This window comes from Halomonas campaniensis, from assembly GCF_014193375.1.
Lineage (GTDB): Bacteria > Pseudomonadota > Gammaproteobacteria > Pseudomonadales > Halomonadaceae > Halomonas > Halomonas campaniensis.
Window position 1 is genome coordinate 53897 of sequence record NZ_JACHZF010000008.1, and the last position, 55729, is coordinate 109625.

Consider the following 55729-nt stretch of genomic DNA (forward strand, 5'->3'; position numbering starts at 1 on the left):
TTCCGGCATCACCTGCCCGGACTCGAGGGAACCCCCAATGACTGGACCGGCAAGGACACTCCCATGAGGCATTCAAGGCACCCCGCTCCGGCGTCGCGTTTCGCCATCCTGCCGCTGTCCCTGGCCATCGCGTTGGCCAGTGACGCCATGGCCCAGGAGGCGACCAACTGGACCCACAACGTCGGCGTCAGCGTCGCCAACGAATACAACGATAACGTCTTCTACGAGCGCGAGAACCGTCGCTCCGACACCGTGACCCTCGTCTCGCCCTTTGCCGAGCTGGTCGGCAGCGGCGAGCGTCACGAGGTACGCCTGCGCGGCGATGCCCAGCGCGGCAAGTACCACGAGTTCGGCAGCGAGAACTACACCGACTGGCGGCTGGCAAGTGAAGGCCGCTTCGCCTATAGCCAGGCCGGCAGCCTGTTCGGCGGCGTCTCCCTGGCGCGCGGCCACGAGGAGCGCTCCTCGCCGGATGACGTCAATGGCGAGGAGCCGACCCGCTATGATCGCGTCGGCGCCTTTGTCGGGGTCAACCACACCTTCGGCCGCATCACCAGCCGCGTGGGCGGCACCTGGGAGTCGCTGGACTTCGATAACGTGCCGGCTGCCGGCGGCACCACCATCCTCCAGGACGACCGGGATCGCCAGATGACCACCATCGGCGGACGTTTCGGCTACCGCCTCTCCGACCGCCTGGAGCCCTTCGTCCAGGCGGCAGTGGATGTGCGCGACTACGACGACCCGGGCGCCATCGATCGCGATTCCGAGGGCTACAATGCCGGCGCGGGGCTGATCTACCGCCCCCGCACCGACCTCCACGCCGAGCTCATGGGCGGCTGGATGGAGCAGGACTACGACGACCCGGGCCTGGATGACATCAGCACCTTCGACGCCGGGGCCGAGCTGCGCTGGCAGCCGGAGGGCTTACCCAACCGCCTCATCGCCCGGCTGGATCGCACCATCGAGGAGACCACCATCGAGGGCGCCTCGGGGAACGTTCGCACCGGCGTCAGCGCGCAGCTCACCACCGCCATCCGCCCCGACCTGACGCTCAGCGCCCGGGCCAGCTACAGCGACCACGATTACCGGGGCACCGCCCGCAACGACAACCTGCTGGGGCTGGGCATGGGCCTGCGCCACTACCTCAACCCGCACCTCTTCGTGGGCGTGGATTACGACTTCCTGCAGCGCGACTCCAGCGAGCCCGCCGAGGACTTCGACAACAACCGCCTGATGGTCAGCCTGGGGACCCAGCTGGAGCGCGGCTACGAGGAAGCCGCGCTACTGGCCGCGGCACGCCATACCGACACCCTGGGCGGCTTCTATCTCGGCCTGCAGGGCGGGCTCGGCGAGGTGGGCACCGCCCAGGCCGGCCCCCGGGCCACCGCCCAGGCCGGCCCCCGGGCCACCGGCCAGAACGGCAGCCTGCGGGCCGATTTCCGCGATACCGGCGAGACGCTGGGGCTGTTCGGCGGCTACGCGCTGACCTTCGACGACTGGCGGCTGGCCCTGGAGCTCGAATCGGACCAGACCGGTGCCGGCTGGGAGCATGTTCGCAGCGGCGATGGCCGGGCCTTCTCGGTGGAGAAGCAGCGCGACGTCGGGCTGGGCCTGCGCGTCGACCGGCTGCTGGCCGGCGGCAATGCCGTCTACGGCCGCTTCGGCCTGGTGCGGGGCCGCTTTGACGCACGCTACGCCGAGGGCGGCGAGAACCTTCAGGACGAGCAGTGGCACGACGGTCGGCGGATCGGCGGCGGCCTCGAGGTCCCGCTGGCCACCACCCTGGGCCTGCGCATGGACTACAGCTACACCAACTACGACGACATCGACATCGGCACGGGAGACGCCCGCGACGACTTCACCTTCGAGGAGAGCCTGATGCGCCTCGGGCTCGCCTGGCACCCCTGGCGCCAGGCCAGCGAACGGGCCCCGGTCGCACCGGCCGCCCATGACGGCTTCTACCTGGGCGCCCACACGGGCTACGGCAGCCTGGTCACCGACCTGCGCGGCCCGCGCACCGCGCCCACCGAGCTGGCCGCCGAGTTCGGCGACAGCGGCGGCCTGGCGGGCCTGCATGCCGGCTACGGCAGGACCTTCGGCCGGATCTACCTGGGCGGCGAAGTCGATGCCGAGGTCAGCGACATCACCTGGAACCACGAGCGCCTGCCCAATGGCCGCACCTATTCGGTGGACCGGGAGTCGAGCCTGGGCCTGGCGCTGCGTGCCGGCTATGTCATCGACAGCGGCGCCCTCCTCTACCTGCTGGCCGGCTCGGCCTGGACCGACTTCGAGACCCGCTACGCCCGTGGCCAGCAGCGGATCCATCTGGACGAGACCGAGCAGGGCTGGCGCTTCGGCGGCGGCCTCGAGGTGCCCGTCGGCGATGACCTGCACCTGCGCATGGAGCTGACCCAGACCCGTTATGACGACGTCGAGGTCGACTACGGCACCGGGGTGGATCGGCTGGAGAGCGAGGAGCGACTGATGCGGCTGGGGCTGAGCTACCGGTTCTGACAGGGCCTGGACAGCGGCGCCTGTGACCCGGTACGGCCGACCAGGCGCCTGCGGTCAAATGCCGCATGGTGATATTGATATATGTCAACGCGAGAACTCACCGGCAGGACTATCTTTAGAATGCAGGCGCATAAACGATGATGGCTCTGCCCGTTTCAACATGACCAAGCACGTGACCATGGCGTCACTCAGGGGTTTATCATGAGTACCTTATACAAGAAGTTCCCCTACTCCCGTCTGGCCGCCCTCACGGGGGGAGCCATCCTGCCGCTGGTCGGGGCCGCGCTGATCGGCGCCGCCACCCCGGCCGAGGCGTTTCTCGTCGACCGCGCCGAGGCCCAGCAGGGTCAGGGGCAAGGCCAGGGAGCCGGACGCGACCCGCTCAATATCGGCCGCGGCAAGGGCAACGGGTTCGGCGCCGGCGGCGAGGGCCGCTCGATCGAGTCCGACATCTTCCGTGATGCCGCATCCGGCCGACCCGAGGACAGAGGCCAGGGAGGCGGCGGAGATCGCGGCGGCAGGCCCGACGGTGCCGGCAGCGGTGGCGGCCCCGACAGCGGCAAGGGCGGCGATTACGGCGATATCGTGGTCATCCTGCGCAACGACGACGGCACACCGCTGCTTGACGAGAACGGCAATGTTCAGCCCTGCCTGGACGCGGCCTGCGAGGAGGTCATCCAGCTGGTTCAGGAGGAGGACGGCAAGTTCGAGATCCCCGAGGAGTATATCGATCAGGTGATCCCGGTTGAGTTCGGCCGCCTCAACGTGGCACGGTCCCCCTCCAGCGTAACCGATCACTCCCTGGCGGAGCTGCTCAGCAAGATGGACGGCGTGGAAATCTCGGCAGACACCCTGGCCGAGATGACCGACACCTCCGGCCGCCTGATCACCCCGGACGGCGCCACCATCGACTCGCCGCTGGAGAACCTGGCCTTCTATGTAGCCCTGCTCGAAGCCACCAACCAGGAGCCGGTGGACGGCTTCTACACCATCTCCATCACCACCAATCCGCGTGGCGATGGGCAGCCCGACGCCTACTCGATGACGGTCGATGCAGACATCCTGCTTACCCTCGCCGCCTCGGCCCTGGCCGCCAGCTCCGACAAGTACGGCGACCTGACCATCGACGAGGTGATGGGGATCAGCGGCTTCCTGGGAGTCGCCGATGAGCTGTCGGCACTGGTGGGGTCGGACAGCTACAGCTATGACCGCGAATCCCTCTACGGCGGCATCGAGGTCACGGTGCTCAGGGAAGTCGAGATCGACGGCACCATCTACTATCAGCCCACTTCTGTCGTGCTGCTGGATGAGGTCGTGTTCAACACCGTGCCGACCATCGAGGACAACGGTTACGGCATCGATACCTTCACCCAGCAGGCGGACGATGCCGTCCAGGTCCTGGAATACGTCCACGACTTCGGCCTCGAATCCGAATGATCGTGATCCCGATGTAATCAGACGAAACGCGGCCCCCTTGCGGGGCCGCCCTTGTCTCGACAGGAGGCATCCATGACAGCGCGACACTCCCCTGCCCTGCGACGGCTGCTGGTGGCCGGCCTGCTGCCACTGGCCCTGGCAGTAGGCAGCGCCCAGGGCGCAGGCTTCAGCGCCTCGCCCCCCCTCCCTGACCCTGGCCTGCTGCTGGCCAGCAGCGACCATGCCGATGGCCACGACAGCCATGGCGGGAGCGACCGCGGCCAGCGCGGCGGCCAGGGCCAGGGCAAGCGTCTCGGCAAGGGGGCCGGCACCGGCGAGGCCCGGGGCGGCCACTCGGTGACCGACGACATTTTCCGCGACGAGGGCTTCTCCCGGGGCAACCCGGACCGCGGCGGCGGCCCGCCCGAGGGACGGGGCGAGCACGAGGACGGCGACGACCACGACCATGAGGAGGGGGATGACCACGATAGCGGCCCGCCCGAAGGGCGCGGCGGTGGCCATGAGTCGGGCGAAGAGCACGACCACGAGAGCTGAGGCCGCACCTGGCCGGCTCCTTGGCCGAGCGGAAACCGGGAGCCGGCCATGTCAGGCATGGCGGCAGCGATCATGATCGCCTAGTATTCCTGTACCCTTATTTGACAAGGATAGAGAAATGTACAGGAAAATGGCATGGTGGCTGGCCCTGGTGCTGCTCCTGGCGGGCTGCAGCAGCGTCGACATCGATCGCTACGCGGACACCACCCCGAGGCTAGATATCGGCGAGTACTTCGCCGGCCAGACCCGCGCCTGGGGCATGGTCCAGGACTACCGCGGCGAGGTCCAGCGGCGCTTCACCGTGGAGATCGAGGGCGACTACGACGGCGATACCCTGACCCTGGACGAGCACTTCGTCTACGACGACGGCGAGACCGACCGCCGGGTCTGGACCTTCCAGCGCCAGGACGACGGCCGCTGGGTGGGCCGCGCCAACGACGTCGAGGGGCCGGTGGAGGCTCGCCAGTCGGGCCACGCCTTCAACATGACCTATCGACTGCCCGTGGAGGTCTCGGGACGCGAGATCACCTTCACCCTGGACGACTGGATGTTCCTGCAGCCCGACGACCGCCTGATCAACCGCACCGCCATGAAGAAGTTCGGCATCACCCTGGCCGAGATCACCATCGTCTTCGAACGCCTCGACGGCGACGCCGACTCCCCCGACGCAGATACCCTCTCGGACACCAACGCAGACGCCCCCGGCACCTGAGGTGCCGGGGGCGTCATCATGCCCTGGCGTGGCTCGCCGGCCGGTGCCGCCGGGGTCTCAGCCCTCGTCGGCCGGGGCGTAGGAGCCATCCTCGCGATGCACTTCCTTGCCGGTCAGGCCGGGCGTGAAGACACAGGCCAGGTGCATGGTCTTGCGGGCGCGCAGCAGGTGCTCGTCATGCTGGTCGAGGATATAGATATCGCCCGGCTTGATCGGCCAGATCTTGCCGTCGGCCAGGGTCTCGACCTCGCCCTCCCCCTCGATGCAGTAGACCGCCTCGAAGTGGTGCTTGTAGTGGATGTGGGTCTCGGTCCCCTCGTAGATACGGGTGATGTGGAAGGAGCAGTTGCCGCCATCATCGGCCAGGCTCAGGCGGGTGCTGTCCCAGTTGCCGTTCTCGGCCTTGACCAGGCGATCGGTCTTGCGGCATTCCTCGAGATTGCGAACGATCATGGATGATCTCCAGTGGTGTCCAGGAAGGACCGGCCGGTGACACCGGCCGGTCGGTGACCAGACCGCCCGGGGGCGGTCCCCTCAGCCTATCAGCTCAGCGCCTGCTTGGCGCTGGCCTCGAGGATATCCAGCCCCTTGTGCAGGTCGGCGTCGGGGATGGTCAGCGGGCAGAGGCACTTCACCACCTCGCCGTCCTGGCCGCTGGTCTCGATGACCAGGCCGTTCTCGAAGGCCTGGTGGGTGATCTTGTCGGCGATCTCGCCGGTGCCCACGTCGATGCCGCGCATCAGGCCACGGCCCCGCTCGGAGGCCTCGATGCCCTGCTCGCGGATCCAGGCGGCGATGCCGGCGAAGCGCTCGGCGACGATCTCGCCCTTGCGCTGGACGTCGCGCTCGAACTCGTCGTTGCCCCAGTAGTGGCGCAGAGCCGCCGCGGCGGTGGTGAAGGCCAGGGCGAAGCCGCGGAAGGTGCCGTTGTACTGGCCCGGCTTCCAGGCGTCGAGCTCCGGGCGCATCAGCACCTGGGCGAAGGGCAGGCCGAGGCCGGAGAGCGACTTGGAGTTGGTGACGATGTCGGGCACCACGCCGGCATGCTCGAAGCTGAAGAACTTGCCGGTGCGGCCGCAGCCGGCCTGGATGTCATCGACGATCAGCAGGATGTCGTGGGCGCGGCAGATCTGCTCCAGGCGCTTGAGCCATTCGGTGCTGCAGGCGTTGATGCCGCCCTCCCCCTGCACCGTCTCGACGATCACGCCGGCCGGTACGTCGAGGCCACCGGACTTGTCGGAAAGCAGCTTCTCGAAGTAGTCCAGGGTGTCGGTGCCATCGCCCAGGTAGCCGTCATAGGGCAGGAAGCTGCCGCCCACGGTGGGCACGCCGCCGGTGGCCTCGCGGAACTTGCGGTTGCCGGTGGTGGCCAGCGCCCCCATGGTCACGCCGTGGAAGCCGTTGGTGAAGGTCACGATGTTGTGGCGACCCTTGGCATTGCGCGCCAGGCGAATCGCCGCCTCCACGGCATTGGTGCCGGTCGGCCCGGGAAACTGCACCTTGTAGTCCAGCCCACGCGGCTTGAGGATCAGTTCCTCGAGGGTGGCCAGGTAGTCCCGCTTGGCGGCGGTCCAGAAGTCCAGGCCGTGGATGATGTTGTCCTCGGCCAGGTAGTCCAGCAGCGCCTGCTTGATCTTCGGGTTGTTGTGGCCGTAGTTCAGGGTGCCGGCGCCGGCCAGGAAGTCGATGTACTCGCGACCATTCTCATCGGTGAGGCGGGCGTTGGTGGCCTTGGTGAAGACCACCGGGAAGGAGCGGGAATAGGTGCGAACGTCGGATTCCATGCGTTCGAGGATCTGGGTCTGCATGAGCGACCTCCTGTCGGTAGGAAGTGAAGGACGAGAGGAACCGGCGGCCGGCATGACGCCGGCCGTCGACAAGACGGGAAGGAATCAGATGCGGTCGGTCTGGAAGGGACCGATGCGCACCAGGTTCTCGGGGTCGTGCTCGCCACCGAGCTGGTCGGTGGAGAAGTACTCGCGGCTGTTGAGCGGCGCCTGCCAGCGATCGGCGAGACGACGGAACAGCCCCCAGGAGGCCTGGTTGTCGGGGGTGATGGTGGTCTCGAGGTGGTGGACCTCGGCCAGTTCCGGGCGAGACATCACGGCCTCGACCAGGCGCCGGGCCAGGCCGGTGCCGCGGGCCTTCTCGCCCACGGCGACCTGCCAGAGGAAGTAGGTGTCCGGGGCATTGCTCTTCACGTAGCCCGACACGAAGCCGACGATCTCCCCCTCCTCGTTGGTGGCCACCGCGCAGGTGTCGCGGAACTGGGTCGCCAGCAGCAGGTAGGCATAGGCGGAGTTCACGTCCAGCGGCGGACAGGACTTGACCAGTTCGTAGATGCCCCACCCATCGTCCGGGTTCGGCTTGCGGATGAACAGCGGCATGGCATCGAAGCCGACGACGGCATCGGCCACGGTCGGGCGGGCCAGGTCGGCGGAAGGCGTGAAGGGTTCGGTTGTTGTCATCTCGGCTGGTTCGCTGTAGCGAATTTGGAAGGCATTATAACAGTGGCATCCCGCATTTCAAAGCTGGGATTATTCTGCACCCGCGGATCCATAACAGGAGATTATGCCAGTGCCGGGAACGGTCGCCGGAACTCTGCCTGTTGCCTGGGTGGCGCCACGGGACGCGCCCTGCCCTTCCAGAATAGCCCACTTCCGGCGTCCAGGGAGCGCGGGGCGAAACGCCGACGGGCCGCCCCGAGGGGCGGCCCGTGATGCCGACGACAGACCCGCGGGCGCTCAGCGCCGCGTCGGGGAGCGCATGGTGACGAACTCCTCCGCCCCGGTGGGATGGATCCCCACCGTGGCGTCGAAGGCGGCCTTGGTCAGGCCGGCACGCACCGCGATGGCGATGCCCTGGATCACCTCGCCGGCCTCCTCGCCCACCATGTGGGCGCCGACCACCACGTCGCTGGCATCGTCGACGATCAGCTTCATCAGGCAGCGCTCGCTGCTGCCCGACAGCGTGTGCTTCATGGGCCGGAAGTCGGCGGTGTAGACCCGGATCTCGCCGCACTGCTCGCGGGCCGCCTCCTCGGAGAGCCCCACGGTGCCGATGTTGGGGTGGCAGAAGACGGCCGTGGCGATGTTGCGGTAGTCCAGCGGTGACCCGGGCGGGGTCTCGCCGAAGTGGTGCTGGACCATGTGCATGGCCTCGGCCAGGGCCACCGGAGTGAGCTCCGGCCCGCCGGTGACGTCGCCCAGTGCGAGGATCGACGGCAGCGAGGTCTCGAAGCGGTCGTTGACCCGCAGGTAGCCGCCGTCGTCGAGCTCCAGGCCCAGCGCCTCGAGGCCCAGCCCCGCCAGGTGCGGCCGGCGCCCGGTGGCGGCCAGCACCGCGTCCACCTCGTGTCGCTCGCCGCTGGTCAGGGTCACCGCCAGGCCGCCCTCGACCCGCTCGATGGCGGCGATGTTCTCCTCGAAGTGCAGGTTGACCCCCTTGGCCGCCATCTGGTCCCGGGTGAACTCGCGCACCTCGCGATCGAAGCCGCGCAGGAACAGGTCGCCGCGGTAGACCAGGTGCGTCTCGCTGCCCAGGCCGTTGAAGATGCTGGCGAACTCCACGGCGATGTAGCCGCCACCCAGCACCAGGAAGCGCTCCGGGAAGGTGTCGAGGTCGAACACCTCGTTGGAGGTCAGGGCCAGCTCGCTGCCGGGGAAGTCGGGCACCCAGGGCCAGCCCCCCACGGCCACCAGGATCTTCGCGGCGGTGTGGGTCTCGCCGGCCACCTCCACGGTATGGGGGTCCACCACCCGGGCGCGGCCATGGATCAGCTGGACTCCGGCGCCCTCGAGCAGGCGGCCGTAGATGCCGTTGAGGCGCTTGATCTCGCCGATCTTGTTGTCGCGCAGCGTGGCCCAGTCGAATTCGGGCGCCTCCGCGAGCTGCCAGCCGAAGCCGGCGGCGTCCTCGAAGGCGTCATGGAAATGGGCGGCATAGGAGTAGAGCTTCTTGGGCACGCAGCCGACGTTGACGCAGGTGCCGCCCAGGTAGCGATCCTCGGCCACGGCGACCCGGGCACCGCTGGCCGCCGCGGTGCGGGCCGCACGCACACCGCCTGAGCCGGCGCCGATGACGAAGAGGTCCCAGTCATGCTGGGGGGCGAGGTTCTCGGACACGGGGGTCTCCTTCTGCTGTGGCCGCAAGGGCCGACACGTCGTGGCCGCATCATACCAGCCGAGCCGGGGCCTCGGCAGGCGTCGATTTGACCCACCGTCGGTCAGGCGGTAAAAGGAGCCACCGGTCGCAAGGCCACCCCCGTCCCACCACCGGATACGCTCTCCGATGAACCAGGAAATCGAAGGCCTGCTGGACAACAACCGAGCCTGGGCCGCACGGGTCAGCCAGGATGACCCCGACTTCTTTGCCCGCCTGTCGCGGCAGCAGAACCCCGCCTACCTGTGGATCGGCTGTTCCGACAGCCGGGTGCCGGCCAACCAGATCATTTCCCTGCCGCCCGGCGAGGTGTTCGTGCACCGCAACGTGGCCAACCTGGTGCACCCCAACGACCTCAACGCGCTGTCGGTGCTGCAGTACGCCGTCGAGGTGCTCGGCGTCCGCCACATCATGGTGGTGGGCCATTACGGCTGCGGCGGGGTGCGCGCGGCGGTCAGCGGCGGAGACAACGGCATGGTCGACATCTGGCTGCACTCGGTCCGGGAACTCTACAGCCGCCATCGCGCCTCACTGTCGACACTGCCCCTGGACGAGCAGGTGGACCGCATGTGCGAGCTCAACGCCCGGGACCAGGTGATGAACCTGTGCCGCACCAAGATCGTCCAGCACGCCTGGCAGCGCGGCCAGGAGCTGGCCGTCCACGGCTGGGTCTACGGGCTGGCGGACGGGCGGGTGAAGGACCTGGACTGCACGGTGTCGGGCCTCGACCAGGTGGATACCCTCTACCGCATCGAGCGGCTGACGCCGGCCGGCTGAGGGTCAGTACCGGTAGCGACGGTGACAGCTGCGGCAGGTCAGGCTCAGGTCCGACAGCTCGCGGGTCGCCGCCGCGTAGTCCTCCGCCTCCGCGGCGGCCCGTAGCGCCTCGACGCGGGCCTCCAGAGCGTCGAAGCCCTCGCTGAAGGCCTCCCACTCCTCCCAGATGCGGGCACGGGCCTCGGAGCCGCGCCCGTGGCTGCCCTCGATGAAGGCCGGACGGAGGTGGTCGCCGCTGGCCCGCTCGGCCAGTTCCTCCAGCCGGGGCGCCGCACCGCGGGCATCGCGGTTGTTCACCAGATCGAAGCGCAGCTGGCGCACCAGCCGCTCGATCTCCTTGAGCTCCTCCCGCCGCCAGGTCACCGCCTGGCGCGGATCCTCGAAGGCCGGGGCGCTGCCGTTGGCCGCGGCGGCGTCCGCGGCCGGTTCGGCCAGCAGCGGCGTCATCGGCAGGCCGGCGAGCAGCAGGACGAATAAGGGGCGGGTGAGCATGTCGTCGACTCCCAGGTGGTCCGGAACGCGGGGGCTCCTGCATCGCGCAGGAGCAGCGCATGATGCCAGCCCGCGAGCGGGCTGTCTTCCCCGCCCACAGGCGCGGCCGCAGGCGTTACACTCAACAGGACTCCCCATCGCATCACAGGACCCCCGATGACCGAGCTCGACCAGCAGCAGCGTGACCATCTCCGGGCGCTCGATGATGCCTATGCCCGGGTGCTGGAGGCGCAGAGGCTGGATGGCGTGCTGCTCTACAGCGGCCATCCCGCCCGGCACTTCGGCGATGACCAGCACGCCAGCTTCGCCGCCTACGGCCACTTCATCCACTGGACCGGCCAGGCCGAGCTGGCCCACTGCTGGCTGCTGGTTCGGCCGGGCCAGGTGCCGGTGCTCTACCTGCATGCCCCGGCGGACTACTGGCACCTGCCGGCACGCCTGCCCGAGGCGCCCTGGGTCGACCATTTCCGGGTCGTGCCCCGCGACCGGGCCGACCCGCCCGCCCTGCCCCCCGGGCGCCATGCGGTACTGGGCGATGTCGCCCCTGCCGACGCCAGCGCCCTGGGCGCCGAGCTCAACCCGGCGGCGCTGGTCACCGCCCTGGACGAGCTGCGCGTGCGCAAGAGCGACTACGAGGCAAGCTGCCTGCGCGAGGCCAACCGTTGCGCCATGCAGGGCCACCGGGCGGCCCGCGAGGCCTTCCTGGCCGGCGGTGCCGAACTCGATATCCAGCTCGCCTACCTGGGGGCTTCCCGCCAGCGGGAATCCGCCCTGCCCTACGGCAATATCGTCGGGGTCAACGCCCATGGCGGCGTGCTGCACTATCAGCACTACGCCCTGGAGGCGCCGCCGCGCCGACACAGCCTGCTGGTCGACGGCGGCCACCGCCATCGCGGCTACTGCGCCGACATCACCCGCAGCTGGGCCGGCCCCGACGCCGACCCGCTGTTCGCGCCGCTGGTCGCCGGCGTCACCGCCCTGCAGCGGCGGCTGATCGGCGAGCTCGCCCCCGGAGTGAGCTTCGTGGCGCTGCACCGGCAGATGCACGAGGGCCTGGCGGCGCTGCTGGTGGCGCACGGCCTGGTGACGGCCTCCCCAGAGGCGGCCCTGGCCAGCGGCATCACCCGCGCCTTCTGCCCCCATGGCCTGGGCCACCTGCTCGGCGTGCAGGTCCACGACGTGGCGGGCCGCCTCGACGGCGAGGGCCACCCCCTGCCGCCGCCCGCCGAGCACCCGGCGCTGCGGCTGACCCGGGAACTGGAGGCGGGCATGGTGGTCACCATGGAGCCGGGGCTTTATGTCATCCCGATGCTGCTCGCGGCCCACCGCGGATCCCCGGAGATCGACTGGGAGCGGGTCGACCGCCTGGCCAGCCACGGCGGGATCCGCATCGAGGACAACGTCCGGGTCACGGGCCGGGGTCCCGACAACCTGACGCCCCAGGACGAGTGATGCCGCCATGACCGGTCAGCTCCATCCCGCCGACTTCCGCCCGCCCCGCGGGCTGGCCAACCGCCACGTGCAGACCCTGCTGCCCCGCCTGCTGCCGCGCCGCCGCCTCCCCCATCGCGTGGAGATCCTCGAGCTGCCCGACGGCGACTTCGTGGAGCTGGCCTGGGCGCACCCCGCCCCCGCCGACCCGGCGGCCCCGGTCTTCGTGCTGTTCCACGGCCTGGAGGGCTCCCTGCACTCGCCCTATGCCCGGGAGCTGCTCGCCACCGCCGCGGGCCTCGGCTGGCGGGCCGTGCTGATGCACTTCCGCGGCTGCGGCCGCCTGCCCAACCGGCTGCCCCGCGCCTACCACAGCGGCGATACCGCCGACGCCTACTGGCTGATCGGCCAGCTCGGCCAGCGCTATCCCCGGGCCCTCAAGGTCGCCGCCGGCGTCTCGCTGGGCGCCAACATGCTGGTCAAGCTGGTGGCCGAACAGGGCGGCGACGGCCTCGACCTGGCCGGCGCCATCGCCATCAGCGCCCCCCTCGACCTGGCGGCCAGCGCCGAGACCCTGCATCGGGGCTTTGCCCGGGTCTACGAGCGCCACCTGCTGGCGTCTCTCAAGGCCAGGACCGCGGCCCGCCTCGACGCGCTGCCCCTGGCCCTGGACCGGGCGGCGCTGGCCGCACTGGACAGCCTGCGCGACTACGACGACGCGGTGACGGCCCCGCTGCACGGCTTCGCCGGCGCCGAGGACTACTATCGACGCGCCTCGGCCGGACGGCTGATCGGCGAGCTGGAGCTGCCCACCCTGCTGCTCCACGCTGACGATGATCCCTTCATGCCCCCGGGACTCTTCGCGCGGCTGCCGTCGCCGGGTGACGCGGTGCGGGTGGAGGTGGCCCGGCACGGCGGGCACGTGGGATTCATGGAACGCCGGGGCGGCCGCCTGCGTTCCTGGCTGGCGCGCCGAGTGGCCCGCCAGCTGGAGGACTGGTCCCGCCCGGCCGGCGGCCAGGCGTGGCCCGACCGGCGGCGGGTCAGCCGATCGGGCAGCTGACGCCGGTGCCGCGCAGTCCGCAGTAGCCGCCAGGGTTCCGGTCCAGGTACTGCTGGTGGTACTCCTCGGCGTAGTAGAAGGCCGTGAGCGGCGCGATCTCGGTGGTGATGGTACCGCCACCGGCACGCGCCAGGGCCTGCTGGTAGGCCTCGCGGGTCCGCCGGGCCGCCTCGAGCTGGTCGTCGCCGGTGGTGAAGATCGCCGAGCGGTACTGGGAGCCCACGTCGTTGCCCTGGCGGTCGCCCTGGGTGGGGTCGTGGGCCTCCCAGAACACCTGCAGCAGCCGTTCGAGGTCGATGCGCTGCGGGTCGTAGACCACCCTGACCACCTCGGCATGGCCGGTGCGCCCGGTGCAGGTCTCCTCGTAGGTGGGATGGGGGGTCACCCCGCCGGCATAGCCCACCGCCGTGACGACCACCCCGGGGAGCTGCCAGAACAGCCGCTCGGCGCCCCAGAAGCAGCCCAGGCCCAGCACGATCTCCCGCAGCCCCGCCTCGAAAGGGGGCAGCATGGAGCGGCCGTTGACCCGGTGCACGCCGCTGACGGGGATGGGGGTATCGCGCCCCGGCAGGGCGCGGTCAGGATCGAGGGTCATGGTCGTCTCCTTGGTCACGGGTTCATTCGTCGAGCCGGGGCGGCTTGCCCGGCCGGCTGAAGGCATAGACGAGATCCACGGCCTGGGCCGCCCCGGAGATCGCCTCCAGGTAGAGGTTCCGCCACAGGGTATAGCGCAGGGTCAGCTCGGCGATGGGCGAGAAGACCCCGACACCATAGCTGATCTTCAGGTCGTCGGTGAGCTGGCCGCTGACCACCACCTGGCTCTCCTCGCCGGTCCCCGCGGTCTCCAGGGCCAGCTCGGAGATGCCGAAGGCCTCGCCGATGGCGCCCACCGCTCCGCCGGTCTGGCCGAGGGTCAGGCCCAGCAGGGCCTGGGTCAGGGCCCCATCGGTATCGCTGTCGTCCGGGGCCCGGCCGCGCAGCAGATAGGAGAGCGCCCGTGCCTCGTCCATGGCCGGCTCGGAGAAGACCCGCAGCTGCGGCGACTCGGCGGTGCCGGTGACGCGCAGGCCGGCGATGACCCCGTCCTGGGTCACGTTGGGGTTGCGGATCGCCTCGAAGCTCAGCAGCGGCTGGTCGGGAGGGCCGCTGAACAGCAGCTGGCCCTCGCGGATCAGCAGGTCCTGGCCATAGGCCCGGAAGCGCCCGTCCACCAGGTTGACGTCGCCGAACAGCTGCACCGGTCCGCTCTGCTGACGCACCTCGAGCACACCGGACAGGCCCGACTCCAGCCCGTAGGCGGAGAGCTGCATGTCCGGCCCGAGGCGCAGCTCGATCTGGACGTCCACCGCCATGCCCGCCTCGGCCAGGGCCTGGGCGGCGCTCTCGCCGGGCTCCCCGTCCGCCACCTCGGCGGCGCGCTCGGCCTGGCGGCGCGCCCGCTCCTCGTCCCGGGGGGTAATGATGATCTCGTCGGGGCTGGGCGATACCGCCGACGCCGGCAGCTCGCCGACCTCCAGGCGCGCCCAGGGAACCTGCACATTGCCGCGCACCTGCAGCCGGTCGGGACGCACGCGGATCTGCAGGTCGGGGGCCATGCGCAGTTGGCCGAAGGCCGGCAGCACGGCCAGCAGCGGCTGGTCGCGACCGTCGATGTCGACGGCGACGCGCCACTCGTCGGGGCTCGGCCAGGCGGCATCGCCGCTCAGGTCGAGACGGCCCTCCTCCGCGGCGATGAAGCCGTTGATCTGGCCCCGGTCACCGTCCAGCCGGACCTCCAACTCGCCATCGCGCACCGCGAGGGGGACATCGGCCCCCTGCACGCGCAGGCCAGCGAGGCCGATGCGCCCCGCCAGCCCCGGCGCCTCGCGGGTGCCGGTGATCCGCACGTCGCCGGCGAGGTCACCCTCCAGGGTCTCCATGCCGGCGACCAGGGTACGGAACCGGGAGAGCTGCAGGCCGGACAGCACCAGCCGACCGTCCAGGCGACCCTCGCCGGCGGGGTCGTCGATGCGCATCTCCAGGCCGACCTCCCCGGCCTCGGCCAGGACCAGCGACAGGTCCACTTCGGCGCTGCCCGGGTCGGCCCGGCCCGCCACCGTCAGCCGCGTGGCCGGCAGCTCCCAGGGCTGGCCGTAGGCATCGAGCCCCGCCACCTCGAGCTCGCTCTCCAGGCGCAGGTCGGCCTGCCAGGCCGCCCCGCCCTGGCGCCATTCGGCCACCAGCTCGGCGTCGGTGGCCCCGTCCAGGCGCCAGTCGTCGGGTACGGCCTCCGCGAGCAGCGACATCGGCAGCGCGCGAAGCGACAGTCGCACCTGGCCGCTGTCGGCCGAGGCGTCCAGCGCCTGGTCGAGGCACAGGGCCCCGCCCTGCTCGCGGCGCAGGCAGAAGGGCTGGACCCGGGCGCTGCCGGCGACCAGGTCGGCCTCGAAGGCGAGCGCCTCGTCGAGGCGGATGTCGCCGAACTCGGTATCGACCTCCAGCGGCATCAGGCGCCCGGCATAGCGCTCCCGAGCCGGGTCGAGGCCGCCCTCCAGGGCCAGCCCGGCGCGGGAGAGCGGCATGCCCCGGCCGGCCTCGGCCGACAGGGTCAGGCGGTGGTCGGAGAGGCGGCCCGCCAGGGCCAGGTCGATCTCGCTGAAGCGCTGGCCGGCGGCATTCAGGCGCTCGATCTGCAGGCCCAGGTCGAGCGCCGGATCCTCCAGGCCGCTGACCCGACCGGCCAGTCGCAGCCGATCGAGGCGATGCTCGGCAAAGCGCAGGGCGTCGGCGGTGAGCTCCAGGTCGAGCTGGGGCGCCTCGAGGGTGCCGGTGGCCGCGAAGTCGCCGGCCAGGGTGCCGGAGAGGTCATCGTGCAGGCTCGCCAGGGCCGGCATGTCGATCTCGCCGGCCAGGTCGAGCGCCTGCTCGCTGATCCGCCCCGCGGCAGACAGTCGGTTGTCGCCCTGCCGGAAGTCCAGGGTGTCGACTCGCCACTGCATCGCGCTGTTGCCGGCCAGGCGGGCCCGCAGGGAGAGCGGCAGCTCCTGGAGCTCGCCGTCGATGGCCAGGCGCGGCACCTCGACGGACCAGCCCTCCCCGGACTGGGTGAAGGCGGCCTCCAGGTCGCCGTCGAGGCGCCCGCTGATGCCGTCGACGAAGCGGCCCGGGTCGACGCGATCCAGCCGCACCCGCGCCTCCACGGCCAGCTCCTCGGCCCAGTCGACCCGACCGCGGGTGGTCACCGATGCACCGCCCAGGGTCAACGACAGCGGCGTCCAGGCGAAGTGCTCGAGGTCGCCGGTGCCGGTCAGGGCCACCCGGGTATAGGGAACCTCGGGGCCCTCCACCATCAGCGAGGCGGCGACCCGGTAGTCCAGCAGGCTGCCCTCGAGGCGCAGGGCGAGGGCCTCCACCAGCCAGGGCGCCGCGGGGTCGGTCGCCTCGTCGTCAGCGTCCGCCACGGCGCCGGGCAGTGGCCACTGGATCAGCTCGCTGGTGAGCGAGGCGGTGAAGGGCAGCGTCGGGTCCAGGGCATCCAGGCGGGCGTCGAGGTCGGCATTGACGGGCCCGGAGAGCCCGAGGCGCACCACCAGGTCGGCGAGGCTGCCGTCCAGGGCCAGGTCGATCCGCTGCCCGGCCAGCTCGGGCAGTCGGTCGGGCAGCCAGAGCGCCGCCTCGAGACGCGCCTCGAGCGGATAGTCCTCGCGCAGCGAGACGCTGGCCGCTAGCCGCGCGTCGGCGTCGCGGTTGCTCACCGTGAGCGGCCGGATCGTGATCTCGTGCCCCTGGCCCGAGAGGGTGAGGGCCAGGCGCTCGACGCCGTACTCCATGGCCCCCTCGATGCGAGTGTCCTCGACCAGCAGCTCCGGCACCTCGAGGCGCAGCGGCAGCGAGATATCGGGGAGCTCGCGGCGGGGCTGGTCGGCCAGGGGAGCGGCGGCCAGGCCCTCCAGCTCGGCGGCGACTTCCGCCGGCAGCGGGGAACGCACGGCGATCGCCGCGTCGATCGCCTCGGCGGCGACCCGGGGGCCCTCGTGCTCGCCCTCGCTGAGGGCCAGCTGCGCACCCGGGGAGAGCGGCAGCAACAGCCGGGTGCCGGCCAGGCGCGTCGGCAGCAGGGTCAGGGTATCGTCCTCGGCCACCGCCCCGCTGGTGAAACTCTCCCAGCGCACCCGGGTGCCGTCGGCGAGGCTGATCTCCACGTCGATCAGGGCCAGCGCGCGGATCTCCACCGGGAACGGCAGGCGGAGCTCACCGGGGGGCTCCCCCGGCTCGGCGGGCGCGTCGTCCGGCTCCCCCTCGCCCAGGCGGATCCTCGCCCCCTCCACCGCCAGGGTATCGAGGCAGAGGCGGCCGGCGAGCACGCAGTCCTCCGCCCAGGCCAGCTCGAGGCGGCGCACGGCGACCCGGGCGGGGCCCGCCTCGAGGCGCAGGCCATGCAGCACCAGGCGGTCGAGGGGGGCCCCCTCGGAGGCCTCGAGGGCATAGAACCCGCGCTTGTCCCCCTGCTCCAGCAGCAGGCCGGTGCCCCAGGGGGACAGGGCCAGGCCGAGCACCAGGATGACCAGCCCCAGCAGCCAGAGCGGGAGCAGGATCAGCAGGCGAAAGAGGGCCCAGAGGAGGGTCAGAACTCTGGACCGATGGCGAAGTGAAGGCGCCACGCATTGTCCTCGTCGTCGAAGGGGTGAGCGATATCGAAGCGGATCGGCCCTACCGGGGAGATCCAGCGCACGCCGAGGCCGGCACCGGTGTTGAGGTCGTCGGGGCCCCACTCCTCGAAGGCATCGCCGGTGTCGATGAAGGCCGCGCCCCACCAGTCGCCGGTCACCCGCCGCTGCAGCTCGGCGGTGGCGGTGAACAGCTGCTGGCCGCCGGTCAGCTTCCCCTCCTCGTTGCGCGGCGCGAGGCTCTCGTAGGCATAGCCGCGCACGCTGCGGTCGCCGCCGGCGAAGAAACGCAACGACGGCGGGATCTTGCCGAAGTCATCGGTCTCGATGGCGCCGAAGCCGGTGCCGGCCACCAGGCGCGTGTTCTCGCCGAACATGCGGATCCACTGGCTCTCGCCGGTGACGCGCACGAAGTCGGCATCGGAGCCCCACAGGCCGTCGGAGACCTCGAAGGCGATGCGCTGGCGGTCTCCCCAGCTCGGGAAGGTGGGGTTGCGGGTGCGCGTCCGGGACCAGCGGATACCGGGATAGAGCAGCAGCACCTGCTCGGACTCTCCGCCCTGGGTGAAGTCCTCGAAGGTGCTGCGCACGTAGAGGGTCTGCACCCAGCGGTTCTCGAACTCCCAGCGGCGAGCCGCCTCCAGGGTGGCCTCCAGGGAGCGGGTATCCTCGTTGTCGCGATGGCGGAAGCCGTACTGGAACTGGTAGCGGTCGCGCAGCGGATTCTCCAGCGGCAGGGTGTAGACCCCGCTGAAGCGCTGCTCGGGGGCGGCGAGGTAGAGGTCATGGTCCAGGCTGTGGCCGAAGCGGTTGATCCACGGCTGGTGCCAGGCCAGGCGGGTGCGCGGGCCCACGTCGGTGGCGTAGCCCACGCCGACCTCGAACTGGTGGCGGTCGGCCGGGGTGACGGCAATGTCGATGGGGACCACCGGCGGCCCGGTTCGCACCACCCCCGTGGCGCTGCCGATCGCCGCCGCGCTGAGCCGCGGGCCGTCTGCCCCGGCGGCCGGCACCTGCCCGCCGGAAACATCGAGCTCCTGCCACCAGTCGAGCGGCGCGTCCTCCAGGGCGAGGCCGCGGCCCTCGACGAGCCGGGGGCGCACGGTGATCGAGCCGAACCACTCGGTCTGCCCCAGGCGCTGGTTGTAGCGGGCCAGCTCGCCGGCCAGGTAGGGGTCGCCCGGCGCGAAGGGCAGCAGATTGAGCAGGCGCTGGCGCTCGATATGGCTGCCGCTGATGGTGACGTCGCCGAACCGGTAGCGGGGCCCGCTGTCCAGCGCCAGGTAGAGGCGTGCGCTCTCGGCGAAGGGGCGGACCTCCATGCGCCGGTCCACGAAGCGCCAGTCGAAGTAGCCGCGCTCCAGGGAGAGGTTGGCCAGGCGGCCCCGCAGGCGGTCATAGGGGGCATGCACGAGCGGGTCCCCCACGGCCAGGGGGAAGGCGTCGATCGCCTCCTGGAACGGCGGGTCGCCCTGGGCATCGCCCTCGAGCCGGAACGAGAGCGTCTCGATGCGCACCCGCGGCCCGGGCTCGACGGCGAGCTCGACGTAGCGGGGCGGCTCCTGGTCGTCGAGGGTCAGCTCGAGCACGGGCTCGTAGTAGCCGTAGACCCGCATCGCCTCCCGGGTCCGCCGCTGCACCTCGCCCTCCACCCGGGCGCGGCTGAACTGGGTGGCATCCAGGTCATCCAGGTAGAACGCGACGTTCTCGGCCACGTCGCCCGACAGTCCCTCGAGACGCGCCTCGAGGGCCCAGGCCATGAGCGGCATGCCCAGCAGCGTCATGCCGGCACAGAGCGTCGCGGCGCCCAGGCGAGTGACCCTGTGATTGTCCATATCTCGACGCCTTCCTGTCTGCGACCCCATGGTACGGCTCGGTGCGCGGCAGAGACGCCTCAAGGCCGCAGGGCCTCGAGGCGCGCGCTCAGGGCCAGCTGGGAACGGCGCAGCTCGCCGATCTCGGCCTCCAGCGCCCCCAGCCGGCCGGCCAACGCCTCGAGGCGTTGCGCCCCATCATCCCGTGAGCCGTCGGCCGCTTCAACCTCCGCGGCCACCCCGGCCAGGCGCGCGGCGAGCGCCTCGACGCGCTCCTCGCGGGCCCTCGCCTCCTCGGTCAGGCGCTCCTCGAGGGCGGCCTGGGCCTGTTCCAGGCGGGCCAGTGCCTCGCCGCGGCCGGTATCGGCCTCCAGCGCGGCCAGACCCTCGTCGAGCTCGGCGAAGCGCCGGGCATCCCGTTCGCGCGCCTCCGCCAGGGCCGCGATGCGCTCCTCCAGCGCGGCCCGCCCCTCCTCGCCGGCCCGTTCCAGGGCATCCAGGGAGGTGCCGGTCGCCGCCAGCATCGCCTCGCGGGTTGCGGCGGCCTCACCGATGCGGGTGAGGCGCTCCCGCAGCCCTTCCAGGCGCTCGTCCAGGTCGTCGCCCCGGGCCTCGAGCCGCTCCTCGAGGACGCCGAGGTGGCCGCCCAGGGCCTCATCGCGGCGTTCCAGCGCGGCCAGGCGTTCCTCCATCTCGTCGAGGGCCTCCCCTTCGCCCAGGGCGGTGTCGAAGCGGGCATGCACGTTGGAGAGCTCGCCACTCACCCGGGCCAGGTCCGCCGTGAGCCGGTTGCGCTCCTGCCAGCCGACCCATCCCAGGGCACCGCCGGCGGCGATCAGCCCCAGGATCAGCAGCCACAGCGGCCAGACGCGGGGAGGCGGCGGGTGGCGCAGGCGGTGGGCCGACAGGCTGCTGTCCGGGTCCGGCACGATCGGTCTGGCATACCGGCGGTCATCCGGGCGCTCTGCCATGGCGAACTCCTTCTCTCGAGCGGGGAAATGGCCGCCGCCGCGGTCCCGCGGGGGCGGGGGGCGGAATTGGCGACCCTTGAGCCGGGTGCTATGATGCCGCGGCACCCTGCACGGCGTGGCAACAGTGTAAGGTTTTTTTACCCCGGAACGCACGAAGCGGCGGCCAACGCAGCGGCGCCCTCGACATCCGGGGAAAGGAGTCCGCACTGTCGCGCCGTGACTTTCGTGACGACCGAGGAGAACCTGAATGGCATTTGAACTGCCCGCCCTGCCGTATGACAAGAACGCACTCGAGCCGCACATCTCCGCCGAGACCCTCGAGTATCACTACGGCAAGCATCATCAGGCCTATGTCACCAAGCTCAACGAGCTGGTCGACGGTACCGATGACGCCAGCAAGTCCCTGGAAGAGATCATCAAGTCCTCCTCCGGCGGCCTGTTCAACCAGGCGGCCCAGGTCTGGAACCACACCTTCTACTGGCACTGCCTGTCGCCCAACGGCGGCGGCGAGCCGTCCGGCGCCCTGGCCGACGCCATCACGGCCAAGTTCGGTTCCTTCAACAAGTTCAAGGAAACCTTCAATGCCAATGCCGTGGCCAACTTCGGCTCCGGCTGGACCTGGCTGATCAAGACCGATGACGGCGGCGTCGACATCGTCAACACCAGCAATGCCGACACGCCCATCGCCCATGGCCAGACCCCGCTGATGACCATCGACGTCTGGGAGCACGCCTACTACATCGACTATCGCAACGCGCGTCCCAAGTACCTCGAGAACGTCTGGAGCGTGCTTAACTGGGACTTCGTCGCCCAGAACTTCGGCTGAGGTCGCGGCGCCACAGGCGCACAGCGACGCCCCGAGACGAGACGGCCCCGCCATTGGCGGGGCCGTCTTCGTTCACGGGGCAGCGGGCAGCAGGCGGCGTCGCCCGACTCAGGCAGGCAGCGGGTCGGCCCGGCGACCGATGCCGCGGTAGTGCAGCCCCTGGGCGGCCACCCACGCCGGGTCGTAGATGTTGCGACCGTCGAGCAGCAGCTTGTCGCCGAGCCGCGCCGAGAGCTTCGGCCAGTCGGGGTTCCAGTAGGCCTTCCACTCGGTCACCAGCATCAGCGCGCAGGCCCCCTCGCAGGCGACGTAGGGGTCGCCATCGAACACCTCGAGCAGCGGATGTTCGCCGACCTCGGCCAGCAGCGCCGGAATCGCCGAGGGATCGTGGAGGCGAACCCTGACCCCCTGGGCCCACAGGGAGCGCAGCAGGGTCAGCACCGGGGCATGGTCGATGCGCGCGGTACCGGGCTTGAAGGCGGCCCCCCAGATCGCCACCGTGCGCCCCTCGAGGCGACCGTGGAAATGCGACCAGAGCTTGCGGAACAGCGTCTCCTTCTTGTGCTCGTTGATGTCGAGCACCTGCTCCAGCAGGGCCGAACGGCGCCCGCTGGCCGACTGCACGTCCGCCAGGCGCATCAGGTCGCGGGAGAAGTTGGGACCGCCGAAGCCGCAGCCGGGATAGAGGTACTCGTAGCCGATCCGCGAATCGGAGCCCATCCCCTGGCGCACGAACTCCACGTCGACGCCCAGGCTGTCGGCGAGGCCGGCGATCTCGTTCATGTAGCTGATGCGGGTGGCCAGCATGCCGTTGATGGCCAGCTTGGTGAGCTCGGCGGCACGCCGCGGCATGCGCTGGAACACCTCGCTGCGGCGGTTGAAGGCCCGCAGCAGCTCCCTGACCCGGGCCTCGGCGCCGGCATCGTCGCAGCCCAGCAGCCAGCGCCCGGGGCGGGTGAAGGTATCCCAGGCCCGCCCCTCCTCGATCAGGTCGGGCAGGGCCACGGCGTGGCCACGCCCCTCGAGCAGGGTCTCCAGCCGCTCGGTCTCGCCCACCGGGAAGGTGGAGTTGTTGACCAGCACCAGGTCGCCTGGCGACGCCTTCGCCAGCCGCGAGAGCAGCGGCGCGACCTCGCCGCGCTGCTCGGGTGACAGCGAGAGCCACACCACCTCCTGGTCCGCCAGGCACTCGGCCGCCGTGGCCCCCTCCTCGACCAGCCGCAGGCTGCCGCTGGCCTGGGCCTCCTCCAGCTGGAGCAGCAGGCGCGGCTCGCGCCGCAGCCAGTCGGCACGGGCGAGCGTGGCCCAGGGGGTGGCCGCATGGGGCAGCCAGGTGACCCGGTGCCCGACCCAGGAAAGGGCCGCCGCGGCGGTGGCGGCGGCGAGTTCACTGCCGTGGATCAGCACGCGCATGACGCTCACTCCTCGCCGGCGTAGCGGGCCAGCAGTTCGCGGAAGCCCTCGCCGTAGCGGGCATGGCGGCGCCCATAGGCCAGGATCGCCTCGAGGTAGCCGAGCTGGTGGCCGCAGTCATAGGTCTTGCCGCGCATCCGCCAGGCGTCCACCCCCTGCTGGCGACGCAGGGTCTCGATGGCGTCGGTGAGCTGGATCTCGTTGCCGGCCCCCGGCGGCGTCTCGGCCAGCAGCGGGAAGATGCTGCCCGGCAGCGCGTAGCGGCCGATCACCGCCAGGTTGGAGGGCGCCTGCGCCACCGGCGGCTTCTCGACCACGCCGGAAAGCGGCCGTGACTCGCCGGGCGCCGGGATCTCGCCGCCGGTGTCGACGATGCCGTACTTGTAGACCAGCTCGCGGGGCACCTCCTCGACCATCAGCTGGGCCCGGCCGGTCCGGTCGAAGGCGTCCAGCATGCCGGCGAGGTCGTTGCGCTCGAGGCCATCGTCATCCACCAGCACGTCGGGCAGCAGCACCGCGAAGGGCTGATCATCGCCGATCACCGGCCGCGCGCAGAGCACGGCATGGCCGAGGCCGAGGGGCTCGGACTGGCGCACGCTGATGATGTTGACGTCGCCGGGCACGATGGAGCGGAGCTCCTCGAGCAGCTCGTGCTTGCCCTTCGCCTCGAGGCTCGCCTCGAGCTCGAAGTGCTTGTCGAAATGGTTCTCGATGGCGCCCTTGCTGCCATGGGTCACCAGCACGATGTCGCGGATGCCCGCTGCCACCGCCTCCTGCACCACATACTGGATCACCGGGCGGTCGACGATGGTGATCATCTCCTTGGGGATCGCCTTGGAGGCCGGCAGGCAGCGGGTGCCGAAGCCGGCCACGGGAAGCACGGCCTTGTTGATCATGGTGAAGTCCTTGTCCGGAATGTGATCGTCGTCCCGCTCCCCCCTCGCCGCGATGGCGCGGGTCATGGGAAAGCCTCCCCGAGAGCGGGTAGAATGGCCATGATACCGGACGATCCTCGACCTGCCACTGTGTCGACTCGGCGACAAATCAGGTTGGGACAGCAAGTTGATTCCACGATTCCACAACGGACGGAGAGCTCAGATGGGCGCAAGTCACACGCAAGCGGGCAACGTCGATCCCGGCGAGATCGCCAAGTTCGAGGCCCTGGCCAGTCGCTGGTGGGACCCCGACAGCGAGTTCAAGCCGCTGCATGACATCAACCCCCTGCGCCTCGACTTCATCGACGCCCGCGCCGGCCTCGCCGGCAAGCGGGTGGTGGACGTGGGGTGCGGTGGTGGCCTGCTGGCCGAGGCCATGGCCCACCGTGGCGCCGAGGTCACCGGCATCGACCTCGGCGAGGCGCCGCTGGCGGTGGCCCGGCTGCATGCCGAGGAGAGCGGGGTCGAGGTCGACTATCGCCATGTCAGCGTGGAGGCGCTGGCCGAGGAGTCACCGGGCCGCTTCGACGTGGTGACCTGCCTGGAGATGCTCGAGCACGTGCCCGACCCGGCCTCGGTGGTGCGCGCCTGCGCGGCGCTGGCCAAGCCCGGCGGCCAGGTGTTCTTCTCGACCCTGAACCGCAACCCCAAGGCCTATGCACTGGCGATCCTGGGCGCCGAATACCTGCTGCGCATGCTGCCCCGCGGCACCCATGACTACGCGAAGTTCATCCGTCCCGCCGAGCTTGCCGCCTGGTGCCGGGAGGCCGGCCTGGAGGTGCGCGAGCAGAACGGCCTGGTCTACCACCCCGTCACCCGCCGCTACCGCCTGTCGGAGCGCGACGTCTCGGTGAACTACCTGATGCACTGCCGCCGGGAGGCCCCGTGAACGACATCGCCGCGCGGCCCGAGGCGCTGCTCTTCGACCTCGACGGTACCCTGGTGGATACCGCCCCGGACCTGGCCCGGGCCACCAATGCGCTGCGCGCCCACCACGGCCTCGCCCCCCTGCCCTATGCGACGATCCGCGCCCAGGTCTCCAACGGCGGCAGCGCCCTGGTGACCCTGGCGCTGGACCTCGCGAGGGAGGCCGAGGGCCACGACGAGGCCCGCGCCTTCCTGCTGGCGGCCTATGGCCAGGCGGTCGCCGAGGAGAGCCGGGTCTTCGCCCCCCTGGATCTGCTGCTCGAGCGCTGGGAAGGCGCCGGCCGCCCCTGGGGCATCGTCACCAACAAGCCCCGCGCCTATGCCGAGCCGCTGGTCGCCGCCCTGGCACTCAGGCCCGGGGCGCTGATCTGCGCCGACGACCTGCCGGTGAAGAAGCCCGCGCCGGACCCGCTCTGGGAGGCCGCCCGTCGCCTGGGGGCGACACCCGCCGTCTGCTGGTACATCGGCGACCACCTGCGGGACATGCAGGCGGCGCGCGCCGCCGGCATGGCGGCCGTGGCGGTGGGTTACGGCTACATCGAGGAGGGCGACGACTATCGGCGCTGGCCCGCCGACCTCTGGTTCGAGACCAGCGAGGCGCTGGTGGCCGCCATCGCCCCTGCTGAGACAGCTCCCACCCGCTGACCAGGGATTTGATCTGGTCCCCCCTCCCGCCGGCCACGATACTGGTGTGGGCGGTCGCCGCTGATGGCGGCCGCGGCATGCCCCTGGCGGAGGGGGCCAGACGATGAAGCGTTGTCCTCACTGCGCGAGCCATGGCATCTACAGGAACCGACGGTCACTGTGGCGGCGCCTGGTCAGGCTGCCCCACTCCTACCGCTGCATCGACTGTGGCACCGCCTTCTCGCGACGGGCACTCCTGGCGGCAGAATCGGGCCGAGAGGCCGTTCACGCCGTGCCGGATCCGGAGAGTGCCGAGGAGGCGAGGAGGAAATCGCAGCCGGTGTCCGCCGGCCTGAAACGCCTCGGGCCTATCGGTCCTGCCCTCGCCCATCATGCCCATGACATCGCCGGCCTGCCCGGGCGATGCGCCCTGGCGGTCAGGGGTGGCCTGCAGCGCGTCGGGCTGACGCCCATCCCCGTCTGGGTGGTCAAGCAGGTGGATGGTGACATCCTGCATCTGTGTGGCAGCGGCACCCTCTATCATCCTCGCCAGCGGTCATGGCGCGCCCTGACCGCACTGAGGCAGCACCGCTACCAGGGTGGCGTGCGCCTGGGCAACACCGGCATCGTGCTGAACAGCCGACTCTTCGCGGCCCTGATCCCGCTCGAGGAGCTGACCCTGATGGGTCCGACACGGGGCCGCTGGCAGGGGCGCGAGTGGCGCATCGCCCGAGTTCCACAGCACCGCTGGCAGTACGAGGGGCGTCTCATGGTCCAGGCAGGGGCGAACGATGAAGGCGAGCCACTGATCAGCAGCGAAGACGTCTCGCGAATCCGGGATCAGGTCGATCCGCAGGCCACACCGCCCGGCATGGCCATCTTCCAGCCGGGCAGCGGCAGCGCCGGCAGCCGCTCGATCCGAGGGCCGATCCGGCGGCGCGATTCATGACCGAGGCGGCTGGGCGTCGAACTTCTCGCCATTGTGGCCGCGGCTGTCGGGGCCCATCAGCCACAGGTAGGTGGGCATGATCTCCTCGGGGGTGCGCAGGGTCGCCGGATCCTCGCCGGGATAGGCGGTCTTGCGCATCTGGGTCCGCGTGGCGCCGGGATTGAGGCTGTTGACGCGGACATTGCCGAGGTGCTCCAGCTCGTCGGCCAGCACCTCGACGAAGCCCTCGGTGGCGAACTTGGAGACCGCATAGGCCCCCCAGTAGGCACGCCCCCGGCGCCCCACGCTGGAGGAGGTGAAGACGATCGAGGCATCGGCCGAGTACTTGAGTGCCGGCAGCAGCGCCTGGGTCATCCAGATCGGGCCATTGAGGTTGACCTGCATCACCTGCTCCCACAGCTCCGGATTGTACTGCTCGAAGGGCGTGATGCGCCCCAGCAGGCCGGCATTGTGGAGCAGCCCGTCGAGGCGGCCGAACTCCCGGTCGATGGTCTCGGCCATGTCGTGGTAGTCCTTGAGGGTGGCCCCCTCGAAGTTCAGCGGGAAGATCGCCGGCTGCGGCCCCCCGGCGGCCTCGATCTCGTCGTAGACCTTCTCCAGCTTGGCGATGGTACGGCCCAGCAGGATGACCGTGGCACCATGGCGCGCGAAGGTCAGGGCCGCGGCCCTGCCGATCCCGTCGCCGGCGCCGGTGACCAGGATGTTGCGCCCCTGGAGAAGGTCGGCGGGCGCCTGGTAGTCGATCTTGCAGGTCGTCATGGATGCTCCTTGGTGAATCAGTTGCCCGACTGGCGCAGGAAGTCGTTGGCCAGGCCGGCCGCGGTGCTCTCCGGGTACGCCTCGCGGACGCGCTCGAGCAGCTCGCGGCTCGCCTGCGGGTCACCCTGGCGCGCCTTCAGCAGGCCCAGCTTGTAGAGGGAGTCGGGCACCTTGCCGCTCTGGGGGAAGTCGTCGAGCACGGTACGGAAGGCCGCCTCGGCGGGCTCCAGGTTGCCCTCGGCGGCGTGCAGCTCGCCCAGCCAGTAGTGGGCGTTGGCGGTGAGGGTATTGTCGGGGTGGTCGACCACGAAGCGCTCGAAGGCGGCGATCGCCTCGCCGAACTCGCGCGCCTGCACCCGGGCGAAGGCCTGCTGGTAGGCCGCCTGGGCGTCCGGATCGGCGCCGCTGGGCGACGGCGCCTGGACGACCTCTTGCGCGGCCTGCTCGTCGACCTGGGCGCTGCTGTCGACGCCGACGCCGACGGGACCCGACGCCAGGCGATCCTCGAGGTCCATGTACTGCTGCCGCGTCTGGCGGCGCAGCTGTTCGAGCTGGTGGCGAAGCTCCTCGACCTGGCCGCGCAGCTGGCGAATCTCCTCGTCATGCTGCTGCACCTGGTTGAAGATCACCAGGCTGCCACCCGCCTCCTCGCGGGTTTCCGTCTGCTGGTAGAAGGAGCGCGGCTGGGCAGTGAGGTCCTCGACCACCGGCTGCTGGGCAAGGGCAGGGAGCCATACGGACAGCGGGAGCACCAGGGCTCCCGCGCCGCATAGTCCTTTCAGACCGTGTTTCATGCGTGTCTCCATCGACGCGGGGGGCGTGCGACCGGGTCTCAGTAGGCGAAGACGACCCGACGGTTCTGGGCGTAGGCCTCCTCGTTCTGGCCACGCGCCGCCGGACGCTCCTCGCCGTAGCTCACCACCTCGACCTGGGAGGGCGAGACGCCCTGCACGGAGAGGAAGCGCTCCACGGAACGGGCGCGACGCTCGCCGAGGGCCATGTTGTACTCGCGGGTACCGCGCTCGTCGGTGTGACCCTGCAGCACCACGCGGGCGCTGCCGTTGGAGCGCAGGTAGCGGGCATGGGCGGACAGCACCGGCTCGAACTCGCTGCGGATGCGATCGCTGTCGAACTCGAAGTAGATCGTGCGCTGCTCGGGGATCCGCCCATCGGCCTGCTGGCCCGCAGTGCCGCCGGCACCGAGGCCCGTGCCGCCGACCTGGCCGCTGCCGGCCACGCCGCTACCCGCGGCACCACCCCGTGTGCCATCCATGGACCCGTCCTGGGTTCCACCACTGCTGGAACAACCGGCCACGAAGGCCAGGGACAGGGCGACCGCCAGGGTCCTGGCATAGGGCTTGAGACCGCGCTTGAGTTGCATCGTGTGACTCCTTGCCGAATCGAAGAGTACCAACATCACTGTGATCACTGTGGTCAGTTGAGGAAGGGCGACCACGCGGGTTCGCGGACGTCACCCTGTGCCGAGGGCAGCCGGAAGGACGCGCGTCCATCGGCGGTGACTGCCCCCAGCACCCCGCTGTTTCCCTGCTGGGTGGCGAAGATTACCATGGTCCCGTTGGGCGAAACACTGGGAGATTCATCCCAGCGCGACTCGCTCAGGACCACCAGGCGACCGCTGTCGAGGTCCTGCCTGGCCACCTGGTAACCGTTGCTGCTGCGGTGGATCAGGAAGATCGCCTCGCCGTCCGGCGCGAAGCGTCCCCGGGCGTTGTAGTTGCCCGTGAAGGTGAGCCGCTCCTGCTGGCCGCTGCCGAAGTCATGGCGATAGAGCTGGGGGCCGCCGCTGCGATCGGAGGTGAACAGCAGGCTGCGGCCGTCCGGCGACCAGGCCGGCTCGGTGTCGATGCTGGAGTTGTTGGTGATGCGCTGGAAGTCGCGCGAACCGATGTCCATCACGTAGATCTCGGGCTGGCCGTCCTTGGAGAGGGACATGGCCAGTCGGCGACCGTCCGGCGACCAGGCCGGCGCCCCGTTGATCCCCTCGAAGGAGGTGGCGCGGGCGCGCTGGCCGGTGGCGAGGTCCTGGATGTAGATGGCCGGGCGCTCGGTCTCGAAGGAGACATAGGCCAGCTTGCCGCCGTCGGGCGACCAGGCCGGCGAGAGGATCGGCTCGCGTGAGCTGAGCACCTGCTGGCTGTTGCGGCCGTCGGCATCCGCCACGTAGAGGGCGAACTGCATGTCGTTGCCGACCCCCTGGGCGGTGACGTAGGCGATGCGCGTGGAGAAGGCGCCGCGAATTCCGGTCACCGCCTCGAAGATCTGGTCGCTGATGTAGTGGGCCGCGCCGCGCAGTTCCCCCTCGCTGGAGGTCACCACCTCGCCCAGCATGCGGCGCTCGCCGCTGACGTCCATCAGCTCATACTGCAGGCGATAGCCGTTGCCGTCACGGCTGGCACGCCCCACCACCAGGTAGCGCACGTCCAGGGCCCGCCAGTCACCGTAGCGCACCTCGCCGCTCTCGCTGGGGCGGTCGAGCATCTGGCGGTGCGGCAGCGGATCGAAGTAGCCGCTGCGCTCGAGGTTGTCATGGATCACCTGGGCGACATCCTCGGGGAGGGCGTCGCCACCGGCGAAGGGCACCACGGCGACCGGCGTGGCCCGATCGCTGCCGCGGGTGATCTCGATGGTCAGGTTGGCCTGGGCCAGGGTGCTGAAGATCAGCAGCATGGCGGCCAGCCAGGATGTCATCAGGGCTTTCATCAGCGTACATCTCCCGGTCTGAAGCGCAGATTGAATTGACGGTAGTCCCGTTGCACGGCGGCTGGCAACTGTCGCAGTTCGGCGAAGGGCGCGGCCGCCTCCACCGCCTGGATCGCCGAGCGGTCGAAGGCGCCGTCGCCGCTGCTCTGGGAGATCGAGGCGGCGAAGAGCTCGCCGGAGGGGCCGAGACGCACCGCGACCTCGGCGGTGGCGCCGGATGGCACGTTGGGCGGGATCACCCAGGCCTGCTCCACCGCCCGGCGCACCAGGTTGATGAAGCTGTTGGCGGCCTCCTGTCCCTGGCGGGCATTGGCGGCGGCCTCGCGCTCGCCCTCTATGATCCGCTGCAGGGCTGCCTCGGCCTCCTCGGCGGCCCGGCGTGCGGCCTCCTCCTCGGCACGACGCTGCGCCTCGGCCTGGCGCTGGCGTTCGGCCTCCGCCTCGGCCTGGCGCTGACGCTCGGCCTCCGCCTCGGCCTGGCGCTGGCGTTCGGCCTCCGCCTCGGCCTGGCGCTGGCGTTCGGCCTCCGCCTCGGCCTGGCGCTGGCGTTCGGCCTCCTCCTGGGCCTGGCGCTGGCGTTCGGCCTCCGCCTCGGCCTGTCGCTGGCGTTCGGCCTCCGCCTCGGCTTGTCGCTGGCGCTCGGCCTCCGCCTCGGCCTGGCGCTGGCGTTCGGCCTCCTCCTCGCGGCGCTGGGCCTCGAGCTGCTGCTGACGTTCGGCCTCCTGCTGCTGGGCGCGACGCTCCTCGGCCTGCTGCTCGCGCAGCCGGGCCTGCTGTTCGGCCTCCTCGGCACGCCGTGCCGCCTCGGCCTCGGCGGCCTGGCGCGCCTCCTCGCGGGCACGGGCCTCGGCCTCGCGCTGGGCCTGCTGTTCGGCCTGGCGCTGCGCTTCACTGGCCTCGGCCTCCTGCTCGGCCTGCCGGGCGGCCTCCTCCGCCTGGCGCTGCTCCTCGGCCTCCCGGGCCTGGGCACGCGCCCGCGCCTCCTCGGCCCGCTGGGCCTGGTCGGTCACCGTCTCGGTGCTGACCAGGGTCGCCTGGACGATGGAGGACGAGGTCGGTTCGGGGTCCTTGGCCGGCAGGCTGATCACGCTGAACACCACCACTCCGAGGTGCAGGGCGACGGCAAGGATCGTCGGCACGCCATAGCCCACGCGCTGGTCGTGTCTGGCCATCTCGACTCCTCAGCCTTCCCCGCTGGGCGGCGGTTCCGAGATCAGGCCGACGTTGCTCACGCCGGCGATCTGCAGGGTGCTCATCAGGGTGACCACCTGGCCATAGGGGACATTGCGGTCGCCGCGCACCATCACCGGCGTGCCGGGGCGCCGCTCGAGCAGGATGATCACCCGGTCGGCGATGTCATCGAGGCTGACCGACGTCTCGTCGCCGCCGACCGACAGGAAGTACTGCCCCTCGCGATCCACCGAGACGATGATCGGCTCGCTGTCCTCCATGTCGTCGATGGGCTCGGAGGTGACCTGGGGCAGGTCGACCTGCACGCCCTGGGTCAGCATGGGGGCGGTGATCATGAAGATCACCAGCAGCACCAGCATGACGTCGATGAAGGGCACGACGTTGATCTCGCCCATGGGCTTGCGCCCGCTGCCGCGATTGAATGGTCCATGCATGGCAAGACTCCCTCAGGCGGCGCCGGGTTCGGTCCGGCCCTGCAGGTTGCGGTGCAGGATGGAGTGGAACTCCTCGGCGAAGTCCTCGTACTTGCCCAGCAGGCGGCCGGACTCGGACGAGAGCCGGTTGTAGAAGATTACCGCGGGGATGGCGGCAAACAGGCCCATGGCGGTGGCGATCAGCGCCTCGGCGATCCACGGCGCCACGGTGGCCAGGGTCGCCTGCTGGGCCATGGAGAGGGACTGGAAGGAGCCCATGATGCCCCACACGGTGCCGAACAGGCCGATGTAGGGACTGGCCGAGGCCACGGTGGCCAGGAACACCAGGTGCAGGTTGAGGCGCTCCTCCTCCCGGGACCAGGCTACCCGCATGCTGCGCTGCACGCCGTCGAGGATCGCCTGGGGGCTCTTGGTCTTGGGCAGCAGGCGGTTGAATTCGCGGAAGCCGGCGCGGAAGACGTGCTCGGCGCCCTGGGTCTCCTGCTCGGCGGGGGTCTCGCGGTAGAGTTCGTTGAGATCGACCCCGGACCAGAAGCGCTCCTCGAAGACCTGGTGGGCCTTGCGGGCACGCCGCATCACGAAGGTCCGCTGGAAGATCACGATCCAGGAGAGGATCGAGCCCACCGTGAGCAGCAGCATCACCAGCTGCACCACGGTGCTGGCGCTCATGATCAGGTGGGGAATGGACATGGAGTCGTTCACGGGCATCCTCGTCAGGCTTGCGGTTGGGCTGAGGGGTGTCGGGCCAGGACCTCGGCGAGCGCCGGCGGCCAGGCAACGGGTCTGAGACGCGCGGCATCGACACAGGCGATGTCGACCCTCGCCTCGCAGAGGGGTTCCCCGCGACGGGTCACCGCCTGGCCGAACTGCAGCCGGGCGCGACCGTGGGACAGGATGGCGGCGCTGACCTCGAGGCCGTCATCCAGTCGGGCGGGCTTGGCATAGCGGCACTCCAGGCGGTGGACCACCAGCTGGATGCCGGCCTCGAACAGCTCGCGCTGGGTGATCCCCTGCGCGCGCAGCCATTCGCTGCGTGCCCGCTCCATGTACTTGAGATAGTTCACGTAGTAGACGATGCCACCGGCATCGGTGTCCTCGATGTAGACACGCACGGGCAGCTGGAAGGCGCTCACGGGCGAGTCTCCCCCGCCGCGTCGGCGACATCGTCGGTCGGGGTCAGGTCGAAGTGCCGCCACGCCTGGCGGGTCACCACCCGTCCCCGGGCCGTGCGCATCATCAGCCCCTGCTGGATCAGGTAGGGCTCGATGACGTCCTCGATGGTATCGCGCTCCTCGCCGATCGCCGCGGCGAGCGAATCGACCCCCACCGGGCCGCCGTCGAACTTCTCGATCATCGCCAGCAGCAGGCGGCGGTCCATATGGTCCAGGCCGTGGTGGTCCACGTGCAGCATGTCCAGGGCCCGGTCGGCGATATCGGCATCGATCCGCCCCGAGCCGCGAACCTCGGCGAAGTCCCGGACGCGACGCAGCAGGCGGTTGGCGATGCGCGGCGTGCCCCGGGAGCGGCGCGCCACCTCCAGCGCGCCCTCGCGCTCGGCCTCGACGCCCATCAGCCGGGCGGAGCGGGAGACGATCTCGGTGAGCTCGTCGATGGCGTAGAACTCCAGGCGCTGGACGATGCCGAAGCGGTCACGCAGCGGCGAGGTCAGCAGGCCCGCCCGGGTCGTGGCACCGACCAGGGTGAAGGGTGGCAGGTCGAGCTTGATGGAGCGCGCCGCCGGCCCCTCGCCGATGACGATATCGAGCTGGAAGTCCTCCATGGCGGGATAGAGGATCTCCTCCACCACCGGCGAGAGGCGATGGATCTCGTCGATGAACAGCACGTCGCCGGGCTGCAGGTTGGTGAGCATGGCAGCCAGGTCACCGGCCCGCTCCAGCACCGGGCCGGAGGTGGACTTGAGCCCCACCCCCATCTCCGCGGCGATGATATGGGCGAGCGTCGTCTTGCCGAGCCCCGGCGGCCCGAACACCAGGGTATGGTCGAGGCTCTCGTCGCGCCCGCGGGCGGCGCCGATGAAGATCTCCAGCTGCTCGCGCACCCGGGGCTGGCCGATGTAGTCGGTGAGTCGCTTCGGGCGGATCGCGCGATCGATGGGCTCTTCCCCGTCGCGCAGGTCGGCGGCGATCAGGCGATCATTTTCCAGCATGGATGTGCCTCCTGCAGGACCGGTGCTCGGCTCGGATCCGCATGACCGTCACCCGGCCATCCGCCGGCTCAGGGCGGCCTTGATCATCGCCTCGGTGCTGCCCTCGCCCTCCAGGCCGACGAGCATCCTGGCAGCCTCGGCGGGCTTGTACCCCAGGCTGACCAGCGCCGCCTCGGCATCCGCCAGCGGGTCCTGCTGGGCAGGCTCGGGGGCGGCGCCGGCCAGGCCCGCCAGGGCATCGCCGGAGGGCTCCCAGTGGGGGAAGCGGTCGCGCATCTCGATGATCAGCCGCTCGGCGGTCTTCTTGCCGACCCCGGGCAGGCGGGTCAGCGCCTTGGCATCGTCGTCCATCACGCAGCGCATGAAGGCGGCCTCGTCCATGCCGGAGAGGATGGCGAGGGCCAGCTTGGGGCCGACCCCGTTGACCTTGATCAGGGCACGGAACAGCGCCCGCTCCTGTTCGCGCAGGAAGCCGTAGAGCAGATGGGCGTCCTCGCGCACGGTGAGGTGGGTATAGAGGGCGACGGGCTCGCCGGTGCCGGGCAAGGCCACCAGGGTGTTCATCGAGGCTTCGAGCTCGTAGCCCACCCCGGCGACATCCACCACCAGCCAGGGCGGCTGCTTCTCGAGCAGGGTGCCACGCAGGCGTCCGATCATGGCGCAGTCATGTCCTTGGCATCAGTTCCATCGCGGCCTCGGCGGCCGCTGCTGCCGCCACTATACTGGTCGCCCGCGCGGCTGGCCAGCCCGGGATCAAACAGCGTTCGACAATCCTTCGGCGTCGCCGTCGGGCGACAGCGTCAGGGACGAAAGTCGCGCCAGTTCCCGCCCTTGCGGCGGCTGCGATGGCCGCCGAAGCTGCCGGCGGTGACCAGGCCGCGCCGGGCGTGGGCATGGGTCAGGGCGATGGCCAGGGCATCGGCGGCATCGGCCTGGGGCGTCGCCGAGAGCCCCAGGATGGCGGTGACCATGTGCTGGACCTGGGCCTTGTCGGCACGGCCGCTGCCGGTCACCGCCTGCTTGATCTGACGGGGACCGTACTCGCTCACCGGCAGGCCGTGGTTGGCGGCACAGACGATGGCGGTGCCCCGGGCCTGGCCGAGCTTGAGGGCGGAGTCGGCGTTCTTCGACATGAACACCTGCTCGATGGCGAACTCCGCGGGGCGGTGCACTGCGATCAGTTCGCTGACGCCGGCGTAGACCTGGGCCAGCTTCTGGGCCAGGTCGTCGGCCTGGATGCGGATGCAGCCGCTGGCCACGTAGCGCGGCGTGGCGGTGGACACGTCCAGCACCCCGTAGCCGGTGATCCGCGAGCCGGGATCGATGCCGAGGATCAGCATCCGGCCGGCTCACTCCAGGGCGTCGAGCACATCGTCGTCGAACTCCGCGTTGGTGGTCACGTTCTGGACGTCGTCCAGGTCCTCGAGCATGTCGATCAGGCGGATCACCTTGCGGGCCAGCTCCTCGTCCACGATGGGGGTGGTGGTCTCGGGAAACCGGCCCACCTCGCTGCGCTCGGGCCCGATCCCCGCCGCGATCAGCGCCTCCTTGACGTCATGGTAGGCGTCCGGGGCGGTGACCACCTCCAGGGTACCGTCATCGAGGGTGACGATGTCCTCGGGCTCGGCCTCCAGGGTCGCCTCGATCACCGCCTCCTCGCTGACGCCCTCGGGCAACGCCAGGCGCCCCTGCTGGTGGAACAGGAAGGCCACCGAGCCGCTGGTGCCCAGGTTGCCCCCGCACTTGTTGAAGGCGTGTCGCACCTCCGAGACGGTGCGGTTGCGGTTGTCGGTCAGGCACTCGACCAGGATCGCCACCCCTTCGGGTCCGTAGCCCTCGTAGACGCACTCCTCCATGGCGTCGCCGTCGGCGTTGCCGGCCCCGCGGTCGATGGCCCGCTGGATGGTGTCCTTGGTCATGTTGCTGCCCAGCGCCTTGTCCACGGCGGTGCGCAGCCGCGGGTTGTCGGCCGGCTCCGGCCCGCCCTGGCGGGCGGCCACGGTCAGCTCGCGAATGAGCTTGGTGAAGATCTTGCCGCGCCGGGCGTCCTGGGCCGCCTTGCGGTGCTTGATATTGGCCCACTTGCTGTGGCCTGCCATCGCGTCCTCCTTGCCGAATCGGGAAGTCGAGACAGGACCGGCGCCCTGGGGCGCCGGTCTGCTGCTGCGGGGAAGCGGCTTACTCCTGCCCTTCCGCCTTGGCCTTCTGGCGCAGGCGGATATTGAGCTCGCGCAGCTGTTCCGGCCCCACCTCGCCGGGCGCATCGGTCATCAGGCAGCCGGCGCTCTGGGTCTTCGGGAAGGCGATCACCTCGCGAATGGTGCGGGCGCCGGCCATCAGCATCACCAGGCGGTCGAGGCCGAAGGCCAGGCCACCATGGGGCGGTGCGCCGTACTGCAGGGCGTCGAGCAGGAAGCCGAACTTCTCGCGGGCCTCCTCCTCGCCGATGCCGAGGATCTCGAACACGGTGGTCTGCATCGCCTGGTCATGGATACGGATCGAGCCGCCGCCCAGCTCGGTGCCGTTGAGCACCATGTCGTAGGCCCGGGAGAGCGCCGAGGCCGGGTCGGCCTTGAGCGCCTCGGGGCTGCAGGAGGGCGAGGTGAAGGGGTGGTGCAGCGGACTCAGGCGGCCGTTGTCGTCGGCCTCGAACATCGGGAAGTCGACCACCCACAGCGGCGCCCAGGGGCGGGTGTAGAGGTCGAGGTCCTCGCCGAGCCTGACCCGCAGCGCGCCGATCGCCTCGTTGACGATGCGCGCCTTGTCGGCACCGAAGAAGATGATGTCACCATCCTCGGCGCCCACCCGGTCGAGCAGTGCCTCGACCACGTTCTCCATGAACTTGACGATGGGCGACTGCAGCCCCTCGAGGCCGGCGGCACGGTCGTTGACCTTGATCCAGGCCAGCCCCTTGGCGCCGTAGATGCCGACGAACTTGGTGTACTCGTCGATCTCCTTGCGCGACAGCTTCGCCCCGCCCGGCACGCGCAGCGCGGCGACACGGCCGTCGGCGGCGCTGGCCGGCCCGGAGAAGACCTTGAAGTCCACCTGCTGCATCAGGTCGTCGACGTCGGTGAGCTCCAGCGGGATGCGCAGGTCCGGCTTGTCGGAGCCGTAGCGGGTCATCGCCTCGGCCCAGGTCATGCGCGGGAACTCGGGCAGTTCGACCTCGAGCACCTCCTGGAACAGCTGGCGGATCATCGCTTCGGTGATGCCCATGATGTCGTCCTCGGAGACGAAGGAGGCCTCGAGGTCGATCTGGGTGAACTCCGGCTGGCGGTCGGCGCGCAGGTCCTCGTCGCGGAAGCACTTGGCGATCTGGTAGTAGCGGTCGAAGCCGGCCACCATCAGCAGCTGCTTGAACAGCTGCGGCGACTGGGGCAGCGCGAAGAAGCTGCCCGCATGGGTGCGGCTCGGCACCAGGTAGTCCCGGGCCCCTTCCGGCGTGGCGCGGGTGAGGATCGGCGTCTCGATGTCGAGGAAGCCCTGGCCCTCCAGGAAGGCGCGCACGCTGTGGGAGATCCGCGAGCGCAGGCGCAGCTTCTCGATCATCTCCGGGCGGCGCAGGGCGATGTAGCGGTGCTTGAGGCGCACCTCCTCGCCCACCTTGCCGTGCTCGTCGAGCTGGAAGGGCGGCGTGGCGGCGGTGTTGAGGACCTCCACCTCCCGGGCCAGCACCTCGATCATGCCGGTGGGCATGTTGGGGTTCTGGGTGCCTTCCGGGCGCAGCCGCACGCGGCCCTGGATGCGCAGCACGTACTCGCTGCGGGCGCGGTCGGCATTGGCGAAGGCCTCGGCGGTGTCGGGGTCGACCACGACCTGGGCGATGCCGTCGCGGTCGCGCATGTCGAGGAAGATCACGCTCCCGTGGTCACGGCGGCGGTGTACCCAGCCGCACAGGGTGACCGTCTGGTCCACCAGGGTCTCGTTCAGCTGGCCGCAATAATGGCTGCGCATGTCGTATCCTGTTCTGTTGCGTGATGAATAAACGGGCGATGGGCGGCCCTCAGGCCGCCGCGCCATCCTTCTTTGTCGATGTCTTGGCGTCGCCGGCCGGAGCGGCGGCGTCACCGGCCAGGTTCTTCCTGCCGCCGGCCTTGAAGTCGGTCTCGTACCAGCCGCCGCCGGCCAGCCGGAAGCCGGCCGCGGAGATCAGGCGGGAGAGTTCGGGGGCCTCGCAGGCGGGGCAGTCGGTCAGCGGGGCGGCGCTGAGCTTCTGCAGCTTCTCGAGACGGTGGCCGCAGGCCTTGCACTCGTATTCGTAGATGGGCATGGTTTTATCACTCCGGAAAATGACAGACCCCGGGTCTGGATGCCGCCGGCACACGCCGGCAGCCACGAATATGCGGCCGGCCGCAGCGATTCCAAGCCTGCCAAAGCCCGACATTATAGCGTGCCCGGCACCCTTGCGGGCAAGGCGCACCGCCCGGGTACCACAAGGAACCCAACACGATGAAAGCCGTCATCCTCGATGCCGCCAGCCTCGGCCCCGATATCGACCTCGCCCCGATCCGTGCCCAGGTCGACACCCTCGATGTCCATCCCCAGAGCAGCACCGCCGAGGCCCGCGAGCGGCTGGCCGGCGCCCGCGTCGCCATCGTCAACAAGGTGGTGCTGGACGGCGCCACCCTGGAGGCCCTGCCGGACCTGGAGCTGATCTGCGTGCTGGCCACCGGCACCAACAACATCGACATGGCCGTCGCCGAGCGCCTGGGCATCGCGGTCAGGAACGTCACCGCCTACGGCACGGCCAGCGTCGCCCAGCACACCCTGATGCTGATGCTGACCCTGGCCAACCGCCTGCCGCGCTACCAGCGCGACGTGGCTGGCGGGCGCTGGGGCGAGAGCCCCTTCTTCTGCCGCATGGACCACGGCACCCTGCAGCTGGAGGGCAAGCACCTGGTCATCGTCGGCCAGGGAGTGCTGGGCAGCCGGGTCGCCCAGCTGGCCGAGGCCTTCGGGATGCGCGTCACCTTCGCGGCTCGCCCCGGCAAGGCGGATGACCGCCGCCCCTCCTTCGCCGAGCTGGCCCCCGAGGCCGACGTGATCAGCCTGCACTGTCCGCTGAGCGACGCCACCCGCCACCTGGTCGATGCCGCGCTGCTGGCCACCCTCAGGCCCGGCGCCCTGCTGGTCAACTGTGCCCGCGGGGGGATCATCGACGAGGAGGCCGCCCTGGCCGCCCTGCGCGAGGGCCGCCTCGGCGGGCTCGGGGTCGATGTGCTGCCGGTGGAGCCGCCCCGTGACGGCCATCCGCTGATCGATGCCCTGGCCGAACCGCTGAACCTGATCGTCACCCCCCATAACGCCTGGATCACCCCGGAGGCACGCCAGAACGTGGTGACGCTGACTGCGGAGAACCTGCGTACCTGGCTGGCCGAGTGAGGGAGGGACCGGCCATGCTCTACAACCTCGGCTCGATCAACCTCGACCACTTCTACCGCGTCCCGCACCTGGTCGGCCCCGGCGAGACCCTTGCCAGCCATGACTACCGGGTCGGCCTCGGCGGCAAGGGGGCCAACCAGTCCCTGGCCATGGCCCGGGCCGGTGGCACCCTCTGCCACTGGGGGCGACTGAGCCGCCAGGATGCCTGGGCCCGGGACACCCTGGCCCGGGCCGGCGTGGACGTCACCGGGGTGGAACTGGTGGACGAACCCAGCGGCCACGCGGTCATCCAGGTGGACGATCAGGGGGAGAACGCCATCATCCTGTTCCCCGGCGCCAACCACGGTTTCCGCGCCCCCGGCCTGGCGGCGCTGCTTGCCGGCACCGCCCCCGGCGACTGGCTGCTGCTCCAGAACGAGTGCAACGGCCTGGACCAGCTGATCCCCCTGGCGGCGGACCACGGCCTGCGGATCGCCTTCAACCCGGCGCCGATGACCGAGGCGGTACTGGAGCTACCGCTGTCGCGCTGCCAGCTGCTGTTTGTCAACCGTCCCGAGGCGGCCCAGCTCGCCGGGCAGGCCCTCACCAGCGAGGCAGAGGCGCTGCTGGATGGCCTGGCGCGCACGCTGCCGACCTGCGAGACCGTGCTGACCCTGGGCGGCGAAGGCGCCTGGTACCAGCACGGCGGCCAGCGGCGCCACCAGCCGGCACTGCCGGTCAGGCCGGTGGACACCACCGCCGCGGGGGACACCTTCATCGGCTACTACCTGGCGGCCCTGCAGGCCGGCCACCCGGTGGCGGAGTGCCTGCGGCGCGCCGCCACCGCGGCGGCGCTGGGCGTGCAGCGCCCCGGTGCCGCCGAGAGCATTCCCGGCGGCGACGAGGTCGAGCGCGCCCTGCGCGACGGCCTCGCCTGACGCTCCCTTCCTTCACCGCTTCGCGAGGACACTTCGTGGCACACTCGATCATCTTCGATACCGACCCCGGCGTGGACGACGCCCAGGCCATCGCCATCGCCCTGCGCCACCCCGAGATCGACCTGCTGGGGATGACCACCACCTACGGCAACGTGGACGTGGAGGTCGCGACCCACAACGCCCTGCTGCTCGCCCAGCTGGCCGGCCGCGACGATGTCCCGGTCGCCCAGGGAGCCGCCGCGCCGCTGGTCAAGGAGCGCCATCCGCCCCCCGCCCATATCCATGGCGCCAACGGCCTGGGCGACATCGAGCTGCCGGCCGTCCGCGGTAAGGCCGATCCGCGCAGCGCGGCCCGGTTCATCGTCGACACGGTCAACGCCCGGCCCGGGGAGGTGACCCTGGTGGCCGTGGGGCCGCTGGGCAACCTGGCCGCGGCGCTGCAGCTCGACCCGTCCATCATCGGCCGGGTCAGGCAGGTCGTCATCATGGGGGGCTCGATCCGCGAAGGGGGCAACGTGACCCCGGTGGCCGAGGCCAACATGTTCAACGACCCGGATGCCGCCGCCCGGGTCCTCACCGCCGGCTGGCCGCTGGTGCTGGTGGGGCTGGATGTCACCCACCGCTGCGTGCTGACCCCGGCCCACATGGCGCGCATCGAGGCCGGCCAGGGCGAGCTCGGGCGAGTGCTGGCGGGGAGCTACGCCTTCTACCGCGACTTCTACCATGACTTCCTGGGCATCGACGGCTGCTGCCCCCACGACAGCTGCGCCCTGGCCTGGCTGCTGCGTCCGGAGCTGTTCACCACGGCACGCGGCCACCTGACGGTGGCGACCGACGGCGATGCCGAGGGGCAGACGATCTTCGCGCCCCAGGGGCGCACCTTCATCGAGGAGCGCTGGTCGCGCACCCCGCCGGTGGAGGTCTGCCTCGAGGTCGACGGCCAGGCCGTCAGCGACTGGATCGCCGACACCCTGGCCTGACGTACCGGTCAAGCTCGACAGGCTCCTAGACGGTGCGGAAGTCGTCCGGGTCGTGGGTCTCGATCACCTCGAGCTCCACATGGGTGACCCGGGCGTTCTCGGGCCCCTTCCAGAGCCACTCGCTGACCGCCTTCACCGCGTCGGGGCCGCCACACAGCAGTACCTCCACCCGCCCGTCGGGCAGGTTCCGGGCATGGCCGGTGACGCCATGCTGCAGCGCCTTCTCCTGGGTCGCCCGCCGATACCAGACCCCCTGCACCTTGCCCGTCACCAGGGCCTTCACGCAGCACTTCTCCATGGGCTTCTCTCCCGTCTCCGTTGGCGGCCGGCGATCGCCGGGCCGCTCGAGCTGACTTGCCACCTTTCTACCAGCCGCGCCCGGCTTCAGGCCAGCCCTAGGGGCTTCCCGTCCCGGGGGCGATGCCCTAGTCTTGTCACTATCCCCGGACGCTTCACGGCCAAAAGCCCTCCGCGGCCGAGGATCGCCCTACCCGGGCACCCCAACCACAATGACAATCCTCACGAGGGAGTCTTCGCCATGCCAGTCTTCAACCACCCGGAATTCGACCATCACCAGCAGATCGTCTTCGGCAGCGACGCCGCCAGCGGCCTGCGCGCGATCATCGCCATCCATGACACCACCCGCGGCCCCGCCCTGGGCGGCCTGCGGATCTACCGCTACGCCAGCGAGGAAGCGGCGCTCACCGACGTGCTGAGGCTCTCCCGCGGCATGTCCTACAAGTCGGCGCTGGCCGACCTGCCCCTCGGCGGCGGCAAGGCGGTGATCATCGCCGACCCCCGCCGCGACAAGACGCCGGAGCTGCTGCGCGCCATGGGACGCCTGGTGGACTCCCTGGGCGGCGCCTACATCACCGCCGAGGACTCGGGTTCCAGCGAGGCGGACATGCAGGTGATCGCCGAGGTCACCGACCACGTGGGCGGGCTGCGCCGCGAGGGCGGCGAGTCAGGCGACCCCTCGCCCTTCACCGCCTGGGGCGTGTTCTGCGCGCTGAAGAGCGCCGTGCGCCACGGCCTGGGCCGCTCCGACCTGGAGGGAGTGCGCGTGGCCATCCAGGGCGTCGGCCATGTGGGCGAGCACCTGGCGCGACACCTGCATGACGCGGGGGCCAAACTGGTGTTGACCGACGTCAACCGGGAGGCGCTGGCCCACCTCGCCGAGGAGCTCGGCGCCGAGGCGGTCGATCCCGTGGCGATCTTCGACGCCGACGTGGATCTCTTCGCGCCCTGTGCCCTGGGGGCCGCGCTGGATGCCGACGTCGTCGAGCGGCTCAGGGCCAGGGTGGTGTGCGGAGCGGCCAACAACCAGCTGGCGACCCCGCAGGTCGCCGAGCGCCTGCGCGAGCGTGGCATCCTCTACACGCCCGACTACGTGGCCAATGCCGGCGGCGTCATCGAGATCGCCTGGCAGCGCCGCGACGACTACGATCGCGCTGCGGTGATGGCCCATATCGAGGGCATCGAGGCGACCCTGGACGAGATCTTCGCCCGGGCGAGTCGCGAGCAGCAAAGCCCGGCGGCGGTCGCCGACGCCCTGGCGCGGGAGCGGTTCGGGCGGGGCTGAGCCTTCGGCCCTTCGTCCGCGACACCCCCAGGCCGGCGTATGCCGGCCTGGGGGTGTGGCGACGGCGCCCTCAGGAGTGGCCGCCCTCGGCATCCATCAGCTCCCGCCTGACCACCACGGCGGTATTGCGCGGCACCAGCGGCCGCCCCCGCTCTTCCAGGTGGCAGCGAGTGAAGGCCGCGCCGAAGAGCAGGATGAGCGAGCTGTAGTAGACCCACAGCAGGATCATCACCACCGAGCCCGCGGCCCCGTAGGTGGAGGCGGTGGCGGTGTGGGAGAGGTAGATGGCGATGCCCGAGCGCCCCACGGCAAACAGCAGCGCGGTGACCACGGCGCCCACCAGCACGTCCTGCCAGCGCAGCACCACGTCGGGCAGCACCTTGAAGATGGTCGCGAAGAGCGCGGCGATCACCGCCAGCGAGACCAGGAACTCGGCGCCGGTGGTCAGCAGCCCCACGTAGGGCAGCAGGTTGTCGGCGGCCTGGAGCATGGCCCGGAGCATCACCCCCAGCACCAGCGACACCAGCAGGATGAAGCCGATGGAGAGCACCACGGTCAGTGACAGCAGCCGATTCTTCACGAAGATCAGCAGGCTGTTGCTGGTAGGCCGGGCGGTGACCCCCCAGATGGTGTTGAGGGAGAACTGCATCTGGGCAAACACCGTGGTGGCACCCACCAGCAGGGCCCCGACGCCCAGCAGGCTGGGCAGCAGCCCCGACTCCTCGATGCGAGAGCTGGCCACGGCCTGCTCGATGGCTGCCGCCGCCTCGTGCCCCATGGTGTCCTGCAGCTGGGCGACGATCTGGCCCTGGGCGGCATCCTCCCCCATCACCAGGCCGATCACCGTCACCGCGATGATCACCGTCGGCGCCAGGGAGAAGAGCGTGTAGAAGGCCAGCGATCCGGCATAGCTGAAGGCGTTGCGTTCCAGCCAGAGCCGGATGGCCCCGTGGATCACGTTCCACCAGAATCGCAGCGCTTCCCTGAGCCCGGTCGGCGTGATCTCTCTGAGATTGAGCATGAGTGTCCCCGCATCCCTGTGTGCCCTTCAGCATACGCGAATGTAACCGAGTGTGCCGCTCCCCGGGCGCATTGCACCGGCCTGCGGCGCTGACCATAATGGGCGGCGCCTTCCCACCGCCCGCCAGGAGTGCCCATGACCGACTGCCCGGACGACGCCTGCGACTTCGACTGCCTGGTGTTCATCGGCCGCTTCCAGCCGCCCCACCTCGGCCACCTGGCGGTGATCCACGAGGCCCTCAAGCGCGCCCGCCAGGTGATCGTGATGGTCGGTTCGGCGTGGCAGGCACGTTCGCTGCGCAACCCGTGGCGCTTCGAGGAGCGCCTGCAGATGCTGCGCGGCGCCTTCGACGACGAGGACAATGCCCGGCTGGCGATCGTGCCGCTGCTCGATGCCCTCTACAACAACGACGTCTGGGTGCGCGACGTGCAGCGCAAGGTCCGCGACATCGCCAGCCCTCAGCACGCCCGCCTGCCGCGCATCGGCCTGATCGGCGCGAGCCGCGGCCAGTCGAGCTACTACCTGTCGCTGTTTCCCCAGTGGGAGTCGGTGAGCGTTCCGCTGGTGGAGGGGATCTCGGCGAGCCAGATCCGCGAGCGTCTGTTTCGCTCCGCCTCCTCCGCCGACGACTACCTGAGCACCGGCGCGTCCCACGACCTGCCCCCCGGCGTGGTGGCCGACGTGCGGGCCTTCTGCGCCGGGGAGAACTATCGCCAGCTGATCGAGGAGCAGCACCTGCTCGACCAGTACCGCAGCGCCTGGGCCCAGGCGCCCTACCCGCCCATCTTCGTCACGGTGAATGCGGTGGTGGTGCAGTCGGGTCACGTGCTGCTGGTGCGCCGCACGGCCGCGCCGGGCAAGGGGCTCTTCGCCCTGCCGGGCGGCTTCATCAATCCCCATGAGCGGCTGCTGGACGCCTGCCTGCGCGAGCTCCGCGAGCGGGTGCGCCTCAAGGTGCCGGAGCCGGTGCTGAAGGGGTCGCTGCGCGGCCAGCGGCTGTTCGACGAGCCCCACCGCAGCTGGCGGGGCCGCACCCTGGCCGAGGCCTTCTACTTCGCCCTGCGACCGGAGCAGCAGCTGCCCCAGCTCAAGCCGGTGAGGGGGGGCGACCATGCCCGCTGGGTGGCCCTGGCCGACCTGGAGCCGGACGCCCTGTTCGAGGACCACTTCTTCATCATCCAGAACTTCCTGGGGCTGCCCGCCGACTTCGGCGGCCCCTGACGGGGGCTGAGCGTCAGGCCTGGAGGAAGTCGCGAGGCAACTTCTGCATCTGCCGCCAGAGCTTCTCGACCCCGGGCTTGTGGACCAGGGAGCAGCGGTAGAGGCGGATCTCCAGCGGCACATCCCACTGCTCGCCGCCGGCGCGCACCAGGCGGCCCGCGTTGAGCTCCTCGCGGATGCAGAAGTCGGGAATCCACGCCATCCCCATGCCCTGCAGCACCATCCCCTTGAGCCCCTCGGCCATGGCCGTCTCGTAGACGGTCCGCAGGCGCATCCGCAGCGGATCGTTCTTGAGCAGCATGCGCACGCTGCGCCCCAGGAAGGCGCCCTGGGTATAGGCCAGGTAGGGAATCGACTCGTTGCCCTCCAGCGGGAAGCGCGGCGCGCCACCCTCGTCGGGCAGGCTGACCGGCACCATCTTGACCTGGCCGATGGAGAAGGAGGGAAACACCTCGGGATCGAGCTGCATGCTGGCGTAGGGGTCGTAGTAGGCCAGCATCAGGTCGCAGTTGCCCTCGCGGAGCACGTGGATCGCCTCCCCGACGTTCATCGCCACCAGCCGGGTCGGCAGCTCGCCGAGCCCCTGCTGCAGGCGCGAGATCCACTGGGGGTAGAAGCTGAGCGCCAGGGAGTGGGCCGCGACGATATCCAGTGCCTCGTTGGCCATGGCCAGGCCGCGCAGGTGGCCCAGGCTCTCGTTGAGCTGCTCCACCAGGTTGCGCGCCGTGACCAGGAACAGCTGCCCCTCGGGCGTCAGGTCCACCGGCGTGGTGGAGCGATCCACCAGGGTCACCCCGATGGCCTGCTCCAGGGAACGGATCCGGCGGCTGAAGGCCGGCTGGGTGACATGGCGCTGGCGGGCCGAGGCGGAAAAGCTGCGGGTGTTGGACAGGGCGACGAAGTCTTCCAGCCACTTGGTCTCGAGGTTCACCATGACTCCCGAACGCTGAAGGGTGGGTGGCCGCCGTGGGACGGCCATCGAGGAACACTAATCTATCACTGGATGGGCGACAGCAGGTAGGCGGCACGCGAGACCAGCTTGCGCCACAGCGGCCGCGAGGTCAGCTCGTCGAGGCTGATGCGGCGGCAATTGGCGAAATCCTTCTCGAGCATCAGCCGCACCTCGGCGGCGAAACGCCGGTCCGGCAGGAAGGCGGTGATCTCGAAGTTGAGCCGGAAGGAGCGATTGTCCAGGTTCACCGTGCCGACGCTGGCCGCGGCATCGTCGATCAGCATCACCTTCTGGTGCAGGAAGCCGGGCTGGTAGCGGTACACCTTGACCCCGGCCCGCAGCATGTCGGGCAGGAAGGAGAAGGCCGACAGGAAGACCAGCAGGTGGTCGGGCCGCTCGGGTATCATGATCCGCACGTCGACGCCGCGCATGGCGGCCAGGCGCAGCGCGTCCTGCACGCCCTGGTCGGGCACGAAGTAGGGGCTGGTGACCCAGAAGCGCTCCCGGGCGCTGTGGATGGCGTGCTGCACCAGCAGGCCGGCGGTATCCTGACGGTCCGCCGGCCCCGAGGGCACGATCACCACCTGATGGCACTCGTGACAGCTCGCCTGGGGTGTCCAGGCGAGGTTGATCACCTCTCCGGTGGCCCAGTGCCAGTCTTCCCAGAAGGCCTCCTGCAGGCCCAGGGCGCTGGGGCCGGTGAGTTTCAGATGGGTATCCCGCCAGGCCCCGTGACGCCCCTGCCCGAGATACTCCACGCCCACGTTGAAGCCGCCGACCCACCCCTCGCGACCATCCACCACCAGCACCTTGCGATGGTTGCGGAAGTTGAGCTGGAAGCGATGCCGGAAGCCCCGCGAGGAGCGAAAGGCGCTCACCTCCATCCCGCTGCTGGCCAGTTCACGCAGATAGCCTTCGTTGAGCTTGTGGCTGCCCACTTCGTCATAGAGGAAATAGACCCGCACACCGCGCTCTGCGGCTCGCTGCAGGCGCTGCTTGAGCTCGACGCCCAACGCATCGTTTCGCACGATGAAGAACTGGATGAGGATGTACTCCCCGGCGCGTTCGATGCCGTCGAAGAGGCTCTCGAAGGTGGCCTCGCCGTCGACCAGCAGCTCGGCACGATTGCCGCTGGTCATCGGCATCTGGGCAAGCTGCTCCACGGCCCGCACATCGGGGTCGCGGGTCTCGGCCACGAAGGGCTCCAGGGGCTCGCGATAGCGGGCCAGCACCCGACGCAGCACGGTGTCGCGCTCGCCGCGAGCCGAGACATAGCCGTAGAAGCGCGGCTGGCCGAAGATCCAGTAGGCGGGCACCGCCAGATAGGGCAGCGTGATCAGGGAGAGGATCCAGGCGACGGCGCCCTGGGAGGTCCGGCTGGAGAGCAGCGCCAGAACCGCCGACAGGATGCCCAGCAGATGCACCATAAAGATCGCCAGACCGAACAGCCAGGATGTCATGGGCTCTCCCTGAAAAAACAGTGTTCTACAGCATACCCAAACGGCAGCGGCCCCGCCAGATGGCGGGGCCGCGGTAGCGCCGGAAGCGACGGGATCACGCCCTTTCGGCGATGATCTCCTTCCACTTGGCGGGGCCGGTCTGGTGCACCGAGGTGCCCTGGCTGTCGACCGCCACGGTCACCGGCATGTCCTCCACCTCGAACTCGTAGATGGCCTCCATGCCCAGGTCCTCGAAGCCCACCACCCGGGACTTCTTGATCGCCTGGGCGACCAGGTAGGCGGAGCCGCCCACCGCCATCAGGTAGACCGCCTTGTTGTCGCGGATGGCCTCGATGGCGGCCGGGCCGCGCTCGGCCTTGCCGACCATCCCCAGCAGGCCGGTCTCCTCCAGCATGGTACGGGTGAACTTGTCCATGCGGGTGGCGGTGGTGGGACCGGCCGGGCCGACCACCTCGTCACCCACCGGATCCACCGGGCCCACGTAGTAGATGAAGCGACCCTTCATGTCCACGGGCAGCGGCTCGCCCTTGGCGAGCATGTCGACCATGCGCTTGTGGGCGGCATCGCGGCCGGTGAGCAGCTTGCCGTTGAGCAGCAGGGTGTCGCCGGGCTGCCAGGTCTGCACCTCTTCCGGCGTCACGCTGTCGAGGTTGACGCGCTTGACGTTGTCGCCCGCCTCGCGGGTGATCTCCGGCCAGTCCTCCAGCTTCGGCGCCGGCAGCGCGGCGGGTCCGGAGCCGTCCAGGGTGAAGTGGGCGTGGCGGGTGGCGGCACAGTTGGGGATGATCGCCACCGGCTTGTTGGCGGCGTGGGTCGGATAGTCCCTGACCTTGATGTCGAGCACCGTGGTCAGGCCGCCCAGGCCCTGGGCGCCGATGCCGCTCCGGTTCACCTTGTCGAACAGCTCCAGGCGCAGCTCCTCGGCGCGGTTGGCGGGGCCACGGGCCTGGAGCTCCTGGATGTCGATGGGGTCGAGCAGCGCCTCCTTGGCGATCTCCATGGCCTTCTCGGCGGTGCCGCCGATGCCGATGCCCAGCATGCCCGGCGGGCACCAGCCGGCGCCCATCTTGGGCAGCTGCTCCATCACCCAGTCGACGACATTGTCGGAGGGGTTGAGCATGGCGAACTTGGACTTGGCCTCGCTGCCGCCGCCCTTGGCCGCCACGTGTACCTCGACGGTATCGCCGGGCACGATCTTGTGGTGGATGACCGCCGGGGTGTTATCGCCGGTGTTCTTGCGGGCGCCGTCCGGATCCGCCAGTACCGAGGCACGCAGCACGTTGTCGGGCAGCTGGTAGGCGCGGCGCACGCCCTCGTTGATCATGTCGTCCAGGCTCATTTCGGCGTCCCAGCGCACGTTCATGCCCACGTGCACGAAGACGGTGACGATGCCGGTATCCTGGCAGATCGGCCGCTTGCCGAAGGCGCACATGCGTGAGTTGATCAGGATCTGGGCGATGGCGTCCTTGGCCGCGGGGTTCTCCTCGCGCTCGTAGGCCGCCGCCATGGCGTCGATGAAGTCCTTCGGGTGGTAGTAGGAGATGTACTGCAGGGCATCGGCGACGCTCTGGATCAGGTCGTCCTGGCGAATCACGGTCATCAGCAAGGGGCTCCTTGGCGTTGTCGGCTTGCCCGCTCGCGTGCCGGCTCCCTGGCCGGTGTGGCGGGCTCGAACGGCGAGCATTATACCCCACCCCGTCGGCTGTCGACATTGGTGCCGCCGAAGGTCGCAGATGATGTCATGCAGCAAGGATGATAACGGTATAAAGTCGGAAAAGGAGAATCGTCAGCCCGGCGGCTGGCACCGGGGACAGGCGTAGAGGCGCCGGGAGGCGACCATGACCCGCTCGATGCCCGAGCCGCAGGCGTGGCACGGCAGGCCGTCGCGCTCGAACACGGCGAAGCGCCAGCGCCGCCGCGAGGCGCCCCGCATCCGGTCGGCGGCGGCCCACTCGGGGCGGTTGGTCACCCCGGCCTGGTCGTAGGCCTGGCGGGTCACCTCGAGGAGACGGCGAGCCAGCCGCTCGAGGGCCGCCTCGTCCAGGTCCATGGGCCTCACCTTGTGGTGGAGGCCGGCGAAGAAGAGGATCTCGGAGCGCAGGTAGTTGCCGATGCCGGCGAACAGCGACTGGTCCAGCAGCAGCCCGCCCAGTCCGCGGAGCCGGAACCTGGGTTCCAGCAGCCGCGCCATGGCCTGCCCTGCCGTGACACCATGGGTCAGCAGGTCCGGGCCGAGCCGCGACAGGAAGGGGTGCTCGCCTAGCCTGTCGCCGCGCCACAGCGAGACGTCCGAGGCGCTGTAGAGGCTCGCCGCCCTCCCCTCCGCCACCAGCCGCACCCGCAGCGAGCGACCGGTATCCGGCTCGCGCTCGGCGTCGTGGAGCTTCCAGACGCCGTAGAGCTGGTTGTGGGAATAGAGCACCCGGCCATCGTCGAAGCGGGTCAGCAGCGCCTTGCCCCAGCTGTCCACGGCGGTGACGCTTCGCCCCACCAGCGAATCGGCCTCCCGCGCCAGCTCGGGAAAGGCGAACCAGGCGTGATCGAGCCGCCGCCCGGCCAGCTGCTCATGGACACGGTCGGCAGCGCGGCGTATCTCGGGACCTTCAGGCATGCTGATTCCTCAGGTAATGGGGTTGGCGTTGAGGCGAAAGGCGCCGGGGACAGGCCTGAAGGGGGTCTTTTTCCAGGGAAGGAAAAAGTAGCGTACAGGGAGGTATTTACAGCGCCCCCGCACAGGCCTGTCGCCGGAACAGCCTTGAGCAGGCACAACTACCCCAGCGCCAGCTGGCGCTCCCTGAGCTCATGCAGGCGGTCGCGCAGCCTTGCTGCCTCCTCGAACTCCAGGTTCTGGGCCGCCTCGAACATGGCATCCTCGACCCGCGAGACCTCCTTGAGCAGGTCCGCCGGCGACAGCTCGGCGGGGTCGTAGAGCGCCTCGCGCTCGGCCACCTTGCGCTCGCCGCGCCGCCCCTTGCCCTTCTTCCCGGGGGCCTGGGCGGCCTCGAGGATATCGGCTACCGAACGGGTCACGGTGGTCGGCGTGATGCCGTGGGCCTCGTTGTGGGCGATCTGCTTGGCGCGGCGCCGCTCGGTCTCCTCCATGGCCCGGCGCATGGAGTCGGTGACCCGGTCGCCGTAGAGGATGGCCTTGCCGTGGGCGTTGCGCGCCGCGCGGCCGATGGTCTGGATCAGCGAGCGCTCGTTGCGCAGGAAGCCCTCCTTGTCGGCGTCGAGGATCGCCACCAGCGACACCTCGGGGATATCGAGGCCCTCGCGCAGCAGGTTGATGCCCACCAGGACGTCGAACTTGCCCAGGCGCAGGTCGCGGATGATCTCCACCCGCTCCACGGTGTCGATGTCCGAGTGCAGGTAGCGCACCCGCACGTCGTGCTCGTCGAGGTACTCGGTGAGGTCCTCGGCCATGCGCTTGGTCAGGGTGGTCACCAGCACCCGTTCGCCCACCTCGGCGCGCAGGCGGATCTCCGAGAGCAGGTCGTCCACCTGGGTGGTAGCCGGCCGCACCTCGAGTTCGGGGTCGAGCAGGCCGGTGGGGCGCACCACCTGCTCCACCACCTGGCCGGCGTGCTCGGCCTCGTAGGGACCCGGGGTCGCCGAGACGAAGATCGTCTGGGGGCAGATCGCCTCCCACTCCTCGAACTTCATCGGCCGGTTGTCCAGCGCCGAGGGCAGCCGGAAGCCGTACTCCACCAGGGTCTCCTTGCGGGAGCGGTCACCCTTGTACATGCCGCCCACCTGGGGAACGCTGACGTGGGACTCGTCGATGAACAGCAGCGCATCCGCCGGCAGGTAGTCGAAGAAGGTGGGCGGCGGCTCCCCCGGCTGGCGCCCGGAGAGGTAGCGGGAGTAGTTCTCGATGCCGTTGCAGTAGCCCAGCTCCAGCATCATCTCGATGTCGTAGAGGGTGCGCTGCTCGAGCCGCTGGGCCTCCACCAGCCGGTCGTGCTTGCGCAGCCAGTCGAGGCGCTCCACCAGCTCCGCCTTGATCGCATCGATGGCTCCCAGGATCGTCTCCCGGGGCGTGACGTAGTGGGACTTGGGGTAGATGGTCATGCGCGGCACCCGGCCCCGCACCTCGCCGGTGAGCGGGTCGAACAGGCTGATGCTGTCGATCTCGTCGTCGAACAGCTCGACCCGCACCGCCTCGTCCTCGGCGTCGGCCGGGAAGATATCGATGACGTCGCCGCGCACCCGGTAGGTGCCGCGCTTGAAGTCCATGTCGTTGCGGGTGTACTGCAGCTCCGCCAGGCGGCGCAGTAACTTGCGCTGGTCGATCAGCTCGCCGCGGGTGAAGTGCAGGCGCATCTTCAGGTACTGGTCGGGATCGCCGAGGCCGTAGATCGCCGACACCGAGACCACGATCAGCGCATCGCGCCGCTCCAGCAGCGCCTTGGTGGCCGAGAGGCGCATCTGCTCGATATGGTCGTTGATGGAGGCATCCTTCTCGATGAAGGTGTCCGACGACGGCACGTAGGCCTCGGGCTGGTAGTAGTCGTAGTAGGAGACGAAGTACTCGATGGCGTTGTCGGGAAAGAACGCCTTGAACTCGCCATACAGCTGGGCCGCCAGGGTCTTGTTGGGCGCCATGACGATGGTCGGGCGCTGCAGGCGCTCGACCACGTTGGCCATGGTGAAGGTCTTGCCCGACCCCGTCACCCCGAGCAGCGTCTGGTGGGCCAGCCCCGCTTCCAGCCCCTTGACCAGGCTGTCGATGGCCACGGGCTGGTCACCGGCGGGCTGGAACTTCGAGGCGAGGCGAAAGGGCTTGCTCATGGTGTCTCCGGGCTGGGGCGGACGCCACCGGGGCGTCCGCGAGTCGGGCCGACCGGGTTCAGGCCTCGGCGGCGCTGGTGGTCCGGGTGGTCACCTCCACGGTGGAGGCGGTCATCAGGCGATGGATCGGGCACTTGTGGCTGATCTCCTCCAGCCTGGCCAGCTGCTCCGGGTCCTCGATGCCGTGGAAGGTCATGACCACTTCGAGTCGGTAGGTGCCCCGGCGTTCCTCGCTGTCGTCACGGTTCACCTTGACGCTCACCCCCTCCAGGGGCCATTTCTTGCGACGGGCGTACATCTGCGAGGTGATCGCCTTGCAGGCGCCCAGGGAGAGGTCGAAGTAGTCGTGGGGGTCGGGCGCGCTGCCCTCGCCGCCATAGGCCTCGGGCACGTCCACGAAGAGGTCCTCGAAGCCGTCGAGTTCGACCCGCTGGCGGTAGATGCTGTTGCGTTCGCTGATGACCTCTATGGTCTTCTTCATCATGTGACCTCGATACCAAGTTTGAGGGATTCCACGGCCCGGATCAGGACCTCGCGCTTCACCCTTCCCTCCACGTCGGCCCCATGCCGCCCCACCTCGACACTGTCGACGCCGTCGAGCATCATCAGCGCCGTGGTGATGCGGTTGATCTGGTCGGCGTTCTCGACGCCCTTGAAGCTCAGCGACTGGTGCGCCATGGCGGTCTCCCCGGTGGCCGGCCCCTGCCGGGGCCGCTGGAACGGACAAGCGACAGCCGCCGAGTCTAGCATGGCCTCGGGGCGCCGACAGCGGTTGCAATGTCGCACGGACGCCCGCATTACGTCAGGATACCTTCATCGCACACGACGCTTGAGGAGCCCGCAGATGAATGCATGGACCACCGCCCTGGGCGGCCGGCAGGAGGCCGAGGATCGGGTCGTCTTCGACACGCCGGCACAGGCTCGCCTGGCCCTGGACAGCACCGTGATCGCCCCGCTGGTCCACCTGGGCGTACTCGACATCACCGGCTCGGGCGCCGAGGCCTTCCTCCAGGGCCAGACCAGTGCGGAGGTCGGCCTGGCCGATGGCCGCTTCGCGCCGCTTACCGCCTTCTGCACCCCCAAGGGACGCATGCTGGCCAACGCCCAGCTGCTGCGCCTCGCCCCCGAGCACTACCGCCTGATCATGCATCGGGAGCTGGTGGCGCCCCTGGCCGATCACCTGAAGAAGTTTGCCGCCTTCTACAAGGTCGACTTGAGGACGCGCGACGACCTGGCGCTGATCGGCCTGATCGGCCAGGAGGCAACCGCCACCGCCGAGGTGCGTTTCGACATCGTGGCGCCCACGGTCTGGCACCATGCCGGCCAGGACGACACCCAGCTGCTCACCCACCCCGGGCCGCGCCCCCGGGTGCTGGCCTGCCTGCCCGCCGAGCAGGCACTCGCCTGCTGGGCGCGGCTCGCCGAATCGGCCAGCCCGGTGGGCAACGCCGTGTGGTGCCTGCACGACATCCAGGCCGGGATCGCCTGGCTCACCCCGGCACATCGCGACGCCCTGCTGCCGCAGATGATCAACTGGGAGGCGCTGGGCGGCATCAGCTTCAAGAAGGGCTGCTACACGGGGCAGGAGGTGGTGGCGCGGGCGCACTTCCGCGGCCAGGTGAAGAAGCGCCTGGTGCGGGCCCAGCTGGAGGGGAGCGAGCTGCCCGCCCTGGCAAGCCCGGTGGAGACCGCCGACGGCAAGGCCGTGGGCGAGGTGCTGGCCGCGGAGCTCGACGCCTATGACCAGGCGGAGATCCTGGCGGTGCTGAGCACCAAGGAGGACCTGGGCCCCCTGAGCGTGGCAGGCCAGGCCCTCAAGCTGCTGAAGCTGCCCTACCCCATCGAACGGCTGGACCCTGAGAGCCTGGCCGCCAGGCGCTGATCAGAGGCCGAAGAGCCGCCTGGCGGTGGCGGAGCTGGCCGCCGCCACCGCCTGCGGGGATTGCCCGCGCAGCTCGGCGACCGCCCGGCACACCTCCGCCACCCGCGCCGGCTCGTTGCGCTCGCCGCGGTGCCCGGCCAGCGGCATGTCGGGGCTGTCGGTCTCCAGCACATAGCCCTCGTCGGGCAGCGCCGCCACCGCCCGCCGCAGCCGCTGCGCCCGATCGAAGGTGACCGCCCCCCCCAGGCCGACGACGAAGCCGAGCTCGAGAAAGGCCGTCGCCTGCTCGGGTGAGCCCGCGAAGGCGTGGATCAGCCCGCCGGCGGGCAGCGCCAGCTGACGCAGCCGCCTGGCGACCCGGTCGTTGGCCCGCACGCAGTGGATCACCACCGGCAGGCGGCGATCCCTGGCCAGGCGCAGCTGGGCATCGAACAGCCGCCACTGGGCCTCCAGGGTGTCGGCGAAGCGGGCATCGATGCCACACTCGCCGACCGCCACCACCTCGGGATGCTCATCCAGCGCCGTCTCCAGGGCCGCCAGGTCCTGCTCGCCATGCTGATCCATGAAGTAGGGATGCAGCCCCAGGCAGACGCCGACGTCGTCGCGCTTCCCCAGCGCCAGCACGTCGGGCCAGCGCTCGCGCGTCGTGCCCGGCACCACGAAATGGGAAACGCCCACCGCCCTGGCCCGCTCGACCACCGCCTCGCGGTCGGCGTCGAAATCGGGGAAGTCCAGATGGCAGTGGGCGTCGATCAGCGGATGCATCACTATAGGCCCTCGGTCGCGACGAGAGGGACTTCACAGGGGAGTCTGAATCGCGGCTTTCCCGGCGACAGCCCTTCGCGGAGGCGCTGTAAACCCATCCCTGGGCGCTACCGATGCCATCCCTGGCATAGGACCTCCGCTTCGGGCTATCCCCGGCGCCGCTCGGCTTGGCACTATCCTGCTCGGCGCTCGGCGCTCAATGCTCCCGGGTGGGCTGGAAGCGGATCTCCGGCCAGCGCTCCTGGGTCATCTGCAGGTTGACCCGGGTGGGGGCGATATAGGTCAGGTAGCCGCCGCCGTCGATGGCCAGGTTGGCGCTGGCCTTGCGCTTGAACTCCTCGAGCTTCTTGGCGTCGTCGCAGTAGATCCAGCGGGCGGTGTTGACGTTGACCCCCTCGTAGACCGCCTCCACCTTGTACTCCTCCTTGAGGCGGTGAGCGACCACGTCGAACTGCAGGGTACCCACGGCACCGAGGATCAGGTCGTTGTTGTCCAGCGGCATGAACACCTGGGTGGCGCCCTCCTCGGAGAGCTGCTGCAGGCCCTTCTGCAGCGCCTTCATCTTGAGCGGGTCCTTCAAGCGCACGCGCTTGAACAGCTCCGGGGCGAAGTGCGGGATGCCGGTGAAGCGCATCTCCTCGCCCTGGGTGAAGGTGTCGCCGATCTGGATGGTGCCGTGGTTGTGCAGGCCGATGATGTCGCCGGGCCAGGCCTCCTCCACCTGGGAGCGGTCCGAGGCCATGAAGGTCAACGCATCCGCGATCTTTACATCTTTCCCGATGCGCACATGGCGCATCTTCATGTTCTTGTCGTACTTGCCCGAGCAGACCCGCAGGAAGGCGATGCGGTCGCGGTGGTTGGGATCCATGTTGGCCTGGATCTTGAACACGAAGCCGGTGAAGCGTGAATCCTCGGCCTCCACGGTGCGAGTGTCGGTCTCGCGAGGCTGGGGGGGCGGCGCATACTCGACGAAGCCGTCCATCATCTCGCGCACGCCGAAGTTGCCCATGGCGGTACCGAAGTAGACCGGGGTGAGCTCGCCGCGCAGGTAGGCGTCATGGTCGAAGGCGTGGGAGGCCCCGCGCACCAGCTCCACCTCCATGCGCAGCTCCTCGGCCTGCTCCTCGCCCAGCACCTCGTCCACCTCCGGGTTGTCGAGCCCCTCGATGCGCCTGTCATCGGGGATACGGCTGCCCTGCCCCTGGGTATAGAGGTGGATCACATCGTTGTAGAGGTGGTAGACGCCCCTGAAGTGGCGGCCCATGCCGATCGGCC

Annotated in this window: 53 protein-coding genes (1 of these 53 only partly in view); 17 read left to right on the forward strand and 36 right to left on the reverse strand. The window is 70.1% G+C overall.

The window, feature by feature from the left end; genetic code table 11:
* Window positions 1–63 precede the first annotated feature (63 nt).
* The 4 genes from BDK63_RS06660 to BDK63_RS06675 all read left to right on the forward strand — a co-directional run bounded on the left by BDK63_RS06660 (window position 64) and on the right by BDK63_RS06675 (window position 5197).
* Window positions 64–2514, forward strand: a complete 2451-nt coding sequence (locus tag BDK63_RS06660) for an outer membrane beta-barrel protein (protein WP_183330586.1) — start codon at window positions 64–66, stop codon at window positions 2512–2514.
* A gap of 201 nt (window positions 2515–2715) precedes the next feature.
* Complete coding sequence (locus tag BDK63_RS06665) at window positions 2716–3951, forward strand: hypothetical protein (protein ID WP_183330587.1); 1236 nt, start codon at window positions 2716–2718, stop codon at window positions 3949–3951.
* A gap of 72 nt (window positions 3952–4023) precedes the next feature.
* The gene (locus tag BDK63_RS06670) at window positions 4024–4485 is read left to right on the forward strand and encodes a hypothetical protein (RefSeq protein ID WP_183330588.1); all 462 of its coding nucleotides are present in this window, start codon (window positions 4024–4026) and stop codon (window positions 4483–4485) included.
* A 118-nt stretch (window positions 4486–4603) separates the two neighbouring features.
* Window positions 4604–5197 (forward strand): DUF3833 domain-containing protein, encoded by a 594-nt coding sequence (locus BDK63_RS06675; RefSeq protein ID WP_183330589.1) that lies wholly within the window; start codon window positions 4604–4606, stop codon window positions 5195–5197.
* Between the two features lie 57 nt (window positions 5198–5254).
* Here BDK63_RS06675 and BDK63_RS06680 read toward each other — a convergent pair whose 3' ends face one another.
* From BDK63_RS06680 to gorA, 4 genes are all read right to left on the reverse strand, one after another.
* A complete protein-coding gene (locus tag BDK63_RS06680) occupies window positions 5255–5650 on the reverse strand; it encodes an ectoine synthase (RefSeq protein ID WP_183330590.1) in 396 nt (131 codons plus the stop codon).
* Between the two features lie 89 nt (window positions 5651–5739).
* Window positions 5740–7005 carry a diaminobutyrate--2-oxoglutarate transaminase gene (gene ectB, locus BDK63_RS06685; protein WP_183330591.1) on the reverse strand — a complete coding sequence of 422 codons (1266 nt, stop codon included), beginning with the start codon at window positions 7003–7005 and terminating at the stop codon, window positions 5740–5742.
* Between the two features lie 84 nt (window positions 7006–7089).
* Window positions 7090–7665, reverse strand: coding sequence for a diaminobutyrate acetyltransferase (gene ectA / locus BDK63_RS06690; RefSeq protein ID WP_183330592.1), 576 nt, complete (start codon window positions 7663–7665; stop codon window positions 7090–7092).
* Window positions 7666–7941: 276 nt separating this feature from the next.
* A complete protein-coding gene (gene gorA / locus BDK63_RS06695) occupies window positions 7942–9321 on the reverse strand; it encodes a glutathione-disulfide reductase (RefSeq protein ID WP_183330593.1) in 1380 nt (459 codons plus the stop codon).
* Between the two features lie 166 nt (window positions 9322–9487).
* Here gorA and can point away from each other — a divergent pair, with 166 nt between their 5' ends.
* Window positions 9488–10135: a carbonate dehydratase gene (can, locus tag BDK63_RS06700; protein WP_183330594.1), complete on the forward strand. Its 648-nt coding sequence runs from the start codon at window positions 9488–9490 to the stop codon at window positions 10133–10135.
* 3 nt (window positions 10136–10138) lie between these two features.
* Here the strand turns inward: can and BDK63_RS06705 are convergent, their stop codons facing one another.
* Window positions 10139–10627 carry a cytochrome c gene (locus BDK63_RS06705; protein WP_183330595.1) on the reverse strand — a complete coding sequence of 163 codons (489 nt, stop codon included), beginning with the start codon at window positions 10625–10627 and terminating at the stop codon, window positions 10139–10141.
* A 156-nt stretch (window positions 10628–10783) separates the two neighbouring features.
* Here BDK63_RS06705 and pepQ point away from each other — a divergent pair, with 156 nt between their 5' ends.
* On the forward strand, window positions 10784–12079 hold the full coding sequence (pepQ, locus tag BDK63_RS06710) for a Xaa-Pro dipeptidase (protein WP_183330596.1): 1296 nt from the start codon (window positions 10784–10786) through the stop codon (window positions 12077–12079).
* Window positions 12080–12086: 7 nt separating this feature from the next.
* Window positions 12087–13121 carry a hydrolase gene (locus BDK63_RS06715; protein WP_183330597.1) on the forward strand — a complete coding sequence of 345 codons (1035 nt, stop codon included), beginning with the start codon at window positions 12087–12089 and terminating at the stop codon, window positions 13119–13121.
* Here the strand turns inward: BDK63_RS06715 and msrA are convergent.
* From msrA to BDK63_RS06735, 4 genes are read right to left on the reverse strand one after another with little or no spacing between them, the layout of a single operon-like run.
* Complete coding sequence (msrA, locus tag BDK63_RS06720; protein WP_183330598.1) at window positions 13102–13716, reverse strand: peptide-methionine (S)-S-oxide reductase MsrA; 615 nt, start codon at window positions 13714–13716, stop codon at window positions 13102–13104. The two genes, BDK63_RS06715 and msrA, sit on opposite strands and share 20 nt — an antisense overlap.
* A gap of 22 nt (window positions 13717–13738) precedes the next feature.
* A complete protein-coding gene (tamB, locus tag BDK63_RS06725; RefSeq protein ID WP_183330599.1) occupies window positions 13739–17761 on the reverse strand; it encodes an autotransporter assembly complex protein TamB in 4023 nt (1340 codons plus the stop codon).
* Window positions 17725–19602, reverse strand: coding sequence for an autotransporter assembly complex protein TamA (tamA, locus tag BDK63_RS06730; protein WP_183330600.1), 1878 nt, complete (start codon window positions 19600–19602; stop codon window positions 17725–17727). The genes tamB and tamA overlap by 37 nt, the downstream gene beginning before the upstream one ends.
* A 59-nt stretch (window positions 19603–19661) precedes the next feature.
* On the reverse strand, window positions 19662–20552 hold the full coding sequence (locus tag BDK63_RS06735; RefSeq protein WP_183330601.1) for a coiled-coil domain-containing protein: 891 nt from the start codon (window positions 20550–20552) through the stop codon (window positions 19662–19664).
* A 247-nt stretch (window positions 20553–20799) separates the two neighbouring features.
* Here BDK63_RS06735 and BDK63_RS06740 point away from each other — a divergent pair, with 247 nt between their 5' ends.
* Window positions 20800–21378: a superoxide dismutase gene (locus BDK63_RS06740; RefSeq protein WP_183330602.1), complete on the forward strand. Its 579-nt coding sequence runs from the start codon at window positions 20800–20802 to the stop codon at window positions 21376–21378.
* Window positions 21379–21486: 108 nt separating this feature from the next.
* Here BDK63_RS06740 and BDK63_RS06745 read toward each other — a convergent pair whose 3' ends face one another.
* Both BDK63_RS06745 and galU read right to left on the reverse strand, forming a co-directional pair.
* Window positions 21487–22791 carry a UDP binding domain-containing protein gene (locus tag BDK63_RS06745; protein ID WP_183330603.1) on the reverse strand — a complete coding sequence of 435 codons (1305 nt, stop codon included), beginning with the start codon at window positions 22789–22791 and terminating at the stop codon, window positions 21487–21489.
* A gap of 5 nt (window positions 22792–22796) precedes the next feature.
* On the reverse strand, window positions 22797–23687 hold the full coding sequence (galU, locus tag BDK63_RS06750; RefSeq protein WP_183330692.1) for a UTP--glucose-1-phosphate uridylyltransferase GalU: 891 nt from the start codon (window positions 23685–23687) through the stop codon (window positions 22797–22799).
* 202 nt (window positions 23688–23889) lie between these two features.
* Between galU and ubiG the strand changes: the two genes are divergently transcribed.
* From ubiG to BDK63_RS06765, 3 genes are all read left to right on the forward strand, one after another.
* A complete protein-coding gene (gene ubiG / locus BDK63_RS06755; RefSeq protein WP_183330604.1) occupies window positions 23890–24615 on the forward strand; it encodes a bifunctional 2-polyprenyl-6-hydroxyphenol methylase/3-demethylubiquinol 3-O-methyltransferase UbiG in 726 nt (241 codons plus the stop codon).
* Window positions 24612–25298 (forward strand): HAD-IA family hydrolase, encoded by a 687-nt coding sequence (locus BDK63_RS06760; protein WP_183330605.1) that lies wholly within the window; start codon window positions 24612–24614, stop codon window positions 25296–25298. The genes ubiG and BDK63_RS06760 overlap by 4 nt, the downstream gene beginning before the upstream one ends.
* Before the next feature lie 103 nt (window positions 25299–25401).
* Window positions 25402–26226, forward strand: a complete 825-nt coding sequence (locus tag BDK63_RS06765; RefSeq protein ID WP_183330606.1) for a hypothetical protein — start codon at window positions 25402–25404, stop codon at window positions 26224–26226.
* Here BDK63_RS06765 and BDK63_RS06770 read toward each other — a convergent pair.
* From BDK63_RS06770 to BDK63_RS06835, 14 genes are all read right to left on the reverse strand, one after another.
* Window positions 26221–26985, reverse strand: a complete 765-nt coding sequence (locus tag BDK63_RS06770; RefSeq protein ID WP_183330607.1) for a YciK family oxidoreductase — start codon at window positions 26983–26985, stop codon at window positions 26221–26223. The two genes, BDK63_RS06765 and BDK63_RS06770, sit on opposite strands and share 6 nt — an antisense overlap.
* Window positions 26986–27002: 17 nt before the next feature.
* Window positions 27003–27779 (reverse strand): tol-pal system protein YbgF, encoded by a 777-nt coding sequence (gene ybgF / locus BDK63_RS06775; RefSeq protein ID WP_183330608.1) that lies wholly within the window; start codon window positions 27777–27779, stop codon window positions 27003–27005.
* Between the two features lie 38 nt (window positions 27780–27817).
* Window positions 27818–28366 carry a peptidoglycan-associated lipoprotein Pal gene (gene pal / locus BDK63_RS06780; protein ID WP_183330609.1) on the reverse strand — a complete coding sequence of 183 codons (549 nt, stop codon included), beginning with the start codon at window positions 28364–28366 and terminating at the stop codon, window positions 27818–27820.
* A 53-nt stretch (window positions 28367–28419) separates the two neighbouring features.
* On the reverse strand, window positions 28420–29706 hold the full coding sequence (gene tolB, locus BDK63_RS06785) for a Tol-Pal system beta propeller repeat protein TolB (RefSeq protein ID WP_183330610.1): 1287 nt from the start codon (window positions 29704–29706) through the stop codon (window positions 28420–28422).
* Window positions 29706–30878, reverse strand: coding sequence for a cell envelope integrity protein TolA (tolA, locus tag BDK63_RS06790; protein ID WP_183330611.1), 1173 nt, complete (start codon window positions 30876–30878; stop codon window positions 29706–29708). Before tolA ends, tolB begins: the two co-directional genes overlap by 1 nt.
* A 9-nt stretch (window positions 30879–30887) precedes the next feature.
* Window positions 30888–31331, reverse strand: coding sequence for a protein TolR (gene tolR / locus BDK63_RS06795; protein WP_183330612.1), 444 nt, complete (start codon window positions 31329–31331; stop codon window positions 30888–30890).
* A gap of 12 nt (window positions 31332–31343) precedes the next feature.
* Entirely contained in the window at window positions 31344–32033 is a 690-nt protein-coding gene (tolQ, locus tag BDK63_RS06800; RefSeq protein ID WP_343065286.1) for a protein TolQ, read from the reverse strand.
* 11 nt (window positions 32034–32044) lie between these two features.
* A complete protein-coding gene (ybgC, locus tag BDK63_RS06805) occupies window positions 32045–32464 on the reverse strand; it encodes a tol-pal system-associated acyl-CoA thioesterase (RefSeq protein WP_302055049.1) in 420 nt (139 codons plus the stop codon).
* The gene (ruvB, locus tag BDK63_RS06810; RefSeq protein WP_183330613.1) at window positions 32461–33498 is read right to left on the reverse strand and encodes a Holliday junction branch migration DNA helicase RuvB; all 1038 of its coding nucleotides are present in this window, start codon (window positions 33496–33498) and stop codon (window positions 32461–32463) included. Before ruvB ends, ybgC begins: the two co-directional genes overlap by 4 nt.
* Window positions 33499–33546: 48 nt before the next feature.
* On the reverse strand, window positions 33547–34155 hold the full coding sequence (ruvA, locus tag BDK63_RS06815) for a Holliday junction branch migration protein RuvA (RefSeq protein ID WP_183330614.1): 609 nt from the start codon (window positions 34153–34155) through the stop codon (window positions 33547–33549).
* Between the two features lie 143 nt (window positions 34156–34298).
* On the reverse strand, window positions 34299–34838 hold the full coding sequence (ruvC, locus tag BDK63_RS06820) for a crossover junction endodeoxyribonuclease RuvC (protein WP_183330615.1): 540 nt from the start codon (window positions 34836–34838) through the stop codon (window positions 34299–34301).
* 9 nt (window positions 34839–34847) lie between these two features.
* Window positions 34848–35597: a YebC/PmpR family DNA-binding transcriptional regulator gene (locus tag BDK63_RS06825; RefSeq protein WP_183330616.1), complete on the reverse strand. Its 750-nt coding sequence runs from the start codon at window positions 35595–35597 to the stop codon at window positions 34848–34850.
* 79 nt (window positions 35598–35676) lie between these two features.
* Complete coding sequence (gene aspS, locus BDK63_RS06830) at window positions 35677–37455, reverse strand: aspartate--tRNA ligase (RefSeq protein WP_183330617.1); 1779 nt, start codon at window positions 37453–37455, stop codon at window positions 35677–35679.
* 49 nt (window positions 37456–37504) lie between these two features.
* Window positions 37505–37771 (reverse strand): FmdB family zinc ribbon protein, encoded by a 267-nt coding sequence (locus BDK63_RS06835; RefSeq protein ID WP_183330618.1) that lies wholly within the window; start codon window positions 37769–37771, stop codon window positions 37505–37507.
* A 179-nt stretch (window positions 37772–37950) separates the two neighbouring features.
* On the opposite strand from BDK63_RS06835, the gene BDK63_RS06840 reads away from it, so the two are divergent.
* From BDK63_RS06840 to BDK63_RS06850, 3 genes are read left to right on the forward strand one after another with little or no spacing between them, the layout of a single operon-like run.
* Window positions 37951–38883, forward strand: coding sequence for a D-2-hydroxyacid dehydrogenase (locus BDK63_RS06840; RefSeq protein ID WP_183330619.1), 933 nt, complete (start codon window positions 37951–37953; stop codon window positions 38881–38883).
* A gap of 14 nt (window positions 38884–38897) precedes the next feature.
* Window positions 38898–39800: a ribokinase gene (locus BDK63_RS06845; protein WP_183330620.1), complete on the forward strand. Its 903-nt coding sequence runs from the start codon at window positions 38898–38900 to the stop codon at window positions 39798–39800.
* A gap of 35 nt (window positions 39801–39835) precedes the next feature.
* Window positions 39836–40780: a nucleoside hydrolase gene (locus tag BDK63_RS06850; protein ID WP_183330621.1), complete on the forward strand. Its 945-nt coding sequence runs from the start codon at window positions 39836–39838 to the stop codon at window positions 40778–40780.
* Between the two features lie 25 nt (window positions 40781–40805).
* Here the strand turns inward: BDK63_RS06850 and BDK63_RS06855 are convergent, their stop codons facing one another.
* Window positions 40806–41078: an acylphosphatase gene (locus BDK63_RS06855; protein WP_183330622.1), complete on the reverse strand. Its 273-nt coding sequence runs from the start codon at window positions 41076–41078 to the stop codon at window positions 40806–40808.
* A gap of 240 nt (window positions 41079–41318) precedes the next feature.
* Between BDK63_RS06855 and BDK63_RS06860 the strand changes: the two genes are divergently transcribed.
* Window positions 41319–42362 (forward strand): Glu/Leu/Phe/Val family dehydrogenase, encoded by a 1044-nt coding sequence (locus BDK63_RS06860; protein ID WP_183330623.1) that lies wholly within the window; start codon window positions 41319–41321, stop codon window positions 42360–42362.
* A 70-nt stretch (window positions 42363–42432) separates the two neighbouring features.
* Here BDK63_RS06860 and BDK63_RS06865 read toward each other — a convergent pair whose 3' ends face one another.
* Window positions 42433–43383: a YihY/virulence factor BrkB family protein gene (locus tag BDK63_RS06865; RefSeq protein ID WP_183330624.1), complete on the reverse strand. Its 951-nt coding sequence runs from the start codon at window positions 43381–43383 to the stop codon at window positions 42433–42435.
* 135 nt (window positions 43384–43518) lie between these two features.
* Here BDK63_RS06865 and BDK63_RS06870 point away from each other — a divergent pair, with 135 nt between their 5' ends.
* The gene (locus BDK63_RS06870; RefSeq protein WP_183330625.1) at window positions 43519–44604 is read left to right on the forward strand and encodes a bifunctional nicotinamide-nucleotide adenylyltransferase/Nudix hydroxylase; all 1086 of its coding nucleotides are present in this window, start codon (window positions 43519–43521) and stop codon (window positions 44602–44604) included.
* A 13-nt stretch (window positions 44605–44617) separates the two neighbouring features.
* Here BDK63_RS06870 and BDK63_RS06875 read toward each other — a convergent pair whose 3' ends face one another.
* From BDK63_RS06875 to BDK63_RS06905, 7 genes are all read right to left on the reverse strand, one after another.
* Window positions 44618–45535, reverse strand: a complete 918-nt coding sequence (locus BDK63_RS06875) for a LysR substrate-binding domain-containing protein (protein WP_183330626.1) — start codon at window positions 45533–45535, stop codon at window positions 44618–44620.
* A gap of 65 nt (window positions 45536–45600) precedes the next feature.
* The gene (gene cls / locus BDK63_RS06880) at window positions 45601–47016 is read right to left on the reverse strand and encodes a cardiolipin synthase (protein WP_183330627.1); all 1416 of its coding nucleotides are present in this window, start codon (window positions 47014–47016) and stop codon (window positions 45601–45603) included.
* A 94-nt stretch (window positions 47017–47110) separates the two neighbouring features.
* Window positions 47111–48616, reverse strand: a complete 1506-nt coding sequence (locus BDK63_RS06885) for a fumarate hydratase (protein ID WP_183330628.1) — start codon at window positions 48614–48616, stop codon at window positions 47111–47113.
* A 186-nt stretch (window positions 48617–48802) separates the two neighbouring features.
* Window positions 48803–49627, reverse strand: a complete 825-nt coding sequence (gene nei, locus BDK63_RS06890) for an endonuclease VIII (protein WP_183330629.1) — start codon at window positions 49625–49627, stop codon at window positions 48803–48805.
* Window positions 49628–49785: 158 nt separating this feature from the next.
* Window positions 49786–51807: an excinuclease ABC subunit UvrB gene (gene uvrB / locus BDK63_RS06895; protein ID WP_183330630.1), complete on the reverse strand. Its 2022-nt coding sequence runs from the start codon at window positions 51805–51807 to the stop codon at window positions 49786–49788.
* Between the two features lie 58 nt (window positions 51808–51865).
* Window positions 51866–52288 (reverse strand): OsmC family protein, encoded by a 423-nt coding sequence (locus tag BDK63_RS06900; protein WP_183330631.1) that lies wholly within the window; start codon window positions 52286–52288, stop codon window positions 51866–51868.
* On the reverse strand, window positions 52288–52485 hold the full coding sequence (locus BDK63_RS06905) for a hypothetical protein (protein WP_183330632.1): 198 nt from the start codon (window positions 52483–52485) through the stop codon (window positions 52288–52290). The genes BDK63_RS06900 and BDK63_RS06905 overlap by 1 nt, the downstream gene beginning before the upstream one ends.
* A gap of 166 nt (window positions 52486–52651) precedes the next feature.
* Here BDK63_RS06905 and ygfZ point away from each other — a divergent pair, with 166 nt between their 5' ends.
* Entirely contained in the window at window positions 52652–53689 is a 1038-nt protein-coding gene (ygfZ, locus tag BDK63_RS06910) for a CAF17-like 4Fe-4S cluster assembly/insertion protein YgfZ (RefSeq protein ID WP_183330633.1), read from the forward strand.
* Here the strand turns inward: ygfZ and BDK63_RS06915 are convergent, their stop codons facing one another.
* The gene (locus BDK63_RS06915) at window positions 53690–54454 is read right to left on the reverse strand and encodes a TatD family hydrolase (protein ID WP_183330634.1); all 765 of its coding nucleotides are present in this window, start codon (window positions 54452–54454) and stop codon (window positions 53690–53692) included. It abuts the gene before it with no gap.
* A gap of 196 nt (window positions 54455–54650) precedes the next feature.
* Window positions 54651–55729, reverse strand: the 3' portion of a protein-coding gene (locus BDK63_RS06920; RefSeq protein ID WP_183330635.1) for a peptide chain release factor 3. Its footprint extends 511 nt past the window's final position; only the last 1079 of its 1590 coding nucleotides appear in the window; its start codon lies off the right edge, out of view; its stop codon occupies window positions 54651–54653.

Excerpts from the sequence above, each read along its gene's own strand:
- BDK63_RS06660 (WP_183330586.1), top strand. The coding sequence starts at position 64 with ATGAGGCATTCAAGGCACCCCGCTCCGGCGTCGCGTTTCGCCATCCTG.
- BDK63_RS06665 (WP_183330587.1), top strand. The coding sequence starts at position 2,716 with ATGAGTACCTTATACAAGAAGTTCCCCTACTCCCGTCTGGCCGCCCTC.
- BDK63_RS06670 (WP_183330588.1), top strand. The coding sequence starts at position 4,024 with ATGACAGCGCGACACTCCCCTGCCCTGCGACGGCTGCTGGTGGCCGGC.
- BDK63_RS06675 (WP_183330589.1), top strand. The coding sequence starts at position 4,604 with ATGTACAGGAAAATGGCATGGTGGCTGGCCCTGGTGCTGCTCCTGGCG.
- BDK63_RS06680 (WP_183330590.1), bottom strand. The coding sequence starts at position 5,650 with ATGATCGTTCGCAATCTCGAGGAATGCCGCAAGACCGATCGCCTGGTC.
- ectB (WP_183330591.1), bottom strand. The coding sequence starts at position 7,005 with ATGCAGACCCAGATCCTCGAACGCATGGAATCCGACGTTCGCACCTAT.
- ectA (WP_183330592.1), bottom strand. The coding sequence starts at position 7,665 with ATGACAACAACCGAACCCTTCACGCCTTCCGCCGACCTGGCCCGCCCG.
- can (WP_183330594.1), top strand. The coding sequence starts at position 9,488 with ATGAACCAGGAAATCGAAGGCCTGCTGGACAACAACCGAGCCTGGGCC.
- BDK63_RS06705 (WP_183330595.1), bottom strand. The coding sequence starts at position 10,627 with ATGCTCACCCGCCCCTTATTCGTCCTGCTGCTCGCCGGCCTGCCGATG.
- pepQ (WP_183330596.1), top strand. The coding sequence starts at position 10,784 with ATGACCGAGCTCGACCAGCAGCAGCGTGACCATCTCCGGGCGCTCGAT.
- BDK63_RS06715 (WP_183330597.1), top strand. The coding sequence starts at position 12,087 with ATGACCGGTCAGCTCCATCCCGCCGACTTCCGCCCGCCCCGCGGGCTG.
- msrA (WP_183330598.1), bottom strand. The coding sequence starts at position 13,716 with ATGACCCTCGATCCTGACCGCGCCCTGCCGGGGCGCGATACCCCCATC.
- tamA (WP_183330600.1), bottom strand. The coding sequence starts at position 19,602 with ATGGACAATCACAGGGTCACTCGCCTGGGCGCCGCGACGCTCTGTGCC.
- BDK63_RS06735 (WP_183330601.1), bottom strand. The coding sequence starts at position 20,552 with ATGGCAGAGCGCCCGGATGACCGCCGGTATGCCAGACCGATCGTGCCG.
- BDK63_RS06740 (WP_183330602.1), top strand. The coding sequence starts at position 20,800 with ATGGCATTTGAACTGCCCGCCCTGCCGTATGACAAGAACGCACTCGAG.
- BDK63_RS06745 (WP_183330603.1), bottom strand. The coding sequence starts at position 22,791 with ATGCGCGTGCTGATCCACGGCAGTGAACTCGCCGCCGCCACCGCCGCG.
- galU (WP_183330692.1), bottom strand. The coding sequence starts at position 23,687 with ATGATCAACAAGGCCGTGCTTCCCGTGGCCGGCTTCGGCACCCGCTGC.
- ubiG (WP_183330604.1), top strand. The coding sequence starts at position 23,890 with ATGGGCGCAAGTCACACGCAAGCGGGCAACGTCGATCCCGGCGAGATC.
- BDK63_RS06765 (WP_183330606.1), top strand. The coding sequence starts at position 25,402 with ATGAAGCGTTGTCCTCACTGCGCGAGCCATGGCATCTACAGGAACCGA.
- BDK63_RS06770 (WP_183330607.1), bottom strand. The coding sequence starts at position 26,985 with ATGACGACCTGCAAGATCGACTACCAGGCGCCCGCCGACCTTCTCCAG.
- ybgF (WP_183330608.1), bottom strand. The coding sequence starts at position 27,779 with ATGAAACACGGTCTGAAAGGACTATGCGGCGCGGGAGCCCTGGTGCTC.
- pal (WP_183330609.1), bottom strand. The coding sequence starts at position 28,366 with ATGCAACTCAAGCGCGGTCTCAAGCCCTATGCCAGGACCCTGGCGGTC.
- tolB (WP_183330610.1), bottom strand. The coding sequence starts at position 29,706 with ATGAAAGCCCTGATGACATCCTGGCTGGCCGCCATGCTGCTGATCTTC.
- tolA (WP_183330611.1), bottom strand. The coding sequence starts at position 30,878 with ATGGCCAGACACGACCAGCGCGTGGGCTATGGCGTGCCGACGATCCTT.
- tolR (WP_183330612.1), bottom strand. The coding sequence starts at position 31,331 with ATGCATGGACCATTCAATCGCGGCAGCGGGCGCAAGCCCATGGGCGAG.
- ruvB (WP_183330613.1), bottom strand. The coding sequence starts at position 33,498 with ATGCTGGAAAATGATCGCCTGATCGCCGCCGACCTGCGCGACGGGGAA.
- ruvA (WP_183330614.1), bottom strand. The coding sequence starts at position 34,155 with ATGATCGGACGCCTGCGTGGCACCCTGCTCGAGAAGCAGCCGCCCTGG.
- ruvC (WP_183330615.1), bottom strand. The coding sequence starts at position 34,838 with ATGCTGATCCTCGGCATCGATCCCGGCTCGCGGATCACCGGCTACGGG.
- BDK63_RS06825 (WP_183330616.1), bottom strand. The coding sequence starts at position 35,597 with ATGGCAGGCCACAGCAAGTGGGCCAATATCAAGCACCGCAAGGCGGCC.
- aspS (WP_183330617.1), bottom strand. The coding sequence starts at position 37,455 with ATGCGCAGCCATTATTGCGGCCAGCTGAACGAGACCCTGGTGGACCAG.
- BDK63_RS06835 (WP_183330618.1), bottom strand. The coding sequence starts at position 37,771 with ATGCCCATCTACGAATACGAGTGCAAGGCCTGCGGCCACCGTCTCGAG.
- BDK63_RS06840 (WP_183330619.1), top strand. The coding sequence starts at position 37,951 with ATGAAAGCCGTCATCCTCGATGCCGCCAGCCTCGGCCCCGATATCGAC.
- BDK63_RS06845 (WP_183330620.1), top strand. The coding sequence starts at position 38,898 with ATGCTCTACAACCTCGGCTCGATCAACCTCGACCACTTCTACCGCGTC.
- BDK63_RS06855 (WP_183330622.1), bottom strand. The coding sequence starts at position 41,078 with ATGGAGAAGTGCTGCGTGAAGGCCCTGGTGACGGGCAAGGTGCAGGGG.
- BDK63_RS06860 (WP_183330623.1), top strand. The coding sequence starts at position 41,319 with ATGCCAGTCTTCAACCACCCGGAATTCGACCATCACCAGCAGATCGTC.
- BDK63_RS06865 (WP_183330624.1), bottom strand. The coding sequence starts at position 43,383 with ATGCTCAATCTCAGAGAGATCACGCCGACCGGGCTCAGGGAAGCGCTG.
- BDK63_RS06870 (WP_183330625.1), top strand. The coding sequence starts at position 43,519 with ATGACCGACTGCCCGGACGACGCCTGCGACTTCGACTGCCTGGTGTTC.
- cls (WP_183330627.1), bottom strand. The coding sequence starts at position 47,016 with ATGACATCCTGGCTGTTCGGTCTGGCGATCTTTATGGTGCATCTGCTG.
- BDK63_RS06885 (WP_183330628.1), bottom strand. The coding sequence starts at position 48,616 with ATGACCGTGATTCGCCAGGACGACCTGATCCAGAGCGTCGCCGATGCC.
- nei (WP_183330629.1), bottom strand. The coding sequence starts at position 49,627 with ATGCCTGAAGGTCCCGAGATACGCCGCGCTGCCGACCGTGTCCATGAG.
- uvrB (WP_183330630.1), bottom strand. The coding sequence starts at position 51,807 with ATGAGCAAGCCCTTTCGCCTCGCCTCGAAGTTCCAGCCCGCCGGTGAC.
- BDK63_RS06900 (WP_183330631.1), bottom strand. The coding sequence starts at position 52,288 with ATGAAGAAGACCATAGAGGTCATCAGCGAACGCAACAGCATCTACCGC.
- BDK63_RS06905 (WP_183330632.1), bottom strand. The coding sequence starts at position 52,485 with ATGGCGCACCAGTCGCTGAGCTTCAAGGGCGTCGAGAACGCCGACCAG.
- ygfZ (WP_183330633.1), top strand. The coding sequence starts at position 52,652 with ATGAATGCATGGACCACCGCCCTGGGCGGCCGGCAGGAGGCCGAGGAT.
- BDK63_RS06915 (WP_183330634.1), bottom strand. The coding sequence starts at position 54,454 with ATGCATCCGCTGATCGACGCCCACTGCCATCTGGACTTCCCCGATTTC.